General features: G+C 46.6%; 50 protein-coding genes, 2 rRNA genes and 2 pseudogenes (1 of these 54 running past the window's edge). 27 read left to right on the top strand and 27 right to left on the bottom strand.

Annotation, left to right across the window (positions count from 1 at the left end):
- Positions 1-947: the beginning of a M3 family metallopeptidase gene (locus T499_RS0113015; RefSeq protein WP_033151331.1), read on the bottom strand. The gene continues 1,144 nt to the left of window position 1, outside the view; the window shows 947 of its 2,091 coding nt (coding positions 1-947); its start codon is at positions 945-947; its stop codon lies beyond the left edge, outside the window.
- A gap of 24 nt (positions 948-971) precedes the next feature.
- Positions 972-2,417: a pyruvate kinase gene (pyk, locus tag T499_RS0113010; protein WP_033151330.1), complete on the bottom strand. Its 1,446-nt coding sequence runs from the start codon at positions 2,415-2,417 to the stop codon at positions 972-974.
- Between the two features lie 194 nt (positions 2,418-2,611).
- Between pyk and T499_RS0113005 the strand changes: the two genes are divergently transcribed.
- From T499_RS0113005 to T499_RS0112985, 5 genes are all read left to right on the top strand, one after another.
- Positions 2,612-2,887 carry an HU family DNA-binding protein gene (locus T499_RS0113005; RefSeq protein ID WP_013063334.1) on the top strand — a complete coding sequence of 92 codons (276 nt, stop codon included), beginning with the start codon at positions 2,612-2,614 and terminating at the stop codon, positions 2,885-2,887.
- 256 nt (positions 2,888-3,143) lie between these two features.
- A complete protein-coding gene (locus T499_RS0113000; protein WP_033151329.1) occupies positions 3,144-4,718 on the top strand; it encodes an Rne/Rng family ribonuclease in 1,575 nt (524 codons plus the stop codon).
- A 23-nt stretch (positions 4,719-4,741) separates the two neighbouring features.
- The gene (locus tag T499_RS0112995; RefSeq protein WP_033151328.1) at positions 4,742-5,926 is read left to right on the top strand and encodes a glycosyltransferase family 2 protein; all 1,185 of its coding nucleotides are present in this window, start codon (positions 4,742-4,744) and stop codon (positions 5,924-5,926) included.
- A gap of 87 nt (positions 5,927-6,013) precedes the next feature.
- Entirely contained in the window at positions 6,014-7,267 is a 1,254-nt protein-coding gene (locus T499_RS0112990) for an ATP-binding response regulator (protein WP_052173754.1), read from the top strand.
- 36 nt (positions 7,268-7,303) lie between these two features.
- Positions 7,304-8,380, top strand: a complete 1,077-nt coding sequence (locus tag T499_RS0112985) for an endonuclease/exonuclease/phosphatase family protein (protein WP_084163186.1) — start codon at positions 7,304-7,306, stop codon at positions 8,378-8,380.
- Positions 8,381-8,417: 37 nt separating this feature from the next.
- On the opposite strand, the pseudogene T499_RS0112980 reads toward T499_RS0112985, so the two are convergent.
- Positions 8,418-8,879 (bottom strand): annotated as a pseudogene (locus T499_RS0112980) (hypothetical protein); the annotation flags it as partial.
- Between the two features lie 126 nt (positions 8,880-9,005).
- Here T499_RS0112980 and T499_RS14355 point away from each other — a divergent pair.
- Positions 9,006-9,671 carry a GIN domain-containing protein gene (locus T499_RS14355; RefSeq protein ID WP_198021306.1) on the top strand — a complete coding sequence of 222 codons (666 nt, stop codon included), beginning with the start codon at positions 9,006-9,008 and terminating at the stop codon, positions 9,669-9,671.
- 213 nt (positions 9,672-9,884) lie between these two features.
- Here T499_RS14355 and T499_RS0112970 read toward each other — a convergent pair whose 3' ends face one another.
- Positions 9,885-11,543, bottom strand: coding sequence for an alpha-amylase family glycosyl hydrolase (locus T499_RS0112970; RefSeq protein ID WP_052173750.1), 1,659 nt, complete (start codon positions 11,541-11,543; stop codon positions 9,885-9,887).
- A gap of 26 nt (positions 11,544-11,569) precedes the next feature.
- On the bottom strand, positions 11,570-12,460 hold the full coding sequence (gene fabD, locus T499_RS0112965) for an ACP S-malonyltransferase (RefSeq protein ID WP_013064140.1): 891 nt from the start codon (positions 12,458-12,460) through the stop codon (positions 11,570-11,572).
- A gap of 203 nt (positions 12,461-12,663) precedes the next feature.
- On the opposite strand from fabD, the gene T499_RS0112960 reads away from it, so the two are divergent.
- From T499_RS0112960 to T499_RS0112950, 3 genes are read left to right on the top strand one after another with little or no spacing between them, the layout of a single operon-like run.
- Positions 12,664-13,272, top strand: coding sequence for a thiamine phosphate synthase (locus T499_RS0112960; protein ID WP_013063409.1), 609 nt, complete (start codon positions 12,664-12,666; stop codon positions 13,270-13,272).
- Between the two features lie 42 nt (positions 13,273-13,314).
- Entirely contained in the window at positions 13,315-14,253 is a 939-nt protein-coding gene (locus tag T499_RS0112955; protein WP_013063227.1) for a ribose-phosphate pyrophosphokinase, read from the top strand.
- Positions 14,253-14,825 (top strand): DUF4369 domain-containing protein, encoded by a 573-nt coding sequence (locus T499_RS0112950; RefSeq protein ID WP_013063625.1) that lies wholly within the window; start codon positions 14,253-14,255, stop codon positions 14,823-14,825. The genes T499_RS0112955 and T499_RS0112950 overlap by 1 nt, the downstream gene beginning before the upstream one ends.
- 34 nt (positions 14,826-14,859) lie before the next feature.
- Here the strand turns inward: T499_RS0112950 and glgP are convergent, their stop codons facing one another.
- Together glgP and T499_RS0112940 are read right to left on the bottom strand one after the other, a co-directional pair.
- Positions 14,860-17,439, bottom strand: coding sequence for an alpha-glucan family phosphorylase (gene glgP, locus T499_RS0112945; protein ID WP_033151326.1), 2,580 nt, complete (start codon positions 17,437-17,439; stop codon positions 14,860-14,862).
- A 72-nt stretch (positions 17,440-17,511) separates the two neighbouring features.
- Positions 17,512-19,254 (bottom strand): glycogen/starch synthase, encoded by a 1,743-nt coding sequence (locus T499_RS0112940; RefSeq protein ID WP_033151325.1) that lies wholly within the window; start codon positions 19,252-19,254, stop codon positions 17,512-17,514.
- Positions 19,255-19,395: 141 nt separating this feature from the next.
- Between T499_RS0112940 and T499_RS0112935 the strand changes: the two genes are divergently transcribed.
- On the top strand, positions 19,396-19,815 hold the full coding sequence (locus T499_RS0112935; protein WP_033151324.1) for a hypothetical protein: 420 nt from the start codon (positions 19,396-19,398) through the stop codon (positions 19,813-19,815).
- Positions 19,816-19,994: 179 nt separating this feature from the next.
- On the opposite strand, the gene T499_RS0112930 is transcribed toward T499_RS0112935, so the two are convergent.
- From T499_RS0112930 to T499_RS0112900, 7 genes are all read right to left on the bottom strand, one after another.
- Positions 19,995-20,549 (bottom strand): very short patch repair endonuclease, encoded by a 555-nt coding sequence (locus T499_RS0112930; protein ID WP_033151323.1) that lies wholly within the window; start codon positions 20,547-20,549, stop codon positions 19,995-19,997.
- A gap of 10 nt (positions 20,550-20,559) precedes the next feature.
- Complete coding sequence (locus T499_RS0112925; RefSeq protein WP_033151322.1) at positions 20,560-21,222, bottom strand: hypothetical protein; 663 nt, start codon at positions 21,220-21,222, stop codon at positions 20,560-20,562.
- Positions 21,222-23,360 carry an LlaJI family restriction endonuclease gene (locus T499_RS0112920; RefSeq protein ID WP_033151321.1) on the bottom strand — a complete coding sequence of 713 codons (2,139 nt, stop codon included), beginning with the start codon at positions 23,358-23,360 and terminating at the stop codon, positions 21,222-21,224. Before T499_RS0112920 ends, T499_RS0112925 begins: the two co-directional genes overlap by 1 nt.
- Positions 23,361-23,363: 3 nt before the next feature.
- The gene (locus T499_RS14350; RefSeq protein WP_052173748.1) at positions 23,364-25,436 is read right to left on the bottom strand and encodes an AAA family ATPase; all 2,073 of its coding nucleotides are present in this window, start codon (positions 25,434-25,436) and stop codon (positions 23,364-23,366) included.
- A 1-nt stretch (position 25,437) separates the two neighbouring features.
- Positions 25,438-26,565 (bottom strand): DNA (cytosine-5-)-methyltransferase, encoded by a 1,128-nt coding sequence (gene dcm / locus T499_RS0112910; RefSeq protein WP_232221107.1) that lies wholly within the window; start codon positions 26,563-26,565, stop codon positions 25,438-25,440.
- Position 26,566: 1 nt separating this feature from the next.
- Complete coding sequence (locus T499_RS0112905; RefSeq protein WP_033151320.1) at positions 26,567-28,588, bottom strand: AIPR family protein; 2,022 nt, start codon at positions 28,586-28,588, stop codon at positions 26,567-26,569.
- A 742-nt stretch (positions 28,589-29,330) separates the two neighbouring features.
- The gene (locus T499_RS0112900) at positions 29,331-29,720 is read right to left on the bottom strand and encodes a (deoxy)nucleoside triphosphate pyrophosphohydrolase (protein WP_033151319.1); all 390 of its coding nucleotides are present in this window, start codon (positions 29,718-29,720) and stop codon (positions 29,331-29,333) included.
- Positions 29,721-30,156: 436 nt separating this feature from the next.
- Between T499_RS0112900 and T499_RS0112895 the strand changes: the two genes are divergently transcribed.
- The 3 genes from T499_RS0112895 to T499_RS0112885 all read left to right on the top strand — a co-directional run bounded on the left by T499_RS0112895 (position 30,157) and on the right by T499_RS0112885 (position 34,857).
- Positions 30,157-30,678, top strand: a complete 522-nt coding sequence (locus T499_RS0112895; RefSeq protein WP_198021305.1) for a hypothetical protein — start codon at positions 30,157-30,159, stop codon at positions 30,676-30,678.
- Positions 30,679-31,041: 363 nt separating this feature from the next.
- Entirely contained in the window at positions 31,042-32,880 is a 1,839-nt protein-coding gene (locus tag T499_RS0112890; RefSeq protein WP_157054617.1) for a hypothetical protein, read from the top strand.
- Positions 32,881-33,186: 306 nt separating this feature from the next.
- A complete protein-coding gene (locus T499_RS0112885; RefSeq protein ID WP_033151316.1) occupies positions 33,187-34,857 on the top strand; it encodes a putative transporter in 1,671 nt (556 codons plus the stop codon).
- 27 nt (positions 34,858-34,884) lie between these two features.
- Here T499_RS0112885 and T499_RS14750 read toward each other — a convergent pair whose 3' ends face one another.
- Positions 34,885-35,157, bottom strand: a complete 273-nt coding sequence (locus tag T499_RS14750) for a hypothetical protein (RefSeq protein ID WP_143010925.1) — start codon at positions 35,155-35,157, stop codon at positions 34,885-34,887.
- Between the two features lie 235 nt (positions 35,158-35,392).
- On the opposite strand from T499_RS14750, the gene T499_RS0112875 reads away from it, so the two are divergent.
- From T499_RS0112875 to T499_RS14745, 3 genes are all read left to right on the top strand, one after another.
- Entirely contained in the window at positions 35,393-36,286 is an 894-nt protein-coding gene (locus T499_RS0112875; RefSeq protein ID WP_033151357.1) for a LysR family transcriptional regulator, read from the top strand.
- Between the two features lie 79 nt (positions 36,287-36,365).
- Positions 36,366-37,397, top strand: a complete 1,032-nt coding sequence (locus T499_RS0112870; RefSeq protein WP_027455093.1) for a YeiH family protein — start codon at positions 36,366-36,368, stop codon at positions 37,395-37,397.
- A gap of 204 nt (positions 37,398-37,601) precedes the next feature.
- Positions 37,602-37,913, top strand: a complete 312-nt coding sequence (locus T499_RS14745) for a hypothetical protein (RefSeq protein WP_139294829.1) — start codon at positions 37,602-37,604, stop codon at positions 37,911-37,913.
- Positions 37,914-37,928: 15 nt separating this feature from the next.
- On the opposite strand, the gene T499_RS0112860 is transcribed toward T499_RS14745, so the two are convergent.
- Entirely contained in the window at positions 37,929-38,843 is a 915-nt protein-coding gene (locus T499_RS0112860) for a glutaminase (protein WP_013063598.1), read from the bottom strand.
- A gap of 25 nt (positions 38,844-38,868) precedes the next feature.
- Between T499_RS0112860 and T499_RS14740 the strand changes: the two are divergent.
- A pseudogene (locus T499_RS14740) lies at positions 38,869-39,175 on the top strand (IS1380 family transposase); the annotation flags it as partial.
- Between the two features lie 12 nt (positions 39,176-39,187).
- On the opposite strand, the gene T499_RS0112850 reads toward T499_RS14740, so the two are convergent.
- Together T499_RS0112850 and T499_RS0112845 are read right to left on the bottom strand one after the other, a co-directional pair.
- Positions 39,188-41,230 (bottom strand): hypothetical protein, encoded by a 2,043-nt coding sequence (locus tag T499_RS0112850; RefSeq protein WP_033151312.1) that lies wholly within the window; start codon positions 41,228-41,230, stop codon positions 39,188-39,190.
- A 168-nt stretch (positions 41,231-41,398) separates the two neighbouring features.
- The gene (locus T499_RS0112845; RefSeq protein ID WP_033151311.1) at positions 41,399-42,574 is read right to left on the bottom strand and encodes a glycoside hydrolase family 3 N-terminal domain-containing protein; all 1,176 of its coding nucleotides are present in this window, start codon (positions 42,572-42,574) and stop codon (positions 41,399-41,401) included.
- Between the two features lie 462 nt (positions 42,575-43,036).
- Between T499_RS0112845 and T499_RS0112840 the strand changes: the two genes are divergently transcribed.
- Genes T499_RS0112840 through T499_RS0112820 form a run of 5 tightly spaced genes read left to right on the top strand, consistent with a single transcriptional unit; the run spans position 43,037 to position 47,740 of the window.
- Positions 43,037-44,386, top strand: a complete 1,350-nt coding sequence (locus T499_RS0112840; protein ID WP_033151310.1) for a circularly permuted type 2 ATP-grasp protein — start codon at positions 43,037-43,039, stop codon at positions 44,384-44,386.
- Positions 44,387-44,405: 19 nt separating this feature from the next.
- On the top strand, positions 44,406-45,104 hold the full coding sequence (locus T499_RS0112835; protein WP_033151309.1) for an alpha-E domain-containing protein: 699 nt from the start codon (positions 44,406-44,408) through the stop codon (positions 45,102-45,104).
- Positions 45,101-45,874 (top strand): transglutaminase family protein, encoded by a 774-nt coding sequence (locus T499_RS0112830; RefSeq protein ID WP_052173746.1) that lies wholly within the window; start codon positions 45,101-45,103, stop codon positions 45,872-45,874. The genes T499_RS0112835 and T499_RS0112830 overlap by 4 nt, the downstream gene beginning before the upstream one ends.
- Entirely contained in the window at positions 45,871-46,800 is a 930-nt protein-coding gene (locus T499_RS0112825) for a M14 family metallopeptidase (RefSeq protein ID WP_033151308.1), read from the top strand. The genes T499_RS0112830 and T499_RS0112825 overlap by 4 nt, the downstream gene beginning before the upstream one ends.
- A 4-nt stretch (positions 46,801-46,804) precedes the next feature.
- Positions 46,805-47,740: a M14 family metallopeptidase gene (locus T499_RS0112820; RefSeq protein WP_033151355.1), complete on the top strand. Its 936-nt coding sequence runs from the start codon at positions 46,805-46,807 to the stop codon at positions 47,738-47,740.
- Positions 47,741-47,794: 54 nt separating this feature from the next.
- On the opposite strand, the gene T499_RS15060 is transcribed toward T499_RS0112820, so the two are convergent.
- Positions 47,795-47,917, bottom strand: coding sequence for a hypothetical protein (locus T499_RS15060; protein WP_255327372.1), 123 nt, complete (start codon positions 47,915-47,917; stop codon positions 47,795-47,797).
- A gap of 108 nt (positions 47,918-48,025) precedes the next feature.
- Here T499_RS15060 and T499_RS0112815 point away from each other — a divergent pair, with 108 nt between their 5' ends.
- The 3 genes from T499_RS0112815 to T499_RS0112805 all read left to right on the top strand — a co-directional run bounded on the left by T499_RS0112815 (position 48,026) and on the right by T499_RS0112805 (position 49,980).
- Positions 48,026-48,370, top strand: a complete 345-nt coding sequence (locus T499_RS0112815; protein ID WP_157054616.1) for a hypothetical protein — start codon at positions 48,026-48,028, stop codon at positions 48,368-48,370.
- Positions 48,371-48,419: 49 nt separating this feature from the next.
- Complete coding sequence (locus tag T499_RS0112810) at positions 48,420-48,773, top strand: cupin domain-containing protein (protein ID WP_033151306.1); 354 nt, start codon at positions 48,420-48,422, stop codon at positions 48,771-48,773.
- 82 nt (positions 48,774-48,855) lie between these two features.
- Positions 48,856-49,980, top strand: coding sequence for a metallophosphoesterase (locus tag T499_RS0112805; protein ID WP_033151305.1), 1,125 nt, complete (start codon positions 48,856-48,858; stop codon positions 49,978-49,980).
- A gap of 46 nt (positions 49,981-50,026) precedes the next feature.
- On the opposite strand, the gene T499_RS0112800 is transcribed toward T499_RS0112805, so the two are convergent.
- The 6 genes from T499_RS0112800 to T499_RS0112775 form a co-directional block, all read right to left on the bottom strand.
- The gene (locus tag T499_RS0112800; protein WP_033151304.1) at positions 50,027-50,458 is read right to left on the bottom strand and encodes a hypothetical protein; all 432 of its coding nucleotides are present in this window, start codon (positions 50,456-50,458) and stop codon (positions 50,027-50,029) included.
- A 16-nt stretch (positions 50,459-50,474) separates the two neighbouring features.
- On the bottom strand, positions 50,475-52,862 hold the full coding sequence (locus tag T499_RS14345) for a hypothetical protein (protein WP_052173742.1): 2,388 nt from the start codon (positions 52,860-52,862) through the stop codon (positions 50,475-50,477).
- Positions 52,859-53,227, bottom strand: coding sequence for a 2OG-Fe(II) oxygenase family protein (locus tag T499_RS0112790; protein WP_013064851.1), 369 nt, complete (start codon positions 53,225-53,227; stop codon positions 52,859-52,861). The genes T499_RS14345 and T499_RS0112790 overlap by 4 nt, the downstream gene beginning before the upstream one ends.
- Positions 53,228-53,253: 26 nt before the next feature.
- A complete protein-coding gene (locus tag T499_RS0112785) occupies positions 53,254-53,535 on the bottom strand; it encodes a DUF3127 domain-containing protein (protein WP_033151302.1) in 282 nt (93 codons plus the stop codon).
- 13 nt (positions 53,536-53,548) lie between these two features.
- Positions 53,549-54,229: a sigma factor gene (locus tag T499_RS0112780; RefSeq protein WP_013063993.1), complete on the bottom strand. Its 681-nt coding sequence runs from the start codon at positions 54,227-54,229 to the stop codon at positions 53,549-53,551.
- Between the two features lie 227 nt (positions 54,230-54,456).
- Positions 54,457-55,851 carry a hypothetical protein gene (locus T499_RS0112775; protein WP_157054615.1) on the bottom strand — a complete coding sequence of 465 codons (1,395 nt, stop codon included), beginning with the start codon at positions 55,849-55,851 and terminating at the stop codon, positions 54,457-54,459.
- Positions 55,852-56,417: 566 nt separating this feature from the next.
- Here T499_RS0112775 and T499_RS0112765 point away from each other — a divergent pair.
- Both T499_RS0112765 and T499_RS14735 read left to right on the top strand, forming a co-directional pair.
- Positions 56,418-56,954, top strand: a complete 537-nt coding sequence (locus tag T499_RS0112765; RefSeq protein WP_033151299.1) for an HU family DNA-binding protein — start codon at positions 56,418-56,420, stop codon at positions 56,952-56,954.
- A 211-nt stretch (positions 56,955-57,165) separates the two neighbouring features.
- Positions 57,166-57,267 carry a smalltalk protein gene (locus T499_RS14735; RefSeq protein ID WP_157054614.1) on the top strand — a complete coding sequence of 34 codons (102 nt, stop codon included), beginning with the start codon at positions 57,166-57,168 and terminating at the stop codon, positions 57,265-57,267.
- A gap of 100 nt (positions 57,268-57,367) precedes the next feature.
- Here T499_RS14735 and rrf read toward each other — a convergent pair.
- Positions 57,368-57,480: ribosomal RNA gene (gene rrf / locus T499_RS0112760) — 5S ribosomal RNA — on the bottom strand.
- A gap of 81 nt (positions 57,481-57,561) precedes the next feature.
- Positions 57,562-57,671: ribosomal RNA gene (locus T499_RS0112755) — 23S ribosomal RNA — on the bottom strand; the annotation flags it as partial.

The raw sequence follows: 57,671 nt of genomic DNA, 5'->3' as shown, positions 1-57,671 counted from the left end.
TGCTTCAGGAAGTTGTACACATTGTCAGAGTTTTTAGCCATCGTACGCTCCAGCGAGTACGAGGCGTAGTTCTTATAACCCATCAGCTCGGCCTTCTCGGCGCGCAGCTTAGCAATCTCAACTACCAGGGGGAAGGTGTTGTACTGATCAGAGCCGTCGGCACGATGACGTGAAGCCTCGAACACACGGCGACGCAGATCGCGGTTTTCCAAGCTGCTCAGGATAGCCTGCTGGGTAGTGTTTACTATCACGATGGCGTAAGGAGCCTTACCTCCACGAGTCTCGGCATCCTTCTTGCACTGGGCAATATCAGCATCGCTCAATCCCTTCAGCTCGTCCTTGCTATACACCCAAACCACAGCGTTATTGGTAGCAGCGGGCAGCATGTCGCCCCACTGCTGCTGCAGCTCCGATATACGCATATTAATCTGCATCATGCGCTCCATCTTGGCATCATCCAGCAGAGCACCCGAACGTACAAAACCCTTATATACCACCTCGGTCAGGCGCTTATCCTCGCCCTTCAGGCTCTTGTACTCGTTGTCGTAAACATATTTCACACGCTTAAACAGTGCCTTGTTGAACGAGATCTCGTTCTCCAGCTCAGTCAGCAGCGGTGTCGACTTCTTCTCAGCCTCGGCAATGGCGGGCGTCTTGTGTGCGCTGGCCAGTCCCTCGGCTACGTTCAGCCATTTGTCAAGCTCCAGTCCGCTCTTCTCCAACGCCAGGATGGTGTTCTTGAAGGTAGGCTTCTGCTTGTTGCTTACAATCTTGTTGATCTCCTGTCGCTTCAGCTTGATAGCCTTCTCGATGGCAGGCAGGTAGTCGGTTTCCTTAATCTTGCTAAAATCGGGTGCGCCCTTAGGCAGTCCGTCAGCGGCAAAAGTTGGCAGCATCACAGCTGCGATACTCATCGTCATGAGTGTTCTTTTAAAATTCATATCCATTAATGTTAGTTTATAAAGTAAAGTCTATTTATTTGAGTGTGGCAGGTGGAACTTATACTGGTTGGTCATCACCTCCTTCACGGTGTTAATCTCCAGGAACTTGGTGCCACCACCCTCGCCTACGTTTCCACTCAGGTAGGCAATCTTATCAGCATCCTGCACATAACCCTTCTGGCGCAGCATGCGTACAGCCGCATGGAACAGCACCTCGTTGTCGATATGCTCCTTCTGATATACAGGGATTACACCATATGAAAGATTCAGCAGACGCTGCAGTTTATCGTTGTAGCAGATAGCCAGCACGGGGTTAGGACCACGGAAGGCAGCCAGGTTGCGAGCGGTGTCGCCCGAGCTGGCGTCGGTGATGATACCCTTCACACCCAGCTTTTCGGTAGCCTCGATAGCCGAGTGAGCCATAAACTCGCGGATGTCGCATGTTGGTGACAGGGGCACCTCGATGTCGTTCTCGCGCATCTTGTCCTTCTCAGCCTGTTCGGCGATAGCGGCCATGGTGCGAACGGCCTCTACAGGATATTTTCCGCTGGCAGTCTCGCCCGACAGCATCAGTGCATCGGTGCGATAGTAGATAGCATTAGCAATATCAGTAACCTCGGCGCGTGTGGGGCGTGGGTTATTAATCATGGTGTGCAGCATCTGTGTAGCAACGATTACAGGCTTCTTAGCGCGTACGCACTTGCGGATAATCTGTCGCTGGATACCAGGAATACGCTCGATGGGCACCTCGATACCCAGGTCGCCACGTGCAATCATGATACCGTACGAAGCCTCGATAATCTCGTCGATATTGTCCACACCCTCCTGGTTCTCGATTTTCGAGATAATCTTGATGTCGCTGTTGTAGGCATCCAGGATAGCCTGCACGGCACGCACGTCGGCAGCCGAGCGCACAAAGCTGTGAGCAATAAAGTCGATATCCTGGTCGATGGCCAGTTTAATATTCTTGCGGTCCTTCTCGGTCAGCGTAGGCAGTGCGATGTGAACGCCGGGCACGTTTACGCTCTTGTGCGAACCCAGCACACCGTCGTTCAGCACCTGAGCGATCACAGCTGGACCGTTGATACCGATCACCTTCATGTCGAGTGCACCGTCGTCGAACAGGATATGGCAACCCTCGTGTACGTCGGCAGCAAAGTCGGCATACGACAGGTTAATGATGTCGTGCGTGGTATCCATTTCGGGGCGACCGAAAATCTTCACCACATCACCTGTTTTATAGGCGATGGGCTCTGGGCATCCGGTGGTACGCACCTCAGGCCCCTTAGTATCGATAAGGATACCAATGTGGTGGCTCACGCTACGCACATTATTAATTATGTTTTTAATACCCTGTTCATCGGCATGCGCCGTGTTCATTCTCACTACATTCATGCCTGCCTCGAAGAGACTGCGGATGAAATCCTGATCACATCTTCTGTCACTAATGCTAGCTACAATTTTTGTCTGCTTCATGTTATTTTTCCTTCATTTTGTGGTGCAAAGATACAAAAAAACGGCCAAAAAGCGGTGATTTTTGTGATTTTTTGAAAAAAAAACGAGAAATATTTTCGTAATCGGCTGAAAATTAGTAACTTTGCAGTCCGAAATCGAAGAATTTCGAGTTTACACATTATTAATATATAAAAGAGAAAGAAACAGATAAAGAAATGACAAAGGCAGAAATCATCAACAGAATTGCTGAAGAGACCGGCCTGGCTAAGAAAGATGTAGCCATCTCAGTAGAGGCATTCATGGAGTGCATCCGCGAGAGTCTCGCTTCTGAGAAGGAGAATGTATATCTGCGTGGCTTCGGTACTTTCGTAGTGAAGCGTCGTGCTCAGAAGACCGCCCGCAACATCTCTAAGAACACCACACTGGTAATCGAGGCTCACGACTTTCCCGCCTTCAAGCCTTCGAAGAGCTTTATTGAAAAAATGAAGTAATTAACATTATAAATTATTAAGTATTATGCCAAACGGAAAGAAAAAGAAGGGCCACAAGATGGCTACTCACAAGCGTAAGAAGCGCCTGCGCAAGAATCGTCATAAGAGCAAGTAAATCTTGATCCTCTGTGACCAATAGTAAAGAAATGAAAGGAGTGTGTCTTGCTAATCTATAATGGATAGCGGCACACCCTTTTTAGTGCTAACGAGACATTCCCTCAAGAATTTTTAAGGAAAACAATTAAGGAGAAAAACAATGACAAGTGAAGTTATCATTGATGTGCAGCCAAAGGACATAAGCATTGCCCTGCTCGAGGATAAGCAGCTGGTAGAGTACCAGCAGGAGCAGCGCACTGCGTCGTTCTCGGTAGGCAACATTTATGTGGCAAAGGTCAAGAAACTGATGCCAGGACTTAACGCTTGTTTCGTTGATGTCGGATCCGAACGTGTTGCATTCCTGCATTATCTTGATCTGGGAACTCAATTTAACTCTTACGAGAAATATCTGAAACAGGTAGTGAGCGACCGTAAGAAGCTCTACCCTATCCAGAAAGCCCACATCCAGCCAGAACTTAAAAAGGATGGCAGCATTGCCAACACCTTGAAGGTTGGTCAGGAAATACTGGTACAAATTGTAAAGGAACCTATTAACACCAAGGGCCCACGCCTCACCTGCGAGTTGAGTTTTGCCGGCCGTTATCTGGTGCTCATTCCTTTCGAGGACGGTGTTTCTGTTTCGACCAAAATCAAGAAGGGCGAAGAACGTAGCCGACTGAAACAGCTTATTCAGAGCATCAAGCCAAAGAATTTCGGCGTTATTGTACGTACAGTAGCCGAGGGAAAGCGCGCAGCTGAACTTGATGCCGAGCTGAAGATACTGTTGAAGCGTTGGGAAGACGTGATTAGCAAAGTACAGAAGACCACAGAGCGACCACAACTCTGCTTCGAGGAGGAAAGCAGGGCCGTAGCACTGTTGCGCGATCTCTTCAATCCCACTTACGACGGCATCCATGTAAACGACAGCGGCATCTACGACGAAATCAAGAACTATCTGGGACTCATCGCACCCGAAAAGAAGGATATCGTTAAGCTCTATAACGGCACGGTACCCATTTTCGACAATTTCGATGTAACCAAGCAACTCAAGTCGGGCTTTGGAAAAACGGTAAACTACAAACATGGTGCTTATCTGATTATCGAACACACAGAGGCCATGCATGTAGTGGATGTGAATAGCGGTACGCGAATCAAGAAAGAGAACAATCAGGAGGCCAACGCCCTCGAAACCAACCTTGGAGCTGCCGACGAGCTGGCCCGCCAGCTCAGGCTCCGTGATATGGGTGGTATCATCATCGTCGACTTTATCGACATGAAGTTACCCGAGGACCGCCAGCTGCTCTACGAGCGCATGTGCAAGAACATGCAGAAGGACAGAGCCAAGCACAATATCCTGCCCCTTTCTAAGTTCGGATTGATGCAGATTACCCGTCAGCGCGTTCGCCCCGCTATGAATGTGAACGTCGAGGAAACCTGCCCCACTTGTTTCGGTAAAGGCACTATCAAGTCGAGCATCCTGTTCACTGATACCCTCGAGAGTAAGATTGACACCCTAGTAAATAAGATAGGTATGCGCAAGTTCTATCTGCACGTTCATCCCTACGTAGCCGCCTACATTAACCAAGGCCTATTCAGCCTCAAGATGAAGTGGCAAATGAAGTACGGACTGGGCGTACGGGTCATCCCCTCGCAGAAGCTGGCGTTCCTTCAGTACGAGTTCTATGATGCCGACAGGCAATATATAGACATGAAGGAAGAAATCGAAACAAAGTAATAAAACTCTTATATCGAAAACCTATGCTCACACTAAAAATCCTATTCTGGGCCATGTTGCTCATAGTATTCTACACCTATTTAGGTTATGGAATTCTATTATACATCATCCTCAGGCTAAAACGGCTTTTTGCGGGCGCTCCCCGCAAGGCCGTCGTGCCTGCCGATGAGCAGCTGCCCACCATCACCCTGCTTATTTGTGCTTATAACGAAGAAGATGTGGTGGCCGAGAAGATGGCCAACACCCTGGCTATCGATTACCCCCGCGAAAAGTTCCGTATTATGTGGGTAACCGATGGCAGCACCGACCGCACCAACGAGCTGCTTAAGGCCTACCCCGAGGTTGATATCGTGTTCAGCCCCGAGCGCCGCGGCAAGTCGGCCGCCCTTAAGCACGGTTTGCAGGAACTCAAGACCCGCTATGTGGCCTTTACCGATGCCAACACCATGATTAATCCAGGCGCCATGAAGGAGATTGCCCGCCTGTTTACCGACCCCACCGTAGGCTGTGTATCGGGCGAGAAACGCGTGGCCGCCCGCAAGGAGGGCCAGATGGCTGCCGAGGGCGAAGGTCTGTACTGGCGCTACGAGAGCACCTTGAAACGTTGGGACAGCGAGCTGTTCTCGGCCATGGGTGCCGCCGGCGAACTCTACGCCATCGATCCCCAGCTGGTACGCGAGGTTCCCGACAATGCCCTGTTAGACGATTTCATGATGTCAATGTTTGTGGTACAGGATGGCAAGCGTATCGCCTACACCCCCGATGCCTACGCTCAGGAGTACGGCTCTGCCAACATTTTTGAAGAGAGCAAACGCAAGCGCCGTATCGCTGCCGGCGGACTTCAAAGCATCTGGTGGTTGCGCAGTTTGCTCAACCCCATCAAGTACCCGCTGGTAAGCTTCCAGTACATCAGTCACCGCGTGCTGCGTTGGAGCGTTACTCCAATCGCAATGGTTATCTTGCTGGGTATCAATGTATTACTTTCTGTAATGCGCGCAGGTTCGTTCTTCGATTTGATGTTAGCAGCACAGATTTTGTTCTATCTAGGCGCCTTTGCCGGCTGGCTTTTGGCCCGTCACGGCGTTAAGAACAAGCTGCTTTACACCGCCTACTATTTTGTTTTTATGAACCTCAATGTTTTTCGCGGAATGGCCTACCTGCGCAGCCATAATCACAGTGGCGCTTGGGAAAAAGCCAAGAGAAGTTGAAAATTTTGCTAATTTTCTTTCATTTTTCTTTTGTGTTTACAAAAAAAGCATTACCTTTGTAGCCAAATAGTGATTTTTACAAACAACATGGAATATAGCGAGAAGGAAGTAATGCTTCAGAAATATGCGGAGGCCAATCGCAAATTATCCCTTGCGCAAGAACAGCTAGCCATCGCAAATCAGAAGCTGAAAGAATATGAGGAGAAGGCCCAAAAAGCAGAAAAAGCGAGCAAGATGAAGTCGCTTTTCCTGGCTAATATGAGCCACGAAATCCGCACCCCCTTGAATGCCATCGAGGGTTTCTCTCGCGTATTGGTCGAGACCGATTCACAGGACGACCGCATGAAGTTCTTCGAAATCATTGAAAGCAACAACAACCGTTTGATGAGCCTGGTAAACGAGATTCTCGACCTCTCACGTGTAGAGGCCGGCGAAATCACGATGAAGAAGTCGAGCACCGACCTCAACCAGCTCTGCGACAGTATCAAGAATCTGTTTAAGTTCCGTTGCCCCGAGACGGTTAAGCTCAGTTGGAAGAAGCCCAATATGGCCGTTACCTTCAACACCGATGCCAACCGTATCACCCAGGTATTCTCAAACCTTATCAGCAACGCCTTGAAACATACTTCGGCCGGCAGCATCACCTATGGTTACCGCATGCTCGACGAAGGTTCAAACATCGAATTCTTTGTGCAAGACACCGGTACGGGTATTGCCCCCGAGGATCTTCAGCATATCTTTAACACCTACGTTTCTCGCGATGCCGAGACCAACAACAATGGCTACGGCCTTGGTTTGGCGCTCTGTAAGATTATTGTCGAGAAGCTGGGCGGTAAGATCTATGTCGAGTCGAAGCTTGGCGAGGGTTCGCTGTTTCATTTTGTGCTGCCCTTCGAGGGTACCATTGGCGGCATAGCACCAGCCCGCAACACCACCACCTCGAACGTTCGCACCATCCGTGTAAGCGGTCGCCCCGACGATAAGAACAAGAAGACCATCCTGGTAGCCGAGGACGAGGACAGCAACTACGAACTGGTAAAAATTGTGCTCCACAAGCGTTACCGCCTTATTCGTGCCCATAACGGTATCGAGGCAGTAACCATGAATGAGGAAGAGCACCCCGACCTGATACTGATGGACATTCGTATGCCCGAGATGAACGGTCTTGATGCCACCCGCATCATTAAGGAGATAGATACCGACACACCCGTTATCGCCCTGAGCGCCTATGCCTTCGAGGAGAATATCCGCGATGCAAAGGATGCTGGCTGCGACGAGTTCATGGCCAAGCCATTCAAGGTTGAGAACCTGATCGAGATAGTTGGCAAATACCTCGACTAATCATAACTACACATATATTTTTTATACTCACACATTATGGGAAAACTTGCTGTACAAAAGTACTTTTCATTCTCCATTCTTATTCTCACCGTACTTGTCATGATATTCACCCTTGTAGGTCTCTACGGTGGTGATGTTCAGCCTGCAGGTAATACAGCCCGCGCCATGCTGGTTTATGCCCTGCCCGTGCTGATAGCAGCCAATGTGGTACTGTTTCTTTACTGGGTTATTATGCGCCGTTTCCATTGGGCTTTCATTCCGCTCATTGCCATCATGTGCTGCATCCCCTACTCAGGCACCATCTATCAGTTTGGTTCGCTCGATGAGCATGCCGACATCAAGCCCGGCATCAAGATTGCTACCTACAACGTGGCTATGTTCGGTCGCGAAACCTCAGGCTTTATTGCCCAGGATATTCTGAGCGAGATGAAGAAACAGAAGGTGGATGTGGCTTGTTTCCAGGAGTATAACGACCAGAGCGGCGACAAGAAGAACAGTGACTCTTACAAGGAGTACTTCCCCTATATGGCCCAGGGCGAGAACGATATGGTTATCTACAGCCGTTACCCCATCGTTAAGTCGAAGAACATGAACTTCGAGATGACCAACAACAGCGCCATGTGGGCCGAGGTAAACTACAAGGGAACCGTGATTCGTGTGTATAATGCCCACTTGGAAACCACCGGTATCAACAGCACCCTGCACAAGGCTGGCAAGCTGATGAATCAGGGTATGGATATCGAGGGTAACGCCCTGATGCGTGCCTTCTACGGCAACTACACCTTAGGTATGATAGCCCGTTCGGGCCAGGCCAACGTGCTGGCGATGGACATGCGCGATTGCGAGCGCCCCATCATTGTATGCGGCGACTTCAACGATGTGCCCTACTCTTACGTTTACAACACCATGCTGGGCGATAAGGTGGATGGCTTCAAGGAGTGCGGCAGCGGCTTTATGTACACCTTCCGTGGTGGTAACAAAAAGGTGCGCATCGACTATATTTTCCACGATAAAACCTTCTTAGGCTTGTCGTATTACAAGCGCGAGTTGAGTTATTCCGACCACAACCCCGTGTTCTCAAAAATTCAGATTCCTCAGGATCAGCAGAAGTAACAACATAAAGAATCCCGCCTTTTTGAGCGGGATTTTTTTATTGTACTATCTTGAATCTTACACGGAACGATCGTTCCTGTTCGTCCCAGTTGGTGCCCAGCAGTTCAAAGCGCCCTATCTGACTGGTGCTTCTTACGTGCTTACCGATGCAGGGGCACACGTCGTAATCGCCTATGCGCACCAGGCGGATGGTCTCCGATGCGTCGTCGGGCAGTCGGTCAAGCGTCACATCATCAGGTATCGTGTCGCGGGTCACAAACTCAAACGTCACAGGCAGGTCCTGTGCTATCAGGTCGTTCATGCGCTCCTCAATCTCGCGCTCCTCGGCGCGCGATGGTTTCTGGGCCAGGTGGAAACTCATCTTACTCTTCTTACGCTCCACATGGGCATTATACGATCGCCCGCAGTCAAACATCCTGATCATCGTCTGGTTCAGCAGATGCTCGGCTGTATGAGCTGGCGGAAACTCCTCCTTGTTGTGCTCGTTCAATACAAAATCGGCCATATCTTTAAAATTTTGGCGCAAAAATACGAATTTTAACTAAAAAAAACAAGTTTCTTGCAACTTTTTCCGCCTTACATGCGTCAAAAGAATAAAATAAAACAATTAAATAAATAAATGAATATGAAAAAGGTATTATTTTTGATGGTATGTGCTTTGGCGCTCACATCGTGTAAGTTAGATTTGGGTATCAACAAGGTAACTCCCAGCGACAACATCGTAACCAAGACCTATAAGGTTGATACTTTCGAGGAAGTAAACATGATTTGCGTGGGCCACGTAGAGATCGTGCAGGACGTGAAAAAGAGCGGCACCATCGAGCTCACTGCTCCCGACAATTATATTGAATACTACAAGTTCGAAAGTGGCAACGACGCACTGAACATTAAGTACACACAGAAAAATCTCAATCTGAACACACAAGAGGTAAAAATCAAGGTTTATACTGCCGACCTTACCAAGGTAACCAATAGTGGTGCCTCTAACATTAAGATGGACAGTCTGGATACCGATAAATTAGAGATTACCAATAGTGGTGTTGGTGAGATTGCAGTCAGCGGTATTGCCGATGATGTTGAGTTGCGCAATAGCGGTGTTGGCAGTATCGAGGCTGGCAACCTAAAGGCACTGAACGTAACAGCCAGCGTATCAGGTGTGGGCAGCATCAAGTGTTATGCTTCCGAAAGCATCGAAGGCCGCGTGTCGGGTGTAGGATCGTTAGAGTACGGCGGTCATCCCAAGAAGAAGGATACCCACCGCTCCGGCGTCGGCAGCATCAGTGAAATCTAATTTTTAGGCACAGATTTTTTAGGCACGAATTTCGCGAATTAACACGAATTTTAATTTTTTACGCGATTTTACACGGAGATTTTTTGGCACGGATTAACACGGCTTTAATAAATTAAAAACACGGCTTTGGTTATTTCAACTTTAGCCGTGTTCTTTTTATTAAATCCGTGTCTTTTTTATAAAAAAGCCGTGTTAATCCGTGCCTAATAAATTTTACGCGCGGAACTTTAGGATAGCAGCTCCATTGCTTGGTACTTCAACCTGAACGGACTCGTCGCGTTTTAGGTGCAGGCGATACTTTGCATCGGTCAGCAAGTCGGTTACCTGCGCGTTTTTCTCGCTCAAGCCCAAGTAATCGAAAGCATGGGCGGGAATATTTACGTTTACGGTGGTAGTCTGATCGGCAAAGTTGGCAATCACCAGGATGGCCTCGGTGCCGTGCTTGCGTATAAACGCATACTGGCGCTGCAGATGGCCGTTGGCATACATCAGGTCGAACATCTCGCCCTGCGTGATAGCCTTCTCCTTTTGTGCCAGCGTCATCACCTTGCAATACATATCGTAGATATACTTTTCGCGGATGGTATATTTGCGGTTAGCCGCACGCACCATGGTGTCCACGCTCCAGTAGTCGAAAATGGTGGTTCGTCCGTCGCAGCCGCTAAAGCCCTCCTTGTCCATACCACGCTCGCCATACTCCTGTCCGAAGTAAATCATCAGCGGGTTCTGCTGCAACAGGGCCGATACCACTAAGCCCGGTATGCCCTTGCGGCCGTCGCCGGCAAAAAAGTCGCTGGCCACGCGCTGCTCGTCGTGATTCTCCAGGAAATACAGCATGTGCTGCTTGATATCATCCGTCTGCTGCCAGGCGCCTGTAATCGCATGGGCACTCTGCTGGTTGCAAATCACGCTGCGCACCGTATCGTACATGCCCACCTTATCGTACAGGTAGTCGAATCCGGCACCCAGGTAGTTGCGATACTCGCCGGGGTTATACACCTCGCCGATAAACACGCACTCGGGATAACGGTACTTCACCTTATCCGTGGCCCAATGCCAGAAGGCAGCAGGCACCATCTCGGCCATGTCGCAACGGAATCCGTCAACGCCCTTAGCCGCCCAGAAGAGCAGTATCTCAGTCATCTTATCCCACGTGTTGGGGATAGGATTAAAGTGGCCCACGCCGCCGGCATAGTAATCCACGCCGTAGTTCAGCTTCACCGTCTCGTACCAGTCGTTCATGCCAGGTGCATTGTGGAAACAGTCGTTACCCGTGGCCTTGGCAGGCTCCTCGTCATACTCCTCGGCCTCGCCGTGATACAAGTCGAAGTAAGGATGGAAACGCTGTCCGGGACAATAATAGAAGTTGTTCTGCGGGTCGAATCCGTTCTGTGGGTTATCCTCCTCGCCCAGATCCTTCACCCCTTTGGGCTTGCAGATAGAGTGATACTGACGTGCCACGTGGTTGGGCACAAAGTCGATAATCACCTTCAGTCCGGCCTTGTGTGTGCGCTCTACCAGCGCCTCAAACTCCTGCATGCGCTGCTCTACGTTCTCGGCCAGATCAGGGTCGATATCATAGTAGTCGGTAATGGCGTAAGGCGAACCAGCCTTACCCTTCACCACCGCAGCGTGCTGACGTGGAATGCCGTACTGGGTGTAATCGGTTTGCGATGCATGTCGGATAACACCTGTGTACCAAATATGGCTCACGCCCATCTCCTTGATAGCTTTCAAGGATTTGGGCGTGAAGTCGTTCAGTTTTCCGCAACCGTTCTCGGCCAATGTTCCGTCCTCATGGCGCGTCACATTCTTATTGCCGTACAAGCGGGTAAACACCTGATAAATAATTATCTTCGAACTATTCATCATTAATGTTTAATGTTTCATGTTTAATCTTACTCAATACCGTGTGCATTGACCTCTTTGTTGATCTTAACGATCATACCCTGCAGGGCCTTACCAGGACCGCACTCTGTAAAGTCGTCGGCACCATCGGCAATCATGTTCTGTACGCTCTGAGTCCAGCGAACCGAGCTTGTGAGCTGAGCAATCAGGTTAGCCTTGATCTCAGCAGGATCGGTATGAGGCTTAGCATCAACGTTCTGGTAAACGGGGCACTTAGGAGTCTTAATCTCAGTAGCCTCGATAGCTGCCTGCAGCTCGTCCTTAGCAGGCTGCATCAGTGGCGAGTGGAAAGCACCACCTACCTTCAGCACCAGTGCACGCTTAGCACCAGCAGCCTTCAAGCGCTCGCAAGCCTCCTCGATAGCCTCAACGTTACCGCTGATAACCAGCTGTCCAGGACAGTTATAGTTAGCGGCTACTACTACACCCTTACCCAGCTTGCTAACCTCGGCGCAAACCTGCTCTACAGTCTCATCGGGCAGAGCAATGATAGCAGCCATCGTTGAAGGCTGAGCCTCGCAAGCCTTCTGCATAGCCATAGCACGAGCATAAACCAGCTTCAAGCCATCCTCAAAACTCAGGGCACCAGCAGCTGTAAGAGCCGAGAACTCACCCAGTGAGTGACCAGCAGCCATCTTAGGATCGAAAGCGTCGCCCATGCAGAGTGCCGAGATAACGCTGTGAAGGAAAACGGCAGGCTGTGTAACCTTAGTCTGCTTCAGCTCCTCGTCGGTACCAGCAAACATAATATCGGTAATACGGTAGCCAAGAATCTCGTTAGCCTTCTCAAAAAGTTCCTTTGCCAGGGGGTTGGTATCGTACAGATCCTTACCCATTCCTACAAACTGTGCTCCCTGTCCGGGAAAAACAAATGCTTTCATCTTTCTTTAATTTTACTATTTTACAATTTTACTATTTCACTATCTAAAACTCCTCCTTTTTTCCTCCTTTTGCTCTTTTCAGGATGCAAAATTACTAAAACTTTCTGAAAAATGCACCCTAATGACTATTTTTTTGCCGAAAGTGGTGATAATATCGAAAAATCTGTGTAATTTTGCACTTAGAAAGAGAACAGATGGCAAAAATGAAGCTTATTGTAATGACGAAACCCACATTCTTCGTCGAAGAGGACAAGATACTTGTGAACCTCTTCGAGGAGGGATTGGATAATCTGCACCTGTACAAACCAGGTGCTTCGCCCATGTATTCTGAGCGCTTACTGACTCTGCTTGGCGACGACTATCACAACCGCATAACCGTTCACGGCCACTTCTACTTAAAAGAGGAGTATCGCCTGCGCGGTATACATATCGACGATGCGTTCACCGAGGCTCCCGTTGGCTATAAGGGCAACATCAGCCGCACGTGCCACGCTATCAGCGAACTCAAGGAAACAAAGAAAAAGTCGAACTATGTTTTCCTACACTCTATTTTCGACAGTCAGACCAATGCCGACGAGAAGCAGTCGTTTACGATGGACGAGTTACGCGCAGCCTCCAAGCAGGGCCTGATAGACAAGAAGGTTTACGCCTTAGGAGGAATGAATCTCGACCGCGTGAAGGAGATTAAGGATTTAGGCTTTGGTGGCATGGTGATATGCGGCGACCTATGGAACCGCTTCAACATCCACAACGAGATTGACTACAAGGCCTTACTTAACCACTTCGAAAAACTGCGAAAAACGATTGATTAGCATGCTAAAGTACTAATATAAAAATATAAATAGGTATTAACAATGAGTGATAAGAGCTCCTTTTTGGTATTCTCAGGAACAGCCACGAGATACCTGGCAGAAAGAATCTGTCAAAGTCTTGGTTGCCCGTTAGGTAAGTTACAAATCACCAAATTCTCTGATGGAGAGTTTGCTGTTTCGTACGAGGAAAGTATCCGCGGTCGCGACATCTTCCTGGTTCAAAGCACCTTCCCCAGTTCCGACAATTTGATGGAGTTGCTGCTGATGATTGATGCAGCCAAGCGCGCTTCGGCCCGTACCATCAATGCCGTTATCCCCTACTTCGGATGGGCCCGCCAGGACCGTAAGGATAAGCCCCGTGTAAGCATCGGTGCCAAGCTGGTGGCCGATCTGCTCAGTGCTGCTGGTGTTAACCGTGTGATCACTATGGACCTGCACGCCGACCAGATTCAGGGTTTCTTCGATGTTCCTGTCGATCATCTGTATGCATCAAACGTTATTCTGCCCTACCTGCAGTCGCTTAAACTCGACGAGCTGGTAATCGCTTCGCCCGATGTTGGTGGTTCAAAGCGTGCCAGCACCTACGCCAAGTACCTGGGCTGCCCACTGGTATTGTGTAACAAGACCCGTGCCCGCGCCAACGTGGTAGCATCTATGCAGATTATTGGTGATGTAGCAGGTAAGAATGTAGTGATTATCGACGATATGGTTGATACTGCCGGTACCATTACCAAGGCAGCCGACCTGATGAAGGAGAACGGTGCACTCACTGTTCGCGCTTGCGCCAGCCACTGTGTGATGAGTGGTCCTGCCAGCGATCGTGTACAGGCTTCGGCCCTCGAGGAGATTGTATTCACCGACTCTATTCCTTACACCCAGCGTTGTGCTAAGATTAAGCAGCTCAGTGTAGCCGAGATGTTTGCCGAGGCCATCCAGCGTGTAATCGACAACAAGAGCATCAGCGATTTGTACATTGTATAATGACAAATAAAAGTTTTATCGGACTGGCAGTTGCAAGCTTCATGCTTTGCGCCTGCCAGTCTGATGTTTATCAGATAAAAGGTTGTGCCACCCAGCTGAAGGATGGCGACACCGTAACCCTGGCATTCGAAGACCCGCCACAAAAGGTTCTTGGCCAGGCCATCGTTAGCGGTGGCACCTTTAAGTTTGCCGGCACCACCGATACCACGCTGTTCTGCCGTGCCTATCTCAACCGCCAGCAGCTCACCAGCTGCAGCTTCTTCCTCGAACCTGGCGAAATCACCATCGAGCTCAACCAGCACCCCCGCCCATCGCGTGTGTCGGGTACCCAACTCAACAATCAGTGGCAGGCCCTTAACGATACCGTGCAGAAGCTTGGCACCCAGCTTATCCGCCTGGCACAGCTTTCAACCCGTACCAACGCCGCCCATCGCCAGCAGTTGCAGCAGCAGGTAGACAGTTTGCACCGCCGCATCAGCGATTGCATCACCCAAACCGGCCAGCGTAACCGGCAAAACGTATTAGGACGATACATCATCCAGAATTATAAAAAACCCGAGTTCAGAGATTGAACCCGGGTTCTCTTTTATGCTTGTACCAATGTAATTACACGGTGTGTGCAGGCAGCTCCAGCCACTTAATGTAGCAGAAGTCCTGACGGTGAGGCAGCTCCTTATGCTTAGGATACATACGGATGGCGCTCTTGAACTGTCCAGCCTGATGTGGAGCCAGTGTAGCCTCAAAGATATAGTTGTTACCCTCGTGGCCCACCATCTTCAGTGGCTCGATCGAGAAGATACGCTCCTCGCCCTCCTTATTAATATGTACGTTCACCTTCTCGAGTGCTACAGCATCCTCCAGTCCCTGCTCGTCAATCACGTAGCGGATGGTGTACTTCTGTGCAGTCTCGATACCGGCAGCAGGATAATCCCACTCGGCGCTAACCACGCGGATGGCATCCCAGCGCTCAGCTACGGTCTCCTTCCACTGTGCCAGTTCCTTGGCCAGCTTGTTGTTGTCCTTGCTCAGAGCCTTAAAGCGCTTAGCCTGCTTGTTGTAGAACTTCTCGTAGTAGTCGTCAAGCTGTCGCTTCATGGTGTAGTGAGGTGCAATCTGTGCAATCGAGTTCTTGATTACCTTCACCCAACCCTTCGACAGGCCAGTCTTCTTATCCTTATCGTAGTACAATGGGATAATCTCGTTCTCCAGCAGGTGGTAGATGGTAGCAGCATCCAGGTTGTCCTGGTAGCCCTGGTTCTGGTAGGTACGCTTCTCGGTAAGAGCCCAACCGGCACCCTCGCGATAGCCCTCAAGCCACCAACCGTCTTTTACTGAGAGGTTTACTACACCGTTCATCTCGGCCTTCTCGCCCGATGTACCCGATGCCTCCAGCGGACGTGTAGGAGTGTTCATCCAGATATCTACACCCGATACCAAGCGGCGGGCCAGCAGGAAGTCGTAGTCCTCCAGGAAGATGATCTTGCCCAGGAACTCATCACGCTGCGAAATCTCGTAGATGCGCTGGATCAAGCCCTGACCGGCACCATCAGCTGGGTGAGCCTTACCAGCAAACAGGAAGATTACTGGGTGCTCAGGATCGTTCACAATCTTGCTCAAGCGCTCCAGGTTGGTAAACAGCAGGTGTGCACGCTTGTAAGTAGCAAAGCGGCGGCAGAAACCGATTACCAGTGCGTTAGGATTCATACCCTCGAGCAGTGAAACCACACGCGAAGGATCGCCCTGGTTCTTCAGCCACTTCTCGCGGAACTGCTCCTTGATATAGTCAAACAGCTTGTTCTTCAGTGCCATACGTGTGGCCCAAACCTCCTCATCAGGACAGTTGTAGATACCATGCCAGATTTCCTCGTTGCTCTGATCACTCATGTGCTTAGCATCGAAGTACTTGGCATACACCTTACGCCACTCGGTAGCACACCATGTGGGGAAGTGAACACCGTTGGTAACATAACCTACGTGGTTCTCCTCGGGATAGTAGCCGGCCCAGATAGGTGCAAACATCTTCTGGCTTACCCAGCCGTGCAGCATTGATACACCGTTAACCTCCTGACAGGTGTTGCAGGCAAATGTACTCATGCAGAAACGCTCGCTGTGGTCGTTAGGATTGATACGACCCATGCCGATGAACTCGTCCCACGAGATACCCAGCTTCTGTGGGTAACCGCCCATGTACTTGCCAAACAGACCCTCGTCGAAGTAGTCGTGACCGGCAGGTACTGGTGTGTGAACGGTGTAGAGACCGCTGGCACGAACCAGCTCCAGAGCCTGGTTAAAGGTCAAACCCTCGTCGATATAGTCGCACAGGCGCTGCAGGTTACACAGAGCAGCGTGTCCCTCGTTACAGTGGTAGATATCCTTCTTAATGCCCAGCTTCTTCAGCAGCAGCATACCACCGATACCCAGCAGAATCTCCTGCTTCAAGCGGTTCTCCCAGTCGCCACCATACAGGCTGTGGGTGATAGGCTTGTCAAACTCCGAGTTCATCTCGTTATCAGTATCCAGCAGGTACAGCTTTACACGACCCACGTTTACACGCCAAACATAAGCGTGAACCTGGTAGTTGGTGTAAGGCACATCAATCACCATGGGGCTACCATCCTTGTCAAGCTGGCGCTCGATAGGCAGGTTGCTAAAGTTCTGTGCCTCGTAGTTGGCCACCTGCTGTCCCTCCATCGAGAGACTCTGTGTAAAGTAACCAAAACGGTACAGGAAACCAACGGCACACATATCCACGTTCGAGTCCGAAGCCTCCTTCACGTAGTCACCAGCCAGCATACCCAGACCACCCGAGTAGATCTTCAGGGCAGAGTGGATACCGTACTCCATACAGAAGTAAGCCACCGATGGGCGCTTCTTGTCGGGTTCAACGTCGATATACTTACGGAACAAGGTGTAAACGCTCTTAATGCGCTTCATCAGCGCCTTATCCTTTACAATTTGCTCTTTACGGGCAAAACTCAGTCGCTCAAGCAGCATAACTGGGTTGTGTTTTACCTCATGATAAAGCTCAGGGTCCAGGTCGCGGAACAAGTCGCGAGCCTCGTAGTTCCATACCCACCACATGTTGTGGGCAATCTCGTCCAAACACTTCAGTTCTTCAGGAAGACTCGACTTCACGGTCAAATCCTTCCACATTGGAGCATTTGCATAATCAGCTTTAATTTTCATAATCTCTCAAATTTTATTTGAATTCTTCTTTAATCTTTCTAACAATAATGTTTAATCATTAATGTTTAATGTTTAATGTACTCGCGCCTGCGCCTTGCGCAGCGCGATATCGTACGCTTCGTAGTAGTACTCGATAAAGTGAGTCCAGAGAGCCTTCTCCGAGAGGGCTTCAGCATTCTTGCGGCAAGTCTCAATCTGCTTTTTAGTCATGTTCGAGAACTCAGCCACCGTATCTTTGATATTATCGGCCACTTCGCTATAGTTGTAATCCGTGCGGTGAATCACCTTCACACCATCCTCCAGCTGTCCGTCGTGACCGAACACCGTGTTGGCCCACAGTCCGAATCCAGCCAGATCGGTAGTGATACAAGGCACCTTAAAGGCTATTGCCTCCAGTGGGGTATAACCCCAGGGCTCGTAGTACGATGGATAGATGCACAGGTCGTTGCCCAGCACCACATCGTAGTAGGTCATGTTCACGATACCATCATTACCGTCCAGATAGCAAGGCAGGAAAATCACCTTCACGTTCTCATCCTTACGGTTGTGCATATCGTAGTATTTCAGCATGCTCAGCACGTTGTCGTGACTCATGTTGTGCAGCCAGTGTGTCACCATCGGCACCTCCAGAGGAGTGTTAAATGATGGCTGTTCGCTGTTGGTGGCTTGCTTAATGTTTAATGTTTCATGTTTCGCTCGAACTTGTTCGCTTTGCTTGCAAAGAATGTTTAATGTAGCAAGTCTCTCTTGCAGGTCCTTACGAGGCTCTCCTACCCAACCGGGCACCTCGATAAATGCCACCACCTTCTTTTTCAAGTCGCGATCGCGCAGCAGTCGGTTCATAGCCTCAACAAACACGTCGATACCCTTATTGCGGAACTCGTATCGTCCCGAAGTCGAAATCAGCAGCGTGTCGTCGTCCAGTTCCTCGCCAAGCAGCGCATTTGCCACCTGCAGCATTTTTTTGCGTGCAGCCTTACGCTTGCGGGCAAAAGCCTGCGCTGTGGCGGGCACAAAACTATTATCAAAACCATTTGGCAGCACCACGTCCACCGGCTTATCCAGCAGCTCCACGCACTCCTTAGCCGTAATGTCGCTCACCGTGGTAAAGCAGTCGGCATAGTGTGCAGTCTGCTTCTCAATACTGTGTTTGCTCTGCATGTTCAGTTCGCCCGCCATCTGGTCGCCATTATAGGCAAACAGGTAGTCGTACAGCGGCTTCTGGTTGCCGGCAATCGATCTTCCAATGCTCGTAGCATGGGTCGTAAACACCGTACCAATCTGTGGCAGCTTGTTGTTCAGGTACAGCAGTCCCAGTCCGCACATCCACTCGTTAGCGTGGTAAATCACCTTCTGTTCGGGCTTCAGGCTGTGCTTGTAGAAGCTCTCTACAACGAGAGCTGCTGCATACGAGAACATCGAAGCCTCATCATAGTCGCCATAGGCATGCAACGAGTCCACCTGGTAGTGTTCCCACAACCAGCCATATATTTCGTTTTTCTTCTCAAAATACGGGTTAAAATCCACCAGAATAGCAATCGGTTCGCCGGGTACGGTCCATCTTCCCACCCTAACCTTCAGGCCCTGCTCTTTCGCAGCCCACTGCCACTCGGCCAGCAAGCTGTTGTCCTCCCTAAAGTAAGGACTCTCCTGCTCTTTCCAGAAATCAGGACCAATAAATATGATTTTATCTTTCAGAACCTGTTGCAAAGTTTTAGCACGTGTCGAAAGTACGGTATAGATACCGCCCACCTTGTTGCAAACCTCCCAACTCGACTCAAAAATATAATCAGGTGTAAATCGTTCCTTTGCCATGTTATACTAACTAATTTGGCGCAAAGATAATTAAAAAATTATTAAATCACCAATCTTTTTGTTATTTTTTTCAGCGTAAACGTTTAAAAGATGATATAGATTAGTATCTTTGCGGTCTAAAAAACGTATAAGTGTTGTAATATGAACAAGTTAATAGTTTCAGCCCTGCTGTGTTTGGCCAGTATTACGGCCAGTGCGCAGAACACCCAAGGCCCCTTTCGCGCGTACCTTATAAATAAGGAACTTGATATTGTGATGCGTATTAATTTTTACCAACAAGATGTTACCGTACCCGGGCAGGATTTGTTTGGCCAGGTGCCCGGCTATCTCAGTAAGCGTTTCAACTCGTTTGCCTGGGTCATCACCGATGCCGAGGTTAAGGGCCACAAGGCCACGCTGCAGATGATCAACGATTACGGCAGCGAGGATCTCACCGCCACCCTCACCGCCAAGGGCGATTCAGTATTCATCCTCAAGCAAGAGTCAGGTAGCGCCCTAAAGGTGCCCTTCAAAGGTAAATGGCAAAAACTGCCCAAAACCATCGAATTCCGCCGCCAGTAATTTTTTACTGGCGTTTTTTTGGTCGTTTTCCAAATTCTTATTACCTTTGCCACGTTGATTGTTAAATGAATGGTAATGAAATTCATTTTAATGATTATGTTCATTCTATTTTCGCAGTGATGCGAGAAAGAATTGGGTTTTATTAGTTATAATTATCACAGAGGAATCAGCAGCGATGCTCATTCCCCTTTTTTTATGTCTTCAGCCGCCGTTAGCAAATGGTTACTCTCCGCATCGATGGTTGGATAAGCCGCATTCTTCAAACTGTGGTCTTGAAGCCAAATGTGGTTCAGTGTAAAAGCCAATGAGTCAAGTGTTTCTTCCCGTTTCGATGGTTTCAACTCACATTCCCAAACCGTAATGCAGTGCCATCCCATCTTGGCCAGTTCGCGTTGCTTCTCCTTATCCCGTTCTTTATTTCTGCGAATCTTCGCCACCCAGAAATCCCTATTACTCTTCGGAATCTTACAGCACTCACTATTCACTATTAGTTCTTCACTATTCACTTGTGGCAGCGCCACATTGTGTCCATGCCAAAAACACCCGTTCACAAAAATACAAGTACGATATTTCCTCAGCACGATATCCGGCCTTCCAGGCAACCGTTTATGGTTTAACCGATAGCGGAATCCCCTACTCCACAACCCTTTTCGCACAATAATCTCCGGCTTCGTGTCTTTCCCACGAATCGCCGCCATATTCTTGTGCCGTTGTTCAGGTGAGAGTTTATCCATATAACATAAGTTATATTAAAGTTATTTCCAAACCTAATTTCATCATTAAATTGATGATGCTGAGCATTTTGTACTTTTCTTTCGTCGTACCAGGAACAGTAAGCCAATAATTCTTCCCCACCTGTACCTGACCATTAAATTTCTTTGAAAGAGTAATAATTGGTTTACCTTTATATTCCAGCTCCTTTCTTAGAATTTTTTCTGGTTCAATCTGCCAGATTGCATCAATAAGTGTATCAATAGGGTTCTCTCCAGCAGCATACTCTCCACTTGGGAATTTTACAAGCAGTTTATCATCTCGCTTTGCGCGCGTGTGCTCTGTTTTAGCTTTTGTTGTAATGAAATTATCACCAAGTTCAACCTCCATATTAATTCCAAGTTGCTGAGCAATTGACCGTAACTGTATATATCTACCAGATGTTCCACCAGTCATTACAACATACCAGCCATCACACAGTTCTTTCATTGTATCCTTAAACTTTGGATATATTTCTTTACTAAAGAACGGAACACCAGCTACCATCAGATTAATTTTTGAATAGTTCTCCGATCCAAGTTTTCTAAGTGTCTCTATAAATGTCTCAGAGGAGCGATTATAGCATATAACCTCGCCATCAGGCATTGTTACTCTCAATAAACGAGACTTTTCTCTTTGTCTTAAACTGTCCTCCATTATATTTCTCCTTTATACATCTTTAGGGTATAATCGTATGAAATCAACTCGCCAGGTTGCATCTTGATGCGATATACCTGAACCCATTCTTCGCCCAATGGAATATAGCGTCCTAAACGCAGTCTAATTGCTGGATTACCATCATAAGTCGTAAAAGTAAGCTTCTCTACTTCATAATATCCATCAATATTGCCATTAACCATTGGCAAGAAATAACGTACATCCATAATATTCACATTATTGGGAATACGTTCCATAATGTATGTGGTAGCATTATGCTCCATATACAATTTATTGTTGCTATCAACCTTTCTGACGAGACCTGTAAGAATATTTCTCTCTTCTGGTTTTTCCTTGATCTCAGCTGGCATTGCAGTTTTTGCACTTTCAATAACTACCTGAGGATTGTCGCCAAGCGAACATTCTACCACATAGAAATGCTTACGTAATTCTTCTAACAGGCGTTCATTATTAGTAACGTCAGCCTTATCAAGAGCCAACGAATAATAATCTGTGGTTCCGTAAGGTTTATAAATTTTTCCCAATACATCTTGGAAGTGAGTTTTTATGTATCGTTCGCCATCTTCATCCGGATGAGATTGCATAGCATAAAACTGATAGTTCTGCTGCAACATCTTTTGTATTTCTTCACGGAATATCTTACGCACTTTCCTTTTCCATCCCTCTTTTTTAGATCGGTTATTAAGTGCATAAAGAGATACTACAAAGAGAAAGTTCACATCATAATGGCAAACAAGCAGCGTGTCACGATCAAAGAGTCGGTTATTAAACTGATCTGAGGTAAAATATTTATTGCTTCTTTCTGTTATATGTATGGTGTCACGATAGCTCAAGTCCTCTTCCATCGTAGCACTGATAAAGAAATTGGGGATAATATTATAACCCTCAGTCATATCATCGCGCAACTTAGGAACTTCACGGAACTGACTCCAATCACTCTTCCAATCTTCATCATCCTCATCGCCCTTCATAAATAGGTTTAGGTTCCACTGAATTACATTTCGGGCATAAGTAAACTGTTTAGCAACTGATTCACGACCAATAGGATTGCCACGTTTATAGTATTTTGAATCGCCTATGTAATATATTGGCTTATCATCCTCGTGAGTGGTAAGTCCCTTATATGTATAGATATGGTCAACCATTTTACCATCCTCTTGTTTCTTTAGGCCAGCAGGAACTTCTCCCGTTTCGCCAACAAGTTCGTCAATGATTGCCTCAAATACTATATTAAAGTTCTTTACCAGCAAATAATCCTTCTGCCCCATATCAATGGTAACATTCTTAGCCCTATCAAAGAATGCATAACAAAGTTTCCATAACTGAAGAGCCTTATCAGAGAAGTATTTATACTTTATCTGATGTAAACGTATCTTCCCATATCCATTCAGATAATTCTGGAACTTGCGGCCTTTAATCAACTCATAATTGCAGTTGATGTTTACTGGGAAACCGTAGTGTTCATGAATATAATTAAGGATTGAGAAGAATATTACAAGTAACTCTTCGTCGAAGTTTATCTGTCGCTTCTTGTTTACAGGATTCACATAGATGGCGCTATTATCTTGTACAACAGCATTTGTGCGAGCAATAGTACGAGTCCAGTTTATTTTATTAAAACCTGCATGCATATTCTTAATGATAAACATAAAGAATTGCCGGTTATCCTCATTAAACTGAATCATGGATAATAGAATGTCAAGGAACGTATTATTACGTTGTTTACGTCCCTTGTTTACCTGAGCCATTTTTCTATGATAAACGATACTAGTGTCGTTGCGCTTGTCATTATAGAACACCACCACCGCACGATAAATCCACACAGAGAAATCATAGATAAAATTCTTTTGTTCCTCTGTTAGCGGTGAATCCTCATTTATGCAGATAATGTCCTCTGGACGGTATTGGCCGAATACCAGCTCACAACCGTCCTTAACCTCAAGTAGCACCTTAGGAAGAATAAATACACAATCGTAAACATCTGGATGTGGGTTGAAATAATAACCCACATAATTAACGCTCACTTCACCCTCAATGTTCTCCAATGCGTCAATACCATGAATTGTATCTTTCACATCTTGGGCTTGATATTTATATTCTTCTATCAGTATACGCATCGACTATTCAGCTGTTTGTTCATTGATTGTATCAGCCTCAACACTTACATCTTCAATAGGCTTTAATCCCAGATTACTTAAGAACACTTCCACTTTGTCCTCATTAACAACCGGCCTACCTAAATTATCTGTAAAATAGAATTTGCTAAATGTCAGTTCTTCATCACCATCATTAAATATGCTAGTCACATCCTGATCCTTAAACACGTCATTCCATAGGTAGAATACCACCTTCGAAACAAATGTCTCAGCATCTATCACACCATTGTGTGCCTTACAGAAGAAGTAGCCTAACTTCTTATCCTCAGACTTTGTCTGCTCATCGATTTCATTATTTATCTTCTCCAAGAAGTTCCACCAATCATATTCTTTACCTGCAACCTTCAACTTGAAACCAAGCCTCTCTCCTCTTTCGTTTACGCCTTCACAAATGGGCACGTATTTCCAATCCCAACGACGTTTGAATGCGGAGTCAATTGGGAACAGGCTCTGGTCACTTGTATTCATTGTTGCCCAAATATAGAGGTTATCTGGGAGCAATAATATTTCACCACTAATTACACCATTTATCACATCCTTGTCGTAGATGGCATTTATTCTCTCAGTATCAGCTATAGTCAAACCCTTAAAGGCCTTAGCCAATTGCTTTTTCATATCCTTATCTGCAGTAATAGGATAATCAGAGAATCCTGCGGAGTTTCTATCAAGAAGCTGGAATAAATCACCGAAAATCTGCGCACAATTACCTCGATTAATCTCTTCAATTATCAAGTATTGATCTGTAGGTTTCTCGACAGCCTCTACTGCTGCGTAAGCTTTCCAGGCTTTAATATATGCCTGTAAAAAAGCTTGTTCAACAAATTCGTACACGATTCTATTTTCAGTAACCTTTTTGCCGTCTTCAATGATCACCTTACCTGTTACATCTCTTACAGGAACTTCGATAGATGTGGGCTTATAAGCGCCAACAAAAGTAGAGTAATCGCTATCAGGATGGAAAGTGGTACGGATTACTTCTTTACCTTTGGTAAGACAACAAATCTCAAATGATTTACCTGTTCCAGGAGCACCATAGAAAATCTGCTGTAGTGGGGATGTTTTTAGAATCTTAGCAGAAGCTTTTATCTTTTTCTCTTGATACAAGACATACTCTCCTGTAACATCCTTCTCCATCCGTAGAACACCTTGATATGCTTTATTGAACATCGGGAAAAATTGACTCTCCATCATTTCTGGGGTCCACTCCAAATATAAAACATATTTTTTATCATCATATACCCACAAGACATTTACATCAACATCGTCCATCCGATTTGGTAACTGTTCAAAATCACGCCCCAATGGAAATCCATTGATTTTCAGTAGAACAGATGTCTTTGAATACATATTTAGGGATTCTAAGCAAGCCAAGTTAGCATCTTGTTCTATGGTGATAAACATAGCTTTTTTAAGGAATGTTGCAGCAGCCTTTTGACGCAACAATTCAACAGAAGACAGACATTCCTCGCCTTTTATTATTGCATCAACAAGATGTTTTTTATCAGATAGAAATGCACATAAATCTGCGACAAAAGATTGAGAAGCATTAACAAGACGAGCACTACTCAAAATTGGAGAGACATAGAAATCACCTCTATCGATAGTCTTTGCGCCATACCACCACGCATAATCAGTCACAAATCTTTTTAGATAGCTTTTTGACCGATCACTTAATTCCAATCTTGAAATATGAATCTCCTCTTCTGCTGTTAATTCCAAACCATTCAATTCTTTCAGCCTATCCTTAGAGAAAACTTTTAAAGCATATCTCTTGTACTTTTGCAGCTCATTAAAAAAATCAGTAAAGTATGAGGCAATATAAAACCATTGATTGGGCAGATAAATGTTGAGAACACCTGTCTGAGTTCCCTTTGTCTCTATCACAGCAGAATACTCATTATAAGTAATAGAGTTAGTGTTAATCTCCTTAACCTCATCCTTAAAAACCTGAGGAAGAATAAAATCTTTTCCCTCATACTGATTAAATCTGCCAGCAGCAAGGCTGTACATTTGTTGCAGGTTTCTTAGTTCATCCATATTACATTAACTGTTTAATGATTTCTTCTGATAGTCTTTTAATAACCGGTATAGCTACACTATTACCGAATTGATGGTACGCCTCTTTTTGGGAAACCACAATCCTATATTCAAGATTATCTATATTATAGTTTGAGTTATTTGCACATTCCGGATTCTGCCATCCATTTCCGATTATTCTATACCCCTGTAAACGACCTGCTTCTACAGGAGTCAGTTTTCGAGGATTCATACCTTTATAAGACTGATCTATCAATATCTCGCTGCCGTCTTTATAATAGCGAGCAGAAATAGTACTGGTATATATACTATCACCATTAAACAACGAATATCCGAATCCCTTTCCGTTCTGTCTATTTCTTTCCTTTCGCCTTTGATGTCCTTCCCATAAACGATCAGAAATTGTATATTTGGGGTCTATTGTTTCTTCTGGTTCAAATATATCAGAAACTTTTGTTGGCACTGTTCCCTCTTTAAGTTTATCTTTATCATAAATAGTGTCGCCATTGGGGGCTATACCGAGTGGAAATTTAAACTCATCAACCTTTACAAGTTCTTTGTACCATGCTATAATAAAGAGACGCTCACGGTTTTGAGGAACTCCAAAATATTTAGCATTAAGGACACAATATGAATAACCATATCCTAATTCATCAAGAGTAGCAAGAATCACTTTAAGCGTATTACCATTATTATGATTTTTTAGCCCTCTAACATTTTCTAAGAAAAGTACTCTTGGCGGTACACCCGCAGCGATCTTTTCTTTTACGATATTTGCGATATTAAAAAACAAAGTACCACGAGTATCATTAAAGCCTTTCCTTAAACCTGCTACAGAAAACGGTTGACATGGGAAACCACCACAACATACATCAAAATCAGGTATTTCTGATGGGACAGCTTCTGTTATATCTCCATTAAAATACAAATAGTTTCCATTTTCGTCTTTTTTGAATAAATCTGGGTCTATGCTTTTATAGTTCTCTTCATAAGATATTCGAGCATTTTTGTCCCATTCACTGGCGAAAACACACTTACCACCAACACTGTGCATTGCAGTATGAAAACCTCCAATGCCAGCAAACAAATCAATAAACTTAAATTTTACCTTCTTAATTTTTTTATCCATTTTAACCTTCAAAACCTTGTTCTTTAGCCTTCTCGACAATCTTCAATGCAAATAAGGCCTGTTTCAATGATGTGATGCCGCGATTACGCGACTTCATTGTACCAAAATTAAATGCAGCTTTGCGCTCTATTGGAGTAAGCTGATTGTTTCTTTTTGCCCAATTAGCCAACTCAAACCAATAATTTGGCTCAATTGCCTCAGCTTCCTTAATACGATTCTGCTGGGTTTCGTTCAAATAAGAGCCATCATCGTTTGTATCAGGCTGCATTAGCTCGTCATCAAACTTCTCTATCTCGCCAAGTTTCAACTTAAGCTTATTCCAACAATCCGACTTCTTTGTCCATTCACCAACATTCGACGATTGATTTCCACCAGAAGCACCTCCTGTAATATGTTCCCATACCAAAGGAATTAAAGAATCAACCTTATTAAGTACCTCTTCCTGAACCTTTTGATTATCCCATATATAGGTCAGGTCAAGATTTCCACCAGAAAGGAAAGAGATTGAGGACATCAGGTATGCATTCATATTAGCTTTGTATCCTCCTAAATTCTGCGCTTTTACTAATGCATCAATAGCGTTAAACAGGATACCCTTAGCAATTATCTTCTTAAAGTATGCTGCAGAAATAGTTGGCTTTTCTCGCTTAATCTCTGCTACAAACGATTTGTAGTTCTTTTCTGCGCCCCAACAAACATCATAAGGTCTTTGCTTCCATGCCGCCTCATATTTTGCAATATCCGTCTTGGTGATCTTTTGTTTTTTAGGATACTCTATCTTAAACGTCTTTTCATTAACACCACTAAGTTGTGCTAACTGGTCGAGATACTGGCCACGAGTACGCTCAAAATACCACTTGCAGAATGGCTTGTTATTACCATTTGGTACCCACTCTGAGCGACTGAATCGCTCAAGATCAACCAAATAAGGATCGTTTGCAGAGAAATCAGAGTTTTTAATTGCAGTCTGACTATTAGCCGAAATAGAAATGGATCTTATCAACTCATCGTCATGCTCAGCATCACGAATCACGCTAATCTTCATGGGCACGAACACCTTATTCAGATCTACCTCCTTATCTGTAAGAGAAGCTGCTATCGAAGCAGTAGTCTGACCTCCGTTAACAATCTGCCAATCATACAGTCTAGTAATATAGAGCATACCATCAATCTCTTTTGTCTCTATCTCGCTAGCGGTGGTAGAAATACCATTGTTATACGAGAAGAACATATCTGGATTTTCACGAAGAGTTTTACGTATCTCTTTATTGACTTTACCCTTAAACTGCAGGAATGTACGAACGTTCTTTTCAAGCAAAACCTGCTGATATTGCTTATATATCTTTGCCAAAGTAATACCTGGAATAATGGCAAGGTAAGCATCAACAAACAAATTCTGCTCGCTCATCTTTAAACATTGCAGCTCTGTATTATATGTGGTTGGGAAATCAATCTCAACCTTTTCCTTGCCAGCACGAATATTATGCTGCTGGTAAACACGCTGCATGTCCCAAACATTATACTCGATAACATAGTCACCATCTTCACTTTCTACTGCAGCAGGTACTGCCGAAGGATCAGTAAGGCCATCGGTAATCACATATATACGTAACTGATTAATCTGTCCTTTTGTGCTCTGTACCAATTTGGCCACTTCAACTATTTCATCACTTGATGTAACATCCTCGTTTTTGAAAAGCTGACCATTCATAGCCTCTCGGTAAAACGACATCAAGTAATTAAAACCTTTCTGGACATCACCATTATTCACTTTACCCAACAGCGTGTTGGCCTTCATCAAATAAAACAAGTCAAGCGACTCTGCTTCATCATTATAGTCGTATGCAGTAATACGGCTACGAGTTTTCTGGAAAGAACAAATTTCAGGTGCATTCACCTCACCATTGTCTTCCATATACTCCAAGATACTTGTTGCAAGTTCCTGGTCGTAATCACTGCCAGTCATCTCCACTGACATGTTTACGTTATCGATTAGCTCTTGCGCAAATTCTTTAATATCCATAGATACTCGTTGTATTTTAGTTTCCAGAAACGAAAATGCCCTCCTTTTCGTTTGAAAAGAAGGGCGTGGAGATGAACGATTGAATGAAGCAAGGTTTAGGACTACCCACATCAGACAACAATCCTACAGTCCACGCCCTATTTTGAGAGCGCGAACATCCGTTGCCTTGTCTGACTGATGTGTTTGCCGAGGTCCTAATTCTGCTTCTTCAGCCTAATCAAGGATGTTCAAGACTCGAAAGCCTATATTACATTTCTAATATTATTCCTCATATTGTTGGTCGACTTTATGAAATTATTACTCTTGTTTCTTAGTTATCCGCCGAACATAAAAAAGCATACCCGATTCCCTCGTGTTCCAAAGTTCGGGTAGTCGACCAAGAAGACCCTGAAGAGAGAACAATTGGGAAGGGTATGCCATAACGGCACACCTTACTCCCAAGGTTTCTCATCAATGTTTGGTCGACATTTTGAACTTTAAACCTTAGTCATAAGATATGTATCTTATAATCAGCAAAATATGCACCGCGCCGTATCAGCCCTGTTCACTCCAGAACCGCTGCGTGCTGTTTTTACACAGGCACAGACGGAACGATTGCACTGCAAAAGTACAACAATTTTCGCATCCTGCAAAACAAAACAACGATTATTTTTGGTGGTTTGCAAAAATCCGTGTACTTTTGCTGCCAAATTAGTTTTTCATAATTTATATAATCATAGTGAGAGGAATCAGCAGCGACTGCTCATTCCCCTTTTTTGATGTCCTCAACTACCACCAAATCGGCTGGTAACCAATCTACGCTATCAAGCTGATCTTTAGTGAGCCAACGTGCAGCCTCGTGCTCTTTAAGAGTTAGAACTCCACTCTCAATGCTACACCAGAAACAATGCATTGTTAAATGAAACTTAGGATAATCCCACTCTACGGTTTTAACCAACCGCTCCACTGTGATATTTGTTTCCAGTTCTTCCCAAATTTCACGCTTCAACGATTCTTCGGGCGTTTCGCCAGGTTCCATTTTGCCCCCAGGAAACTCCCATCCATCTTTCATATCGCCGTATCCTCGCTGTGTGGCAAAAATGCGACCAGCCTCATCGTGTATTATCGCTGCAACTACTTCAATCTGTTTCATAATCGGCTACAAAAGTAGCATTTATTTCACTAAAAACTAAATATTTACCAAAAATATTTGGAACGTATCAGAATTATTCTTATCTTTGCAGCGTCAAAAGTTTACTTTTGGCTACGCCGCTGAGTGCGGGGAGCAAGACTTTATCGACACTACTCCATTTAAAAAGTCATCCTTATGGATGGCTTTTTATTTTTCGTACTTCTTTCGAATATCCAAGTGCAAAGATACAACATTTCGAGCAAATAAACAAACAAATTATGATAATTATTTTGCATAGATCTAAACAATCCAAATTCGATCTAAACTGATCAAAATTGTTTGGTCAGCTTAGGGCGATCTTCTACCTTTGCGGCAAAAAAGAACTATGAGTAATCCAGCTTTTATGTCCGTTAGCATCGTGGGCGATAGGCGACAAATGAGGTCGCTGTATCAAAAGATGTATAGATTACAGAATCGAAAAAAGCCATTAGTAGAGAATGGCTTTTATTACCCCAGACGTTGGCTGGGCAATCTGGTGGTTAGATTGGGCGCCGATTGGCGCGACGTGGATTGTAGAGGCACTTGGGATAATTTGCTACTGAACGACAAAGGGCTACACTTTTTCACCGAATCAGCTTGGCATCCACCTTTCGATGTACTGCGGCTTATTAAGAAGGTGTATCCTGGGCTGGAGATATACTTTTCGGCTGAAGGGGATGACTGGGATAGCTACCTAACCAACGATGCAGAAGGGCGTTTCTACCCCACCCGATATGCGTTTGATTTGCCCAGCGACATTGAGTATTGTGATACAATAGAAGAAGTAGCCGAGAAGTTATCAGACTTTATCGGCCATCCAATCGAACCAACTAAAGAAGCTGTTTTTGCTGCGGCTGAAGAATGGGATGAGAACGAAGAGCGTATTGATGACTCTATCAACCTAAAAGAATTCGAAGTTGTAAGCCTTGATGAAGTGTAATCAGCCCCGTGGGTACAACAATTTTCGCATCTAGCAAAACAAAAAGTAGATTTTATTTGGTGATTTACAAAAATACGTATACTTTTGCAGCCGTATTTGTTTTTGTTAGATTTTACATTCGCAGTGATGCGAGGATGGTTATAGCTAAAGTACACAATACCATAGGAATCAGCAGCGATGCTCATTCCTTCTTTTTTTTCTATTAAAGCGAAGTATTTAAGTTAATAATTGTAAACAACATACATCTCATCAAAATTTATTGTTATTTATGCGATAAAAATTTGGCCAAGTAAAACAATTGCACTAACTTTGCCTCCTGGAAATGTAATGAAAAGATCTATTAACTTAATACATATTTATATTATGAAAAGAAAAAGACTTATTTGGTTGCTGGCAGGAGCAATTGCCTTCTGCAGCACTAGCATGATGCAAACCTCATGTACAAAAGCAGAAGACAATCCTGTAATGCCCGAGGAGGGAACATCGGGAATGGTGGGTGGCAACGAGTTTACGCCCACACAGTTGATTATGACGTATATCTATGTAGCACCAGGAGTGGATCCCGATGTGAAACAAGCCATCGATTGGGCCTCGAAGGGTGCAATCGACCAGCTGAGCGAAACGTTGTCGATACCTGTATACGTAGTCAACAAACTTACCGACCTGAGCGACGAGCAAATGGATGATATCATGTATAGTGGCGAGACGGTGCTACTGATGAACCCTGTGGAGAGCGAGATTAAGGCATATCTGGAAACCCACGACTACATCACTCTCGATCCAGAAATTACCGACTCTACCTGGATTCTGGGATTCAACAATAACACAAAGATTCTCATCGACAAACTGAGCCAAACAGGCGACCCCGTGGCTGACAATGCCAATCGCAACGAAAAGGCATATGTAGCACTGTCGGGAGTGTTTACAGCTTTCGCCGAGCGCTACGAGGGCTATACCGGAGCCTTCGGCGGCGATGATAAAGAAGACACCAAGAAGATGGAGAACCTGTTTGCATCGTACCACTTTGTGCATGTAAACTCATATTCTGCCCACGTGCACTACGACACCACATGGGGCGAGAAGTACTATCTTGACGGAACAGGTTCGGCCACCACTCTGCTCGACGTTTATCCAGTACACGTGTACGAGGGACAGGCTGGAGCAGGCGACTACTTTGCTGTTAAGATGAATACCAGCGTGGCCAATGCCGGCATGTGGAAGGGTAAAGGCTGGAATAGACGTGTAGGTATATACATCCGCCACTGCGGATTGTGGGCTACCAACTTTGACACTCAAGTTGTGCCGATGAAGGACGAAAACACAGTGATGCCTCAGACAGAACTGCAGTTCCTGGCAGCATGTCCACCAACACCAGGCACCACCACCAATCAGAAGTATTATGAAGACTCTAAGTCGTTCAGCCTTAACGTTTCGGCTACAGGTAAGCTGGAGGCTGGCGAAGAGGCTAAACCAGGCGAAGAACCTACAGCCAAGAAATCAAAGAGCTTGCAGGTACAGTTGTCCATGGGCTGGAACTGGACCCACAAGGAGAGCTATAGCATACAGAATGTAGAGATTGAGGATCGTCATGCCGGAAACAGCATCGATTGGAACATCAAGTTCAACGATCTGCCTCACTACGATTGGGACGAGGACTACGGATTTAAGATCACCGAATCGCTGCCATACCGCAACACGCAGGCACTCAACGCATCGTGGATGTGGTACGATCCCAATGCCAAGGACGAGAGCGATACCAAGCCTCTGCTCATCAAGGTTACCACCAATCCTCAGTACGAGATGCAGACCTTCTGGACCACCAAGGCCGACCTGAAGTCTGTATATTACAACCACTCTAAGACAGAATTCTTCAAGATACCACGCCCCAACAACAAGCATGCCGGCGAGCTGGTAATCAAGAACGACCTGAAGGATGATGCTTACATCTCTGACATCCGTGTATATCGCAAGGGCACTAATATTATGGTGGGCAACTACAGCATGTCGGTACCTAACGGCGAGGAGCAGACTCTGGGCCATTATCTGTCGAATAATCAGACGTATATAGTTACGTTTAAGGCCACGTTCGGCGATGGATCAACAGCCTACTACACCTATTCGCTTAACGATGGCATAAAGGTAACTCATAACACTACCACAAAGCTCTATGCACGAAACGACTTCACTGCAGAAGGCGCTTGATATGAGCTAAAACAAATAAACGATAAAAGCGAATCCCGACAGCCACTGAGAGCTATCGGGATTCTTTTTAATTATAAAAAACCTTATTGAGATTACAATCCTGCAGCAGCAATCCACTCGTAGATGCAGCTTACAACGCCTTGCGTTTATAAGTGCCTGGCATGAAACTAAAATGCAGCATTCGTCGCGATGGCGCGTGCTGCATTTGACAAGTTCTACAATCTGATGTAAAAGGAGGTTAAAAAACAAAAAGCACTCGGTCATTCGACATAAAATGACTACCTTTGTAGCCAAATCGTGTGAGACATGGAGTGGATAAACAATCTGATTTTTAATCCATCGGCTATGCAGACCGTAGTGGTACTGTCGCTGATTTGTGCCTTGGGGCTTGCCTTGGGCAAGATTCGGGTCATGGGTATAAGCCTTGGCGTGGCATTCGTATTTTTTGTTGGTATCCTAGCAGGTAATTTCGGTTTTGAAGTAGATTCCAGGATGCTTGACTATGCCCAAAGTTTCGGTTTGATTCTGTTTGTCTATTGTCTCGGCCTGAGCGTGGGTCCCGGTTTCTTCGGTTCGCTGGCCCACGAGGGTGTTACACTCAACCTGTGGGGGCTGGCCGTCATTCTCATCGGCACGGCGATGGCAGTCTGTCTCTGTCCGCTTACAGGCATCAGTATGCCTGACATGGCGGGACTGCTCTGTGGAGCTACCACCAATACACCTGCACTGGGTGCTGCCCAGCAGACACTGTCACAGCTGGGCATCCCCCACAGTGGGACGGCCCTCGGTTGTGCCGTCACCTATCCGTTGGGTGTGGTAGGTGTCATCCTCGCCATCCTGTTTATGCGCAAATTTTTCGTACGCCCTGCCGACCTGATGCCCAGAAGTATCAGTGAAGAGAACGAGACCTACATTGCCCGGTTCAACGTGGTTAATCCCGCCATCGTTGGCAAGAGTCTGGAAGAGATTGCTACGATGACTCACTTGCGGTTTATCATCTCGCGTATCTGGCGCGGTGACGAAGTCATCGTGCCCAAGTCGACAACCCAACTACAGTTGGACGACCGCCTAATGGTAGTCACCAAAAAGGAAGATGCCTCAATGCTCGAAATCCTAATAGGCCTGCATGTGGAAGAGCCGGAAGACTGGAACAGCGAGAAGGTGGACTGGAATGCACTCGATAACAAGATGGAGAGCCGCGTGGTAGTGCTCACCAAACCGATACTCAACGGCAGGCGACTTGGCAGTCTGAAGATACGCCACACTTACCGTGTCAACATTAGCCGTATCACACGTGGTGACATCAAGTTGCTGGCCACGCCAGACCTGCGGTTGCAGTATGGTGACCGTCTTCACATCGTGGGTGACCCCAAGTCCGTCGATGCCGTTGAGGCTTTCTTCGGCAACAGTGTTCAGAGCCTAAACGAGCCCAACCTGGCCGCTATTTTCATTGGCATCATCCTCGGACTTGCCCTGGGCAGTCTCCCGCTCCAGTTGCCTGGCATGAGCATTCCGGTCAGGCTGGGCATCGCAGGAGGCCCCATCGTGGTAGGTATCATCGTGGGAGCTTTTGGGCCGCGGTTTCACCTCATCACCTACACTACCCGCAGTGCCTCGCTGATGCTCCGTAAGTTGGGGCTCTCGCTCTATCTGGCCTCTCTTGGTCTGGATAGTGGCGCACAGTTTTTCGAGACGGTCATAAGACCAGAAGGTATTCTCTGGATTTGCATAGGCTTTGCACTCACTGTTGTGCCTGTGCTATTGGTGGGCATGGCTGCCCTGCGGAGCCACAAGTTCGACTACGGCACCATCTGCGGCATCCTTAGCGGAAGTATGGCCAATCCGATGGCTTTGGCATATGTCAACGACACCATTGAGGGCAACAGTCCTTCCGTCAGTTATGCCACGGTCTATCCTTTGGGCATGTTCGCCAGAGTTATTCTCGTGCAGATGTTACTTATGATTGCGGGCGGCTGAATTAAAAGATTCAAGTTTCGCAAGTTCCTAACTTGCCAGTTTTAACTGATAAAGTCCAACGAAATGACTGAGTTTGTCCGACCGATTCAAGAGCGTATCGAAGATTTCCTCATCCTCGATATTGAAGCACTCTGCAATCATGCGGACCATCTCAAGTATCATATCCCAGATTCTCTCAGTGAGAGTGAGCTCCACGCTGCCCTTGACAGCATCATTGAAGAGTCCGCCCACAGTCTCGTAGTCAGAGAAGCGCTTGGCGGTGGAGAGCAGATTGTACTGCATGGCCGTGATTACAGTCATGGCAATCTGCGAGGAGAAGTTCTTGGACGAGCCAAGCGGCAAAGCCGAGCGGCGCATCTGGTACTTTCCGAGTCCCAGGTTCTGCTTGCTCTCCTTGAATACGACTTCCAGAGACCAACGTCTGGAGTAAATCCTGTAGGCCTCGAAGAAATCGAGCTTGCGATTGGTGGTAATCCCTGTGCTCTTTTTTGCGACCTTATCTCAACAAATTTTTAACATGCGAAACTTGAATAATATGATAGATATTCGATTGAAGGTATTTCAGAGTGTGGCTCGAAACTTGAGCTTTACCAAGGCTTCTCAAGAGCTTTTTATCAGTCAGCCTGCCATCAGCAAGCATGTGCAGGAACTGGAAAAGGAGTATAATGTGCGACTTTTCGAGCGCTTGGGTAACAAAATTCAACTGACCAAGGCCGGTCAGTTGCTGCTAGATCATGCCAACAAGATTCTGAAGAATTACCAGAAACTAAATTACGACATGAATGCCCTGCAGCAGTATACCACAGGTGAGCTGCGTATTGGAGCAAGTACCACCATCTCGCAATATGTGGTTCCAGAGATGATTGCAGCTTTTCATCGCCAGTTTCCTGATGTGCGCATCTCCATGCTGAGTGGCAATAGCAGAGAAATAGAATATGCGCTCTCGTCAGACAGAATTGATATAGGTATGGTGGAGGGCGTGATACGTCAGCCACAACTGAAATATACATCCTTCATGGATGATGAACTGGTGGCTATCGTTCGCTCAGACAACACCCAACTGACGAAGGAAAGCATTTCGCTGGCAGAATTGAAATCTATCCCTATCGTGATCAGAGAGTTCGGCTCTGGTACTCTTGACGTGATACAACAAGCACTTAAGCGTCAGGGCATTAGCTTATCCGACCTGGACATAGAAATGAACTTCGGAACAACAGAGGGTATCAAGCATTATGTAGAGAAATCAGATGCGCTGGGCATCGTGAGCATACGCTCGGTCAACAAGGAAATATACAGCAATATCTTCCGCATAGTGGAGATAGATGGGATGAGCATCAATCGCAAATTATCTCTCGTGGAAAAGCAAGGCGAGACCTCTGAAATCGCTAAATCATTCAAGCGCTTTATAACTGCTGGTTATAAGGGATAGTTATTTTGTATGACCATATAGACTGTATTCTTCGTAACTTTTCGTACCTTTGCAGGCAAAAAAAACAAACGACAAAATTATGAAGATTTCAGAACAACGTGGCAGCATGCTCAATGGTGTGCTACTCATGGCACTCTTTGCTTGTGCCGCTTTTTACATTGGTGATATGCAGTTGGTCAAGGCGCTTAGCTTTAGTCCGCTGGTAGTAGGTATTATTCTTGGTATGCTGTATGCCAACAGTCTGCGCAATCAGTTGCCCGATGCATGGGTGCCAGGCATCGCTTTTACCGGCAAGAGAATCCTGCGATTTGGTATCATCCTCTATGGTTTCAAACTCTCGTTTCAGGATGTTATCGCAGTAGGACTGCCCGCCATCGTGGTAGATGCCATTGTGGTGACCTGTACCATCCTGCTGGGTGTGTTTATCGGTAGATTGCTCAAAATGGACCGTTCTATCGCCCTGCTTACAGCCTGTGGTAGTGCCATTTGTGGTGCAGCTGCAGTGATGGGTGTAGATGGCGCCATCAAGCCCAAACCTTATAAGACTGCTGTGGCCGTTGCTACGGTGGTGATATTTGGCACACTCTCTATGTTTGTTTACCCCATGCTGTATCGTGCAGGCGTATTTGATCTGCCAGCATCGCAGATGGGTATCTTTGCAGGTAGCACCATTCACGAGGTGGCTCATGTGGTGGGTGCTGGCAATGCGATGGGTGCCGATGTATCCGATAATGCCATCATCGTAAAAATGATACGCGTGATGATGCTTGTACCAGTATTGCTGGTCATCGCCTTCTTTGTGGCAAAAGATGTGGCAGGCAGAGAGGACGGCGAGAAAGGCAAGATCACCATCCCTTGGTTTGCTATTCTCTTCCTGGTGGTAATCGGATTCAATTCTCTCAACCTCTTGCCAGCCAGCGCAGTGGAATTTATCAATACGCTCGATACCTTCCTCCTCACCATGGCGATGACAGCCCTTGGTGCAGAGACCAGTATAGACAAATTCAAGAAGGCAGGTGCCAAGCCCTTCCTCCTGGCCTTCATCCTCTGGATATGGCTCATAGGTGGGGGTTACTGCATGGCAAAATACATGGTGCCTGCCATTATGTAGACTTCAGATTCTTGTCCACAAATACCATGGCGTTGCGCTCATCGGCTACGATACTGAGTCTTGTTCCAAAGCTGGAGCGAGACAGTGGCAAGGATTTTGCGCCAGTCATACGACTCATTGGAGATAAACCGATAGAACACGTCCTTCCTGCAGTCAAACAGACCGCATAGCGAGGACTTACCATAGTTATAGGCATTGCGAATCATGAAACAGGGAAACAACATCAACAGCCCAAGCACCTGCAGCTGCGTCAGCTTGCAGTTGCACCTGCTCTCGCTGCTGAAGAGCCGCTTTTCGGACAGCCGGAGGGCCTTTGTCATGTCTATTATCGCATTCATTGCACTCGTGGCATCATTTTCTTTGAAAAACTTGCCGATCTCTGAAAAAATGTTTGTACCTTTGTCGCTGAGCATGGGGTTTTGTACTTTATTGTTAGCACTTCAAAGTTACAAAATTTCTGCGACATACGGAAATCCCTGTGCTCTTTTTGGCGACCTTATCTCAACAAATTTTTAACATGCGAAACTTGAATTAAAAGATAGACTCTTCGGTCTCAGAGGTCAGCAGTTCCAGTGCCTTCATGCCCATGACGGAGTTACCCTTTATGTTAAGCCGGGGGCTCCAGGTGGCTACGGCATAGTGCAGCGGATGGATGGCCGCTATGCCGCCTCCCACGCCGCTCTTGCCCGGCAAGCCTACGCGATAAGAGAATTCTCCGGCTTCGTCATAGAATCCGCAGGTCTGCATGATGGCATTTATGCGTTTCACCTGCGACGAGGTGAGCGACACGCCGCCATAGTTGAATGGTTGCCGATGGTTGGCAAAGGGCAGGAAGGCGTGGGCCAACTCGTGGCACGACATCTCTACGGAGCACATCAGGAAGTAGAATTCTAGTACACGGGTAATGTCACCCCGAATGTTGCCGTGGTATTTCAGCAGGTTGGCAATGGCTGCGTTCAGGTAGCCGCAACTTTGTTCACTCTGTGCCACACGGCGGTTGAACCCCACGGTGCTGCTGCCACTGAGGCTCCTGACAAAGGTCAGAAACTGTTCCTCGGGGCGGCTCAGCGTAGAGAGCAGCACGTCGGCCATGACGATAGCACCGGCGTTGATGAACGGATTGCGGGGAATGCCGTGTTCATATTCCAGCTGTACCAGCGAATTGAACGCATTACCGGAAGGCTCCTTACCCATGCGCTGCCACAGGCGGTCAGCCTCCTGGCTGAGGCACATGGCTAGGGCAAACACCTTGCTGATGCTCTGCAGCGAGAAGCGGGTGCGCGTGTTGCCTTGCTCGTAGACATTCCCGTCGAGCGTCAGCAGGCACAGGCCAAACTGTTTGGCATCTACTTCTGCCAGCATGGGAATATAGTCAGCCTGCCTCCCTTCATTGGCGAAGGGCAGGCAGGCTGTGTACACCTTATCTATAATCTGTCCGTAGTCCATCACTTCAAGCAAAATCATCAATGACATGGCAAAGGTACAACAAAAATCTGAGAAAATCAGCGCTTTTGGCGGAATATTTTTCGTTTTGGACAGATTTGACCGTATTCTTTCCTCTGTAATCGACTCCCACCTGGGACTTCGCAGTAAGTTGATAGGCTATCAGTACAGCGAGATAATACGGGCCGTCTTCTCCGTTTTCTGCTGTGGCGGCGACTGCATGGAAGACCTCAACCTGTATCTGAAGGATGTGCACGGTGCTGCGCGGCATAGAAGAACTGGCAACGGAGAACATATCATACACGGTAGAAAAGACGGGCAACGTCTATGATTTTTATCTGCGGATTTTAGGGAATATCAATCAATGCCTTACCAACTCTAACCAGACGTCCATCTTTTACACAAAGATAGATTATATTTTCTACACTACGTTTAGTGGATGAGGGGCGGCGCTCGAGTACCTGGCTAATCAAATCGCGCACGCGGACAGGACTATCGGACTGGGCCACCACATCTATAACCAAGTCGAACAATGAACCAGAAAAAACGCCCCACTCGACCAGCGAGTAGATGGTTGTTTTACCGATATTTATCAACCTTTCATCCTTGAACAGATAGGGTTTGATTTGTAAAGGGGTTTTATATTTACTTCGAGGATAAAGCTGTTTATAGCGGGCAAAGATATCTTTAACAAACATTCCCTTACCGTTATCCTTGATAATGTTATAGAATATCTCCGCGTAATCAATGCGGTTGGCAGGCAACTGCACATAATGATCTTGGACACAGACACCCCAGAAATCCTTGATGATACACTCGAACACATACAAAAAATGCTCAACACTATCGGCACTAATCACTTTACCCTCCCTCCAATATTTGGGATTGCTTACAAAGGGGCGTAATGATATCTTATCGGTATTTTTACGGAACTTGCGTACCATGATATCGAAATCCTCAAAAGCCGAAAAGAAATTAAAGTTTAAATACTTAGCATCGTAAATACAAGTATGGAATGGCTGGTTCCCATTGATATATGCAGAGATGTTGCCTATACCTATATCAGTATATCGGGTTGTAAAATGCAATAATCGCGAATCCTGAAATAGGTTAGCCAAGCAGGCATAGGTATTAAACGAGATAGACAAATGCTCACGGCGGGAAATATTTTTAAACTGCGACATTTTTGGGGTTAGCACACCAGTAAACGACAGGTTATACGGCTGCCACCATTGGGGATTCATCACGTTTTTATAATCCTGGTCGGCAAACGATTTAATTCCAATAATTTGTCGAATTCTCTCTCTTGATAACTTACTGCGAGCTGCTGCCAGCGTAGCCTCATCATCCAAGCCACAGTACGATGCAAAAATCTTGGCATTATTATTGGTAGTGGTATTAAAATACCTGCACAAGATGTAGAACATAGGATAATGATGATGTTTGGCGTAGAACTGACTAACAAATTCGACATCATCGTTACTAAGAAAGTGGAACTGGTACTTGCAGAGATTGTAACGTACGTTATCTGTATTATCAAAGAGTATCTTATGATATATAGGTTCGAAATCGGCCAACAACTTTTTTAATTGCTGAAAACGCTCTATTCCCACACGAGGCAAACGGAATAATTCATTTTCGTTCTTTAGAAAACACATGAACTCAAGATAATCAATCTCACCTTTTACAATCACACTTTGGGTTTTGTTATCATATCGAGACAGTGTGTCCTCGAACGCATGTCTCAGCAAAGAATCCTTATCGGGGGTGATATTGGCAAAATGAACCAAACGCACATTATTATTATTCCGATAATAAGAAAGCCTTTTTACGGCATCAACAAAATCATCGTAATTCCCATGAAATAAGGCACGAGCCTTTAAAGTTTCCTTAATCTTTGAACAGATGTTTAATATCATATCCAAACAGGCTAATGCGTATTTCTCGTTATATACAAATATAATATTACACACTTGATAAGGATAGTACAGCAAGTCGCGTGCAAACAAGGTGTAATCTGGGTAAATGGCACGCAGTGCATCGATTACGTCAGCGTCGTACAGCTGTTGCTTTTCGAGCTCATTCCTAAACAAAATACTAACAGTTTCGATGAGATCCTTTTTGGATTGGGCTTCAAAATCTACAGCATGTTGGCTGATATACGCTTTATATTTTTTTCCGAACTGATGTAGAAAATCGCTCACATCTGCCGGGCAACTGATACCAACGTTTTCAAATTTATAACGACGCTTATCGCGGTATATCCAAGGCAACACATCTCTATAAGAGCTGAATAATTTATGTATTCCACTCCAGGCATCCACGCGATAATCCTCCATCAGGTTTTGAAACGCAATATGCAACTTATAATTATATGTATATTCGAGCATAGTTTTTTATGCAATTTTTCTGTTCAGTTTAATTCGGCCACAAAAGTAACACTTTTTTTCGCAACCAGCAAAATTATGATAATAAATATTTTGGTGGTTTGTAAAAAACATAAAGAGGAATCAGCAGCGATGCTCATTCCTCTTTCTCGTTTTATGTGATTTCCAAAGTTACTTGGTGCGGTTGCGGATTTGCTGCTTGAGGGTTAGGATGCGGCGAACACTCTGGTTGATGCGGGCCTCGCTGAGGGTGCCATCGTTAACGGCGGCTATCACGGCATCGAAGGCCTCGACCAGATTGCGGGGATCGAGCACGATATCTGCACCGGCCTTGATACAGCCCACAGCGGCTTCAGCGTTGGTGTACTGTTTGGTGATGGCGCCCATGCTGATGGCATCGGTAACGATGATGTTACGATAGCCTAACTCGCCACGCAGCTTATCCTTAAGGATGACGGGCGACATGGTGGCTGGCTCATCAGTACCAGTCACGTTGGGGGTTGCAATATGGGCAGTCATAATCAGCTGACAGCCCCAGGCGATACCGGCACGGAAGGTTACCATCTCGCAATCCATCATCTCGTCCCAAGTCTTCATCGATTTGGCATAGCCGTAATGGGTGTCGGCAGTGGTGTCGCCATGTCCGGGGAAATGCTTGATACAGCCCGTGATGCCAGCATCTTTCAGACCCTGCAGGTAGCTGGTTACCATGGGTGCTGCCACAGCCGGATAGCTACTGAAGGCGCGCTTACCAATCACTACATTGTCGGGATTGGTGTTGACATCGGCCACTGGGGCAAAATCGATGTCGAAACCATAACGGGTAAGATAGGTGCCGATGGTGTTAGCGCACTCGTAGGCATTGGCAGGATTGCCGGTTTCGCCAATCGACTCCATCGACTCATATTTGGGCAGATTGAAGTTGGGATGGTTGGCCAGGCGCGACACGCGACCGCCCTCCTCGTCGATACACAGCAACGGACTACCATTGAGAGCACGTATCTGCGAGATGAAAGAAGAGAGTTGGTTTTCATCTTCGATGTTCCAGGCATAGAGTATCATGCCACCTATGGGATAGTTCTTAACCACACCTGCCATGCAATCGTTAATCTGCTGCAGTTTGTAGGGCGAAAGTTCTTCGAAACTGCTCCAGTGTATCGTGGTGTCGAGGGCCTCGGGGCGCACGTAGAACATCTGACCTACTTTTTCGCGAAGGGTCATTTTTCGCAGCTGCTCCTCAACGCTACCGGCCGAGCTGCCACTGGGGTTGTCATCGTTAGTACAAGCTGTTAACAGCAATCCGCCAAAAAGCACTGCGGCGGTAATCCATGTTTTAAAAATTTTCATACCTATAGTTTTAATTGCAAAAAGATTAATTAGATGGGTGCAAAGATACAACATTTTTTGGCACCCAACAAAATAATAGGGTGCAAAATGGTAAAAAGATGTTAATAATTAAGCATTAATCGACGAATATTACCAACTATTACGTATATTTGCGGTGAAAAAGATGATTTTACCAATAATTGGGAACTACAACTTTACTACTACTAACACTATACCAACGAAAACAAAGAGAGGGTTGAGCCGCAAAGCTCATCCCTCTCGATATTTTTTATGTAACAATTCGTAACTTTTTGACACGCTTTTCTATAAAATCGTAAGCAGAGTGACATTAATCATAATTATAATCTTACAATCTGTAAGCGAATACACGTTTCTACTTTCAAATCGTTATTAAAACTGCATTTATATCCACTTTTCTTCGTACCTTTGCCATTGGATTACTATATATAAAGGTAAAAAGGTATGAATGTAAGGGTAACAGAACTGACAAGCAGCCGAGATTCGGTTAACAAATGGATGGAGCGCTATGGAGTACGCTTTGGTGTTTACAAAAATGGTGTGTTCAATGAGCAACTCTTCCCATTCGACCCCGTTCCCCGTATCATCGAAAAGGATGATTGGACCTATCTGGAACAGGGGTTGAAGCAGAGAGTGCAGGCACTTAACAAGTTTCTGTGGGATGTATATCATGAAAAGAGAATCATCAAGGACGGCATAGTACCCGAGGAATTCGTATATTCGTCGAAAGGCTATATGCCAGAGTGCGAGCGAATCAGTCCTACGGGTGGTGTATATGCCCACATAGCAGGTATCGACCTGGTGGAGGGCAAGGACGGCCAGTGGTATGTGCTGGAGGACAACCTGCGCATACCGAGCGGAGCCAGCTATCCGATGATAGCACGACAGATAACGCGTCGGGTTGCACCATCTACCTTTGCCTCGCATACCATTGCCGAGAACCGGGGATATGCCGACCTGTTGCGCGAAATGATGGACGAGATGAACGACGGACGGGGAATATCGGTGATACTAACCCCAGGGCGTTATAATTCGGCCTATTTTGAGCACTCGTATCTGGCCGAGAAAACGGGCGCAACACTGGCCTACCCCGGCGACCTGTTTGTAGAGGATAACAACGTGTATTACTCGGGTATATATAAGGAACGCACCCGCGTGGGCTGCATCTACCGCCGCGTAAGCGATGAATACATGGATCCGCTGGTGTTCGAGGCATCGTCGCTACTGGGCATCCCTAATGTGATGCAGGCTTACAAGGCCGGCAACGTAGCACTGGTGAACGCCATCGGAAACGGGGTGGCCGACGACAAGGGCATCTACTATTTTGTGCCGAAGATGGTGGAATACTATCTGAACGAGGAGCCCATACTGCAGAACGCACCAACCTATCTGCCCTATTTCGAGAAGGATTACAAGTATGTGCTGGAAAACTTACAACACCTGGTTATCAAGGATGTGAGCGAGGCGGGCGGCTACGGTGTGGTATTCGGCAGGGATCTTTCAAAAGAGAAACTGAAAGAGCTGAAAAGCCTCATCATCAGAGAGCCACGACGCTGGATTGCTCAGGAAGTGATAGACTTCAAGGATCTGGAGATATTGGACGACAGCGATGCCGCGAAAACGACAGGCGGGCTGGTTGAACGCAAGGCCGACCTGAGAGCATTCGTGATAAGCGGAAAAGAAACCAAGGTGTGGCACAGCGGCCTTACCCGCTTCTCACGTAATCCCGACTCGTTCGTGGTTAACTCATCGCAGGGAGGCGGATTCAAGGATACCTGGGTAATGGAAGAATAACAAAAAAAAGAGAGATAATATGGTTAAAAACACGGTTATATCGGCCAACAAAGCCAACAGTCTGTTCTGGCTGGGGCGCTACGAGGAGCGCGTTTATATCACACTCCACATCATGCGCAAGTGTTATGATAAGATGATCGACGGAGAGATGGAGGACTACCAGCCCTTCTGGCAGAAACTCGACCCGTTTGGTGTTTATCAGACCAATGACGAGTTCACGCTTGGGATGATGTACGACGAAGGGAATCCAAGTTCGGTGATGTCGGCGCAAAACAAGGCTATGGACAATGCCATCCTGTTGCGCGAGGAGATCACGTCGGAAACACTGAGCTATCCGGAAATGAGCGTAGCGCTGTTAAAGGAATGCAGCAAAAAGCAGGAAACGAATGTGATGACGCTACAACCCGTTATCGACTGGTCGCTGGCATTCTGGGGAGCTGCCGAACAGCGGCTGCAGAACCACAAGGCCCAGTACATTATGATGATAGGACGCAACATAGAGAACCTGGACATGCTGCTACGTTTTGAATACAGCTACGAGCGCATTGCACAGGCCTACGACTCGGTGAAACACTATTCGCGACAGCTACCCGATCTGCTCGACGATTACATGGAGAGCCAGCTGGACAGCTTGATTATCCGAGAGAAATTTAATCTGAACGACTTAGATTACAAGAACAAACTGCTGGCGTTTGTGAATCAGTTGGTGAGGGTATGAAAAGGTATTTATACAACTATCAAACCATCGTGGAGTTCAGCGAACCAGTAACGGCACATGCCGTTATGCTAAGGTGCCAGCCCGCAGCCAACGCCTTTCAGACTATCGAGCAGGAGCATGTGATTGTTTCGCCCGGCTACTGGACGAATGCCGGCACCGACGCTTTCGGCAACCGCATCCTGTTTGGTGGTGCCAGCGAGCCGCATACGGTGTTTGCCTATGTGAGCACGGGCATTGTGGCTACCGACACCTATTTTCAGAAACAGCGTGGCGAGAACATGTTCCTGTATAGTCAGCCCTCGCAGCTCACACAGCTGAACGAGGCGATGCGCAAGGCTGCACTGACCGACGACGGTGCAACTACGGCTGAGAAGGCGCGGCAACTATGCCACAGGGTATATGAGATGATGGCCTATGAGCCTGAGACCACTACGGTTGAAACGCCCGCCACTGAAGTGTTCGGCCGTAGATGCGGTGTGTGCCAGGACTATGCCCACCTGATGATTGCCTTCTGCCGGGCCAACGGATTGCCCGCCCGCTACGTAAACGGATTTCTGGAAGGCACCGGACAGACCCATGCCTGGGTAGAGGTTTTCGACGGCTATAGCTGGCAGGGCTACGACCCTACACACGACCGCCAACTACTGCAGCAAGGCTATGTGAAGATAGCCCACGGACGAGATTCTACCGACTGCCCCGTGAGTCGTGGCATGTTTCGCGGACAGGCCATACAGCAAACACAAATAAGCGTAACATTACAAGAATTATGATAAAGACTATTGTATCTACCGAACTGCCCGTAGATGAGCAGTTCCGCATCCGCAAGAATGTGATTCATCACGGCAGGGAGGGGCTGCGCTTCTGCGTGGTCACAGGCACACACGGCGATGAACTGGAGGGCCAGATGGTGTGCTACGAACTGGCACGTATCATGGGCGAGCATTCCGAACAGCTCACGGGCACACTCGAGATCTATCCTGCGCTCAACCCACTGGGCATCGACACCATACAGCGCGGCATTCCCAACTTCGACCTCGACATGAACCGTATCTTTCCCGGCGACCCTCAGGGAACCATGGCCGAGCAGACTGCCCATGCCATCATCGAAGATATCAAGGGGGCCGACATGGTGATTGATATCCACTCCAGCAATCTCTATCTGCGCGAGACACCGCAGGTGCGGGTTAACGTGCAGGATGCCGAGTGGCTGGTACCATTTGCCGAGCACCTAGGCACCGACTTTGTATGGGTGCACGACGCTGCTACCGTACTCGAGGCCACCCTCGCCCACTCGCTCAACAGCACAGGCACGCCATGCCTGGTTGTGGAAATGGGCGTAGGGCAGCGCATCAATCACAAGATGTGCCGACGTCTGGTTGGGGGCATATTACATCTGATGAGGCACATGGGTATGTGGCGGGGCGAAGTGCCAGCCGACATACAGCAGCCCATCGTATGTAAGGGCGACCGCGTGACATTCCTGAATGCCGAAACATCGGGCGTATTCCTTACCGAACTTAAATGCGGCATTACTGTTACCAAGGGCCAGACCATCGGACATATTGTAGACCCGCTTCGTGGACGGGTGCTCAGCACAGTCACCTCACCCGTCGACGGCTATCTTTTCACCATCCGAGCCTATCCGATTGTTTATGAAGGATCGCTGATGGCCCGAATCTTTAATAATGTTCAATAAAATCATGAGAGAAGAGACAATTTTTGAGATGACGTCGCCCTGTCGCGACAGTTTCCGCATCCGCGGCTACCGTTTCGGCGAGGGAGCCAAAACACTGGCCATCGTGGGAGCCATGCGAGGCGACGAGGTACAACAACAATATATCTGTGCCCAGATAGTGAACCGTCTGGGATTCATTGAGCGCCATGGGGGCATTGCCAAAGGCAAGAGCATACTGGTGATTCCCTCGTGCAACCCCTTCTCGATGAACGTGAGCCGTCGTTTCTGGGCGATGGACAATACCGATATTAACCGCATGTTCCCGGGTTATGGCAATGGCGAAACCACCCAGCGTATTGCTGCTGCCGTGTTCGAGGCCCTGAATGGCTTTGAGTATGGCATCCAGCTGGCCAGCTACTACGTGCCAGGCGACTTTATCCCCCACGTACGAATGCTAAAGACGGGGTATGAGGATGTGGCTACAGCCCGGCTGTTCGGTATGCGCTACGTGACGGTCTACCCGCCACGCCCTTTCGACACCACGCTGCTCAATTATAACTGGCAACTCTGGAACACCAAGGCTTTTTCTGTTTATGCAGGCAAGACCAACCTGGTTGACCAGACTGCCGGCGACGAGAACGTTGATGCCATCCTGCGCATGATGAGTCGCACGGGCATACTCACTACCGAATCGGCGGGATCGGCCTACGAGTCGGTGCTCGTCGATGAGTCGACCCTACAGCATATCAAGGCAAACCATGCGGGCATTCTGATTCGTCTGGTAGATGTCGGAAGTCGTGTGCATCCCGGTCAGTCGCTGGCGCACATTATCCATCCCTACAACGGTCAGATACTCTGCGACGTAAAGGCCACCAAAGAGGGAACCGTATTCTTCGCCCATAACCGCCCTGTAGTTCTCCAGAACGCCCTGCTGTTCATGGTCCACACCATAGAATTATAATTTTATCACTTGGCGTCCTGGCGGGCGAGGTCGAAGCCTTTTAGCATGGCGAAATCATCTATCTGGGCTTCCGTTTTCCTGGATGGCCATGGCGCGGGCCACGCTTATCCAACGGGCAGGGCGATCGCAGGGGATGCCGATGGGCTCGTCGGGGCCGATACCAGAGAGCTGCGACACTCTCTGGATATAGGCTGCGGGACGTTTTAGAAAAATATTGGGACAGCCGTGAGGCTATTCCCAATATTTTTTGTACCTTTGTCACCGATAATAATGACAGGAAACAAAATGGATAAAGTAGAATTATCAAATAAGATAGCTCGGCTCAATGATTTAATCATTGAGGCTAATGATTTAATCAAAGACATTAAGGATATTATCAATAACCCAGAATTAAATGAAGGAGAATTGGATTGCAGGCAATATAAGGATATTCGTATTACTGAAATTCAGTTATCCACACAGAGCTTAACTTCTAAATTTTATACAATATGTGATAATAATGAAATCTTAACACTTGAAGATTTATTAAAAATATCTTCAAACCAGTTCAAACAATATCGAAGATCAGGACAAATGATGATTGAACAGGTACAAGATTATCTTTATAAAACCTATAGAATAAAATGGTAATAAAACGGAATAATATATGAATCAAGAATATGCAAGGGTGTCAGTAGAAATGCCCGAAAACGATAAGAAGAAAAGCGAAACTTACCAGATTGCCTCCGACATCCAATGGGAAGATGCCGGTGATGGTGTTGTCCGTCAGATAATGGCATATGACGACAACCTGATGATGGTGAAAGTGAAATGCGAGCAGGGAGCCGTCGGCCCCATCCATCAACATCCACATACCCAAAGTACATACGTGGCCAGTGGATGTTTCGAGGTCACTATCGGCGACGAAAAGAAAGTCCTCCAAGCAGGCGATGGTTATTATGTGGCTCCCAATCTGCCACATGGCTGCGTCTGCCTAGAAGCCGGCCTACTCATTGACACATTCACCCCAATGCGCGAGGATTTCCTCAAATAAGTTCTCAAATTACGAAATATTGGCCAAACCGTGAGGTTCATCCAATATTTTTTGTATCTTTGCACCATAAAACAATCTAAAGATGAAGAAAGATTTACTACTTGCTATTACGGCAATCTGCAGTATCGTGATGATAACTGCTTGTGCTACGGAAGACAATCCACCTGTTTGGGAAGGTAAAACTACCTCGCTATTTGTCGCGTCCGACCGTCATGAGGCGGGCAATGGCAACAATCTGGCAGCAGCTATTCAAAAGGTTGCCAACCGCAATGGTATTGTTACTCCAAGTGTTGTGCTGCTCGGAGGCGACTACGTAGGCAGTGGTCCTGATGCAGGAGATACAGGACAACCAGCCTTCACACTTGCCGACCTCCGATCAGAGATTTTCTCATCACTCGATCCTAACAAGACAGAGATATTCTTTACTTACGGCTCACATGACCGGAACTGCACCGATGACTATTCAGCCTTCTTTAGTGGTCCCCATCGATGCGATGGCTATTATATCTATGGTATCAGCTACGCTCAAATGGCTTATGCCACCGACTCGTTGACACGAGCTGCAGTAGCTCTTTACGATGAGCAAGGTGATAACATTCCAGACAACAATCCTCCATCTGCTAATAATGATAGTACCATGCCAATGCCACAGCAACCATCTGGCGGCTTGCGCGCCTACAATGGTATCGACATAGCCGACCCTTACGGCATTTCAGCCGAATCGGCCTCCGCCCGCTTCGCGGCATGGGCTGACACCCTAAGCGGTCACGACCCAATCATCGTGATGTCACACGTGCCTATTCACGCTTCTCGTAATGACAACCCCGGCGGGCTACGCTGGTTCAATACCCTTAGCCGTGCCGCCCAAAAACACGACATCGTCCTACTGTTTGGACACAATCACACCCTCGAAGAACGAGGCAACTCGTCCGACTCAGGCATGTACCTTCTCGCCCCTGGCGACAGCATCACCGTACAAGGTGACAGCGTTCAAGGCGCACAGCGCCAACAACTTCCGTTCACCTATGCCAACGCTGGCTACCTCAAGCTTGGCTGGTGCACGCTTATCACCTTCAACGACACCGATGCCGACGGCCATCCTGACTACTTGCAGCTGCGCCGTTTCAGCGCCATCGGTGACAAAGCCACCCTTTTCGGTTCCACCGACAAGCCAAATCCTTGGCTCATCACCTTAAAAGCAAAATAGCCGAAAGAGGGCAGAGCATAAAGCTCAGCCCTCTCAAATTTTTAGTCTACTTGGCGTCTTGGCGGCAAAGGTCAAAGCCTTTTAGCATGGCGAAATCATCTATCTGGACGGTGCCGTTTTCCTGGATGGCCATGGCGCGGGCCACGCTTATCCAACGGGCGGGGCGATCGCAGGGGATGCCGATGGGCTCGTCGGGGCCGATACCAGAGAGTTGCGACACTCTCTGGATATAGGCTGCGGTGTGGTTCTCGATAGGCGGCGCCCACTTGGTGATGATTTTACGGATGGTAAACAATCGGTAGGTGTGGTAATACACGCGGGTAAGCAACCAGAAGGCAGCTCGCCACCCCCACTCCATGCTCTCGAACTGACAGAACGAAGCATCGTTCTGCTGGGCACAAAGCCCCTTCCATTTTGCCGCACTGCGACGGATATTCAATGGATTACAATTACGTATTCCTCTAGGTGTTGTAGTCATAACTAATGTTTAATCTTTAATCTTTTAATGTACTTGACGCTTTTTTAAAACTGCCATCTGCCATCTGTACCACATAATGACGCTTTTTCCAGGTGCTGACCATATTGCCTGTTTTTTCGGTGTCCATACCAAGTTTTATTCGAACCTGCTTGGCATCATCGATGGTAAACGTACTGGGCAACAAATCAAGCAAACTACGAGGGCCGCGCTTTGATGTTGGCATATCATCATCGGCATGGCGTATCAGGTCGCCAAAGATGGCCATCTTAATGTAGAGGTCATAGAACAGACTCCAGCGACAGAACGACTCGATGCTCCTTTCCCACTTCATACCATTAGCGGCATAGAGCAGACAAGCCTTACGAAAGGCAATCACCAGGGCACGGTGCGAGAGGTTGTCGAAAACACGATCCTGCGACAGACGGGCAAAATCGGCACAATCGTCCTTGAGCTTATGAGCCAACCGTTTGGCCTCCTTGCAATCGATAACACCCGTACTCTTTTTTAGGTTCTCGATAAAAGGCTTCAGGGTTGAGTCGTAATTCTCGTCGTAAGTGCCAAACACCTCTATTTCGGCTCCAATCTCATCCTCAGGGATAGTACCCAGGCAAAGGCGAGAGATAGGACCATCGGTAAGCACATAGCGGAAATACTTGATGGCCTTGGCGATGGTGGTATTGGCATTCCAGTTAAGATGCAAACTACCCGACACTGTTACACTCTGAGTACCAGCGCGATCGGTTCCATAATCGTTACCTTCATCGTCGCACAGCTTCAGGGTGGTAAACTGGTTGCCGCGACCAGTAGCGCCCTCAATCTTATCCCACTGCTCCAACTCGTTTATTCGCACATAGAGCGGTGCACCTTGCGCCTCGTCCATACGCTGCACCAAGGCTGCTTTGGTAATATCGCTCTTGATGGTTTGAATAATCAGATCGTCGGGACGTTGCGGTTTCTGCTTGTTGGCGGCCTTCGAGTTATACTCGTCGTTAAACTCCTTCAGACGACGGCGATTCTCCTCATCACGTTGCTTCATATCGGCAATGATATGAGCGAGCGGCTGCTTGGTACTCGAGTCTTTACCCGAACCCGTACCGGCTACTATCAGACAGTTGGCGCGAAGTTCACGAACCTGATTATCGATATACACAAAGCTTAGCTTTCGAGGATATGACATCAGAGGTGGGAACATGGCCTGTGCCACCGTGGCTTTGTACTTTTGCGGCGTGTTGCAGGTTACTGCCTTTACCAGTTTGGGCAGCACCGAGGGCAGCTGTGGAGGCTGACTGCTGGCAAATATCCGAGAGAGTTCGGAACTGGGTGCATCGGGATCTACATCTTGTGTTGGCTGGGGGCATTCCATGTGGCGCAGTCGTAAACTCTGCGCAAACAGCTGCTCCTGGAACTTCAGCAGTTTCTGGTTAGGATTGGTGTACTTAGCGTAGAAATCAGTTACCAGTTGCTGAATGTTATCGTCGTTCCAATGTTCGGGCATCAGCACAGCCAGTACTCCGTTGGTTTCTGCCTTAGTAAGCAGCTGTGTGGCACCACTCAAAAACACCTTTACCGTAGTGTGTCGGCCACCTGCATCCAGGAAATCGGAATGTTCGAGTCCTTTCTCCTTCATCACGCCATCGGCAATAAACCTAATGCGGTCGTCGATGGGTTTATTTTGCAACGGACCACAGGACTTTAGGATTTCTTCTTTATCGGGTAGTTCAGCAGCAGAATCAGACCTGTTAGTCCTGTTGTCCGTTGCTAAAACCTCCAGCCAAGGTTTGTAATGCTTGCGAGCCTTCTTAGCTGATAGAGGAACATCTTCGAGCCCTTGACGCTCACGTTCTTTTAGTTGAGTGTATTCGGCCTCGCATTCCTGGGCACTCATAGGTTCGGCAAACAATTCATCATCCATATAGATAAGATCGCCAGGCGAACCACTCGAACTGAACGACACTCGTTGCAAATCATGGGTATTGGTATCCATCTCCAACTGCAGAATACTGGCTATACGCACCTGATTTTCGAGGATGGTGGTACCTAACTGACGACTGCAAACCAGATGGTAGCCGCCACTGGCACTCATCTCCAGCATCTTTAGCCCTATCGCATCCTTTTTTGCGAGTATTTGCTGAGCCATTTTCTGTGATTCGTCCTGATTGTAGCAGTCGATATCATGGAAAAAGTAGCTACCGATGCTCTTGCAGCCCGCCAACGGGCCCTCTGCATGACCTAAATTGTAGGCAAACTGCGCCAATTTTGCCTTGGCTTTTTCGTCGCCTGCACGCGCCTTTGCGAGGTTTTCAAGGTTTTCGGCACTATTGCGGATGGCAAGGAACTCCTCTCGGCTATTAACGCGAGAGGCAATTTTCTGCCTCTTCGCGTTATAAGTAACATGATAAATCACTTACTCCATCCTTCCTTTTTCAGGTAAGAGATGATTTTATTCACGTCTCTTTGCAATATCTTATGCAGCATATAGCGCATACTGTTAGGCACCTTGAAGATGATATAATCATAGCCGTCGGCTGCAAACGAAAGGCTCGACCACATACCCTTGAATACAGGTTTACCTCGATGTCGCGTCTTTTTTCGCATACTATCAAATATACCGTTACTTAACAGCTGGGCGCGCGCCAAACCCGAGAAAGGCTCAACCTGCCCTACCACAGGATTGTTTGGCAAAAACTGTACGTACTCCTGACCACTCTCGGTTTTGCTGATTACCAGCATACCGTTAATCGAAATTGTTCTGTTTACTCTGTCTTTCATTAATCTTAATGTTTAATGTTTCATGTTTAATCTTTAATCTTGCAAATTTCGTTTGCAATTACATCCATAAACGCCTGTCCGTTATACTCGCGTGTCTGGAATCGCAGATTAGCTATCACCAGTTCGCCCTCGGCAAACTCGATAGTAGCCAGGTTACCAAGTGTGGTTACCACATAGCTATTCTCGTACTTACCACCAAGCTCCTGAAGCACCAACGTGCGCTTGTTAAGCACGCCGTTCTCTGCTTTGTCACTCTGCACGGTAGTCATTACTCCGCACTTTTTCACTCTCAAAATAATTGTCTTCATAATGTAAATAAAATTAATAGTTATTATTATCGGTTTTAGCACCGGGAATTAAATTCGCAAACAGTTCGTCCATCTTCCACAAGTCGCACACATCGCGAGGATTCACCTTATGCTCTTTTTTCGTACAGTAGCGCGTGGCTGTAGCCCTCGTCATATCCTTAAACATGCAACTGGCACAGCATCTTTTCACCCTTACACCGTAGGCATTTCGCTCGTTAGCCGTTACATCCTTCACCTTCAGATTCTGTCGTGAAGCTAATGCCCAGTCGGATGCAGCATCTTTATAAAGCTGTGGATCTTCCTCGTCGAAACTACAGAAGGCCAACGGGCACTCCTGTTTACAGATAACACGCTGAATGGCTTGGATGACATACCGACGGAGCAGGCGGTCGTTGGCACCTTTACGATGTTTATACCTTTCGATAAACTTGTAAACACCCACTACACCCTCGCCTACCAAATCAAGAAAGGTAAGTTTCTTGGTTTTCTGGCTGTACGAATAAGCCACACGGATAATCGCCGGGATGTGATCATTCACAATAATTTCGTCAACACCTGGTTCGTGCAAACGAGTCAGGTAGTACTGACGATCTTTGCAACTCAACCGTTTCTTGTTCTCTACATCTTTTAGGAATGCCAACACGTTTGGATCGGCTGTTTCCTTTAACTCATTAATAATTACTTTATACTTCATACGCTTAAAAAATTAATTTTGCTTTTTGAATGCGATTGCAAAATTAATTCATAATAAAAAGGAGGTTTGTTTCCTGCAGCCAACAAACTACACAATCACTCAACAACTGCAAAAACAATTGTAGGAATCAGTTCAAAGTTAACAAAGCTTTAGCAAACGCCCCTTTTTGCAGCCGCCAATAACCATTTTTGCTATCAAGGCTGCAAAAGGGGGCGTTTTGCTATATGTTACGGTTGCATGCCATTCAAAGCCTGCTTCAAGGTTTCAAGGCGATCAAGAAACTGCTCATTTCCGTTATCTATATAGTTCTTTAAATCGGGTACGCTGCTATGTTCATCATAGAGATAGGCAGCAAAGTTTTCGGTCTGGAGATTACGCCCCAGCACCTTATTTATAATGCTGAGCGAATGCCAATAGAAATCTTGCATTTTATTGAATTCTTCGATAGTATATCCAGATTTTTCCAAATTGCATATATCAAGCGTACCAAAACGTGCGCCAAATAGTTTGCCCGTCCATCGGGAAAGCGTGGTTGCCGAATCAATCTGCTCGCCAAAATGCTTATTTACAAAATGCATAATCTGAACGCTGTTACGCTTATCGGCATGAATCAGTTTCATATCCATCATGGCCATCGCCCAAGCCGCATACTGGTAGCCATGCTTAAAATCCACATAAGTAGCTATTGTTGGCACAAGCAGCTCGGTAAGTTCCTGAGCCGCACGGCACGTAAACAAATCGCCATAAGCGCCAGGCACAGGCTGCTGCAAATCAAAGCGTTCTATCTGCTGCAACAGCAGTTTACGACAGTTACGAAAGCCCATGTGACGTATAATGTCATCGTTAGTAAACTGATCACGATTTGCAAAAACAAACATCACGTAGTTATCACCATTTAGATAGTGCTCATTAAGCAATCCAAGCAATTTAGGTTGGCGGTTCACAGCTATAACATCAACATAATGCAAAAAGTTTTCTAACGTCTGCTTTGTGTTTCCGTGCATTGCAACGTAGTGATTAATCGCTCGCAAGAACTTCTCTCTGTCGTTCTCCCAGCTTACCTCTTTGTATGTACGCTCCATACACAGCCAGCGCTTAACACGTAGCTCACTGTTTTCCTCAAGCATCTTAACATCACGAGCCAAATTACACAACTTTTCAAAAATAGTGTTCAGGCCAAGGCGGATAATGTCGTACATCTTGTACACATAATCACATAAATCGATAAACAGCCCGCTTATCATGCCTCCATCAACCAGCTGTTCTACCCCCTTGTACTTATCTCGCACAGATTGAATATCATCCAACTCAACAGGCGGATACTTCAGATAATCACGATGTTTCAGAATAGGCGAAATGCTCATTAGTTGATCCCACATAGAAAGCATACCTTTTACCTCAACCGATAGCAAACTATAATCCATCGGATAAAGATTTAGCATGGTACCATGCATCTCATGTTCAACCTCGTCCATCGTCTTAGCGGCCACACAGGTTAAACTGTAAAATTGGAATACTTTCCCAAAGAGATCACTGCTGCCCCACGACTTTGCAGTAGCACAACAACGCCCTACGTCAAGTGTGTGTTGCAACAAGGGCGCAATTTCTTGTTTCTGTTTCATTTTTTATAATTATTGGTTATCAGTTAGAATATTTGGTGTGTCTATATAGACACACCCCAAAAAGTATAACGCATCTGATAGGCATTTTATTATATCAAGCACCTACTATTTTTCTGTAAAGTGGTACAGATGGCAGATGGCAGTTTTATTTTTGCCCCCTTGTCGCTAGCAGACCAGCAATAGTAAAATTTATAATATATAAGATTTTAATAATAATATAATATATATATTATATTATTATTAAATTTCAAAAAACGCTAGTAAGGTGCATGCTCAAAATAAAAACTGCCATCTGCCATCTGTACCAAATTGCACTTTTTTTTCGAGCGTGCTTTTTTTTGTGTCTTTTTTGAAGAATAATTTGTAAAACGCTTGAAAATTTCGTATCTTTGCATCGTCAAAACAAAGATAGCGATGATGCTCGCTCACGCGAAAAAAATATCTCCCACGTGCACTAAGGAAATTTTCTACGTGTGGCCGCAAAATCAACATCAGAGTGGAGACATGAGACATTAAACATTAAACATTAAAATTTTATTTACAACACAAACTAAACATTAAAAATTATGGCACTTAAAGTTAAAGCACAGGAAAAGTTGCAGAAGATTGGCAAGTATGAGGGAACTTATCGTTACATCATGATGCCTGAGTTGTACACCTCGCTCAGTCAGGAGAAGGTGATTAAGGAGGCTGCTCTGCGCAGCGGAGTTAGCAAGGGAATTATGCAGGCATGCTGGGATGCAGCTGGCGAGGTGATTAAGGCGTGGGCCACTGAGGGTCACTCGGTTGCGCTGCCAGGTTTGGGAACCATGCGATTCGGCATCCGCGCCAAGAGTGTGGCCAAGGTTGATGAAGTGAAAGCTGGACTGGTAACCAGTCGACGTATTATCTTCACCCCTGCCGTAGATCTGAAGGAGGAGCTGGCTGGTACAGCTATCCAGATTACCTGCTACGACCGCGATGGTAAGGAGGTGAAGCGTGTAACCAGTACCGATCCTGGTACGGTTGAGGATCCCGATCAGCCATCGAATGGCGGAAATACCGGTGGCGGTGGTAATACCGGTGGAAACGGTGGAAGCCACAACGAACCAATCGGCGACTAGTTTTTAGGCACGGATTACACGGCCTTTTTTAAAAAAAGGACACGGATGTTATCAATGAAAAAGAACAGCAGTGTTTCTCTAAAAGAGAGCCGTGTAAATCCGTGCCTAAAACATGAAACATTAAACATGAAACATTCTTGCGTCCCTTCGGTAGCAAGCGCCACCCTACGGGATGTCGAGCGAAAGATTAAACATTAAACATTAAGAGATTATGAGTAAGAAAGAGACATTAAAGTTTATCGTGCAGATGATTGCATCAATCGCAACGGCGATTGTGACGGCGCTGGGAGCCACAAGCTGCGTTGCAGCCTGAGCAATGTAAAAATGTAAAAATGCAAAAATGTAAGAATTGAAAGTCTAGAAAATGAAAAAGCCCTGGGTTATTGCTAACTCAGGGCTTTCGCGTTTTAAAAAGACGGCGGCTTCCTACTCTCCCGCATTGCATTGCAGTACCATCGGCGCAGGTGGGCTTAACTTCTCTGTTCGGAATGGGAAGAGGTGGGACCCCACTGCAATAACCACCTAATATAGGTTATTGACATTGTCGACACAAGAAACGTAGTTCAAGATTGGTCTTGGAAACAACTACATCTGATAATATCAGCATGAAGCGAAAGATTTCGGGCAATTAGTAGTGCTCGGCTTTGACGTCACCGTCTTTACACCTGCACCCTATCAACGTCATCGTCTATGACGACCCTCAATGGAGTCCTCATC

Origin of the sequence: Prevotella sp. RM4, assembly GCF_000701965.1 — a bacterium.
In the GTDB taxonomy this organism is placed as follows: Bacteria; Bacteroidota; Bacteroidia; order Bacteroidales; family Bacteroidaceae; genus Prevotella; species Prevotella ruminicola.
Note: the sequence above shows the minus strand (reverse complement) of the source record. Positions and strands in the feature narration are given on the sequence as shown.

Excerpts from the sequence above, each read along its gene's own strand:
- pyk (WP_033151330.1), bottom strand. The coding sequence starts at position 2,417 with ATGAAGCAGACAAAAATTGTAGCTAGCATTAGTGACAGAAGATGTGAT.
- T499_RS0113005 (WP_013063334.1), top strand. The coding sequence starts at position 2,612 with ATGACAAAGGCAGAAATCATCAACAGAATTGCTGAAGAGACCGGCCTG.
- T499_RS0113000 (WP_033151329.1), top strand. The coding sequence starts at position 3,144 with ATGACAAGTGAAGTTATCATTGATGTGCAGCCAAAGGACATAAGCATT.
- T499_RS0112995 (WP_033151328.1), top strand. The coding sequence starts at position 4,742 with ATGCTCACACTAAAAATCCTATTCTGGGCCATGTTGCTCATAGTATTC.
- T499_RS0112990 (WP_052173754.1), top strand. The coding sequence starts at position 6,014 with ATGGAATATAGCGAGAAGGAAGTAATGCTTCAGAAATATGCGGAGGCC.
- T499_RS0112985 (WP_084163186.1), top strand. The coding sequence starts at position 7,304 with ATGGGAAAACTTGCTGTACAAAAGTACTTTTCATTCTCCATTCTTATT.
- T499_RS14355 (WP_198021306.1), top strand. The coding sequence starts at position 9,006 with ATGAAAAAGGTATTATTTTTGATGGTATGTGCTTTGGCGCTCACATCG.
- T499_RS0112970 (WP_052173750.1), bottom strand. The coding sequence starts at position 11,543 with ATGATGAATAGTTCGAAGATAATTATTTATCAGGTGTTTACCCGCTTG.
- fabD (WP_013064140.1), bottom strand. The coding sequence starts at position 12,460 with ATGAAAGCATTTGTTTTTCCCGGACAGGGAGCACAGTTTGTAGGAATG.
- T499_RS0112960 (WP_013063409.1), top strand. The coding sequence starts at position 12,664 with ATGAAGCTTATTGTAATGACGAAACCCACATTCTTCGTCGAAGAGGAC.
- T499_RS0112955 (WP_013063227.1), top strand. The coding sequence starts at position 13,315 with ATGAGTGATAAGAGCTCCTTTTTGGTATTCTCAGGAACAGCCACGAGA.
- T499_RS0112950 (WP_013063625.1), top strand. The coding sequence starts at position 14,253 with ATGACAAATAAAAGTTTTATCGGACTGGCAGTTGCAAGCTTCATGCTT.
- glgP (WP_033151326.1), bottom strand. The coding sequence starts at position 17,439 with ATGAAAATTAAAGCTGATTATGCAAATGCTCCAATGTGGAAGGATTTG.
- T499_RS0112940 (WP_033151325.1), bottom strand. The coding sequence starts at position 19,254 with ATGGCAAAGGAACGATTTACACCTGATTATATTTTTGAGTCGAGTTGG.
- T499_RS0112935 (WP_033151324.1), top strand. The coding sequence starts at position 19,396 with ATGAACAAGTTAATAGTTTCAGCCCTGCTGTGTTTGGCCAGTATTACG.
- T499_RS0112930 (WP_033151323.1), bottom strand. The coding sequence starts at position 20,549 with ATGGATAAACTCTCACCTGAACAACGGCACAAGAATATGGCGGCGATT.
- T499_RS0112925 (WP_033151322.1), bottom strand. The coding sequence starts at position 21,222 with ATGGAGGACAGTTTAAGACAAAGAGAAAAGTCTCGTTTATTGAGAGTA.
- T499_RS0112920 (WP_033151321.1), bottom strand. The coding sequence starts at position 23,360 with ATGCGTATACTGATAGAAGAATATAAATATCAAGCCCAAGATGTGAAA.
- T499_RS14350 (WP_052173748.1), bottom strand. The coding sequence starts at position 25,436 with ATGGATGAACTAAGAAACCTGCAACAAATGTACAGCCTTGCTGCTGGC.
- dcm (WP_232221107.1), bottom strand. The coding sequence starts at position 26,565 with ATGGATAAAAAAATTAAGAAGGTAAAATTTAAGTTTATTGATTTGTTT.
- T499_RS0112905 (WP_033151320.1), bottom strand. The coding sequence starts at position 28,588 with ATGGATATTAAAGAATTTGCGCAAGAGCTAATCGATAACGTAAACATG.
- T499_RS0112900 (WP_033151319.1), bottom strand. The coding sequence starts at position 29,720 with ATGAAACAGATTGAAGTAGTTGCAGCGATAATACACGATGAGGCTGGT.
- T499_RS0112895 (WP_198021305.1), top strand. The coding sequence starts at position 30,157 with ATGTATAGATTACAGAATCGAAAAAAGCCATTAGTAGAGAATGGCTTT.
- T499_RS0112890 (WP_157054617.1), top strand. The coding sequence starts at position 31,042 with ATGAAAAGAAAAAGACTTATTTGGTTGCTGGCAGGAGCAATTGCCTTC.
- T499_RS0112885 (WP_033151316.1), top strand. The coding sequence starts at position 33,187 with ATGGAGTGGATAAACAATCTGATTTTTAATCCATCGGCTATGCAGACC.
- T499_RS14750 (WP_143010925.1), bottom strand. The coding sequence starts at position 35,157 with ATGACTGTAATCACGGCCATGCAGTACAATCTGCTCTCCACCGCCAAG.
- T499_RS0112875 (WP_033151357.1), top strand. The coding sequence starts at position 35,393 with ATGATAGATATTCGATTGAAGGTATTTCAGAGTGTGGCTCGAAACTTG.
- T499_RS0112870 (WP_027455093.1), top strand. The coding sequence starts at position 36,366 with ATGAAGATTTCAGAACAACGTGGCAGCATGCTCAATGGTGTGCTACTC.
- T499_RS14745 (WP_139294829.1), top strand. The coding sequence starts at position 37,602 with ATGAAACAGGGAAACAACATCAACAGCCCAAGCACCTGCAGCTGCGTC.
- T499_RS0112860 (WP_013063598.1), bottom strand. The coding sequence starts at position 38,843 with ATGGACTACGGACAGATTATAGATAAGGTGTACACAGCCTGCCTGCCC.
- T499_RS0112850 (WP_033151312.1), bottom strand. The coding sequence starts at position 41,230 with ATGCTCGAATATACATATAATTATAAGTTGCATATTGCGTTTCAAAAC.
- T499_RS0112845 (WP_033151311.1), bottom strand. The coding sequence starts at position 42,574 with ATGAAAATTTTTAAAACATGGATTACCGCCGCAGTGCTTTTTGGCGGA.
- T499_RS0112840 (WP_033151310.1), top strand. The coding sequence starts at position 43,037 with ATGAATGTAAGGGTAACAGAACTGACAAGCAGCCGAGATTCGGTTAAC.
- T499_RS0112835 (WP_033151309.1), top strand. The coding sequence starts at position 44,406 with ATGGTTAAAAACACGGTTATATCGGCCAACAAAGCCAACAGTCTGTTC.
- T499_RS0112830 (WP_052173746.1), top strand. The coding sequence starts at position 45,101 with ATGAAAAGGTATTTATACAACTATCAAACCATCGTGGAGTTCAGCGAA.
- T499_RS0112825 (WP_033151308.1), top strand. The coding sequence starts at position 45,871 with ATGATAAAGACTATTGTATCTACCGAACTGCCCGTAGATGAGCAGTTC.
- T499_RS0112820 (WP_033151355.1), top strand. The coding sequence starts at position 46,805 with ATGAGAGAAGAGACAATTTTTGAGATGACGTCGCCCTGTCGCGACAGT.
- T499_RS0112815 (WP_157054616.1), top strand. The coding sequence starts at position 48,026 with ATGGATAAAGTAGAATTATCAAATAAGATAGCTCGGCTCAATGATTTA.
- T499_RS0112810 (WP_033151306.1), top strand. The coding sequence starts at position 48,420 with ATGCCCGAAAACGATAAGAAGAAAAGCGAAACTTACCAGATTGCCTCC.
- T499_RS0112805 (WP_033151305.1), top strand. The coding sequence starts at position 48,856 with ATGAAGAAAGATTTACTACTTGCTATTACGGCAATCTGCAGTATCGTG.
- T499_RS0112800 (WP_033151304.1), bottom strand. The coding sequence starts at position 50,458 with ATGACTACAACACCTAGAGGAATACGTAATTGTAATCCATTGAATATC.
- T499_RS0112790 (WP_013064851.1), bottom strand. The coding sequence starts at position 53,227 with ATGAAAGACAGAGTAAACAGAACAATTTCGATTAACGGTATGCTGGTA.
- T499_RS0112785 (WP_033151302.1), bottom strand. The coding sequence starts at position 53,535 with ATGAAGACAATTATTTTGAGAGTGAAAAAGTGCGGAGTAATGACTACC.
- T499_RS0112780 (WP_013063993.1), bottom strand. The coding sequence starts at position 54,229 with ATGAAGTATAAAGTAATTATTAATGAGTTAAAGGAAACAGCCGATCCA.
- T499_RS0112775 (WP_157054615.1), bottom strand. The coding sequence starts at position 55,851 with ATGAAACAGAAACAAGAAATTGCGCCCTTGTTGCAACACACACTTGAC.
- T499_RS0112765 (WP_033151299.1), top strand. The coding sequence starts at position 56,418 with ATGGCACTTAAAGTTAAAGCACAGGAAAAGTTGCAGAAGATTGGCAAG.
- T499_RS14735 (WP_157054614.1), top strand. The coding sequence starts at position 57,166 with ATGAGTAAGAAAGAGACATTAAAGTTTATCGTGCAGATGATTGCATCA.